The organism is Undibacterium sp. GrIS 1.8 (assembly GCF_040544445.1).
Classification (GTDB): domain Bacteria; phylum Pseudomonadota; class Gammaproteobacteria; order Burkholderiales; family Burkholderiaceae_D; genus Undibacterium.
In genome coordinates this window covers 1-51211 of sequence record NZ_JBEONQ010000036.1, presented here as the reverse complement: position 1 = coordinate 51211, position 51211 = coordinate 1, and the positions used below count along the sequence as shown (strand labels likewise).

The window sequence follows — 51211 nt, the reverse complement described above, 5'->3', positions numbered from 1 at the left end:
TGAAGACAAAATCACTAAAAAAGCATCATTTTATTTTTTAAAAATTCAACCTTTGCTGAAACGGCTCTGATTAAGGCTGTCATGCAAAGGTCTCAACCTGATTTATTTCTCATATTTATTCACTATTCATGTCATTTCAACGCGTATTAGAGTTTGCGGGTCTCTCAGATACGGGACTGGTACGAGCACATAACGAAGACGCCATAGAGATATGTGCCGAGGCGGATTTTGCGGTATTAGCCGATGGCATGGGCGGATACAATGCCGGTGAAATCGCAAGCAAAATGACGGTAGACAGTATTACGCAGCAGCTACTACTCAAAAAAACATCTACTTTTTCTTCTTTATTTGCGCGCCAGACATCGGTCGCCGCCAAGTGGATTAAAGAAGCAATCGAGATGAGCAACTTTCGTGTCTGGGATGCTGCACAGAATAATCCCGAATTTATTGGCATGGGTACCACCGTTGTCGTTGCGTTTTGTCATCACGATAAACTTCTGGTCGCGCATGTCGGTGATTCGCGTGTGTATCAATACCGGTCAAACCATTTGCTGCAAATCACGCACGATCACTCAGTATTACAGGCACAAATTGACGCCGGTTTGATCAGCGAAGAGCAAGCGCAATATTCACCTATTAAGAACCTGATTACCAGAGCAGTAGGAGCGCAAGGTGAGGTAGAAGTTGAAATTCATGAGCACGACATACTACAGGGTGATATTTACCTCTTGTGCTCAGATGGCTTGACCGACATGCTCAACCATGATGAAATCCAAGACATATTGAGACTTCATGTTGATAACCTAAAGCTATGTTGTCAATTATTGATAGATGGTGCCAACGACAAAGGTGGCCGCGACAATATTTCAGTAGTTCTCCTCAAAGTCAGCAAGTTAGAACGTCGGTCGGTCACACGGCAACTTTTTTTTAAATAGCTCGATTTACAGCTTCGTTTTTTATAGAGAGCATCATGGCGAAAATTGTCGTCACTTTTAACGGCTTAGTCCAACAAGAAATTTCCATCCTAAAGTCGCGTCTGACAATAGGCCGACGGCCAAGCAATGACGTCGTGATTGATCATCTGACGGTGAGTGGTCAGCACGTTGCAATTGACACTACAAGTAATGGTTCTTTTGTACTGGATTTAGGCAGTACCAATGGCACCATGGTAAATGGGCAACCTGTTAAGAAGCATCTTTTGCAAAATGACGATGTGATTGACATCGGCAAATATAAAGTTCGATTTGAGATAGAGCCAAATACGCCAATTGCGCTATCAGCTTTATTGCAACCAAGGCCACTGCAGAAATTACAGATTGTTAAAATAAAAATACTAAATGGTGCAAATCAAGGTAAAGAAATGATTTTAACCAAGCCAGTGACAACGATCGGCAGTCCTGGTGTGCAAGTAATCGCTATTGCTATGCAAGATCAATCTTTTTACGTTTCGGCAGTTGAGGGCAGTTCAAAGGCAAAAATAAATAACCAGGATATCGAAGGTAAGCCTGTACCTTTGCAAAGCGGCGATGAGATTAATCTCTCGGGAACCAGAATGACATTTTTTGTTGAGTAGTTTGTTAGTTGAGGTCAGTAAAAGTGACAAATTTTGTTTATTTCATGTCGAGAATTGTCAGTTTGATGTTTTAAAAGACTTATTGAAAAGCCCTGGCCTCGAATTTGATTGCTGGCACAGCTATTGCTAAATTATCGGTGTAGTATCAAACACTTTATTGATGTATTTAGGAGAAAAAAATGAAATCCAAGCAAATGATGAAGACAGTACAAAACGGTTTTACACTTATCGAATTGATGATTGTTATCGCGATTATTGGTATTTTGGCAGCGATCGCATTGCCTGCGTACCAAGACTATACTGTTCGCGGTAAAGTAACTGAATTGGTGATTGCAGCAACTTCGCCAAAAGCGTTGATCAGCGAAGCATTTCAGACTGATGGTCTTGTTGGTGCACAAGCCGCAGCAACTACATTTGATAATAAAGCGGTTGCTGAAACCAAGACAAAGTTTGTTGCTAGTGTAGTAGTCGATGCAACTACGGCGCAAATCACTGTTACTTCAGCTGGTGCTTCAGCCGGATTGCCAGCCGACGCTCAAGGTAAGACAATTGTTTTCTCGCCTAATGTTCAAAAAGCGGCACTTGCTGCTTTATCTGGGGCGATTGATTGGGCGTGTGGTTCAGTAACTGGTACAACTGCCGGAACTCGTGGTTTAGGTAGTGTGGGTTTGGGTACTATGCCAGCAAAGTATGTACCTGCTGAGTGCCGTTAATATCGCTATATTAGGATGAGCTTACTGCTCGTTCCACACAAAAAAGCCCGCTGTTGTGGGCTTTTTTATTATTTTTTTGAGGAAAAAATGTCTCGTGTGAAAGTAAATAACCGACTTCAAGCCTTTGTCGCACATTTGCTCATTTCATTGTGCTTTGGTTTGCTCAGTGCAACCTTAGTGTTCTTTGTTTGGTATCCCGGTTTATTGTCCTACGCAACCGGTGTGACTCAGATTTTCGTCTTGTTGTTGTCAGTTGATGTCGTGCTGGGTCCCATCATTACCTTGGTGGTATTTGATCTCAAAAAAACAGAGTTAAAACGGGATTTATGTATTGTCGCTTTAATACAAATTTCAGCGTTGTTGTATGGTATTCATACAACCTACATCGCCAGACCTGTTTATATTGCTTTTAACATTAACCGTTTTGATTTGACCTATGCCAACGAAGTAAAGCCAGAAAATCTACGTAAGGCCAGCAATCCTGACTATCAACATCTCCCTATGTTCGGGCCAAAGATTATATCTGTACCTTTACCAGTTGATGCTAAATTACGACAGGATATTATTTTTGGTGCCATGACTGGATCCGGTGAAGACGTACAATATTTGCCAGAGTATTACGCACCGTATGAGCAACAAAAATCCGATATCATCAAATTGATCAAGCCTTTAGATAAATTAAAAAACTACAACAAAGGTAGTGAGGCTGAGTTCAACGCTTTGATCGAAAAATATAAAAGTATTAAGATCGATGTTGGTTATCTTCCATTGAAAGGTCGTGTTCACGATCTCAGCGTTATTTTAAATAAATCGACTGCGGAGATTTTGGAGATCAATAAATTGAAGCCCTTTCCCTAGTATTGAGAAGCTAGTTTTCCTACATTAATCCTTATAAATGACGATTAGATTATATTTTTATTTGGCATAAATATTGCTGAGTAATGTAAAAACTAAAGGGAAATTAAAATGAACTCAATACGATATTCTATAAAAATCTCAAAAGGCTTTACCTTAATTGAGTTGATGATCGTTATTGCTATTATTGGAATTTTAGCCGCCATTGCTTTGCCAGCTTACCAAGATTACACGGTGCGTTCTAAGATTACCGAGCTTGTCATGGCAGCAACATCGCCCAAGGCCTTGGTTAATGAGTCTTTTCAAGCAGATAATCTCGCTGGAGTAGTCGCCGTTGCTAATCGATACAATACGGATAATGTCGCAGAACACACTTCGAAATATGTTAGTAATATTAAAATTAATAATGTTAATGGGTCAATTGAGCTAACAAGTGCGACGTCCTCATCATCTGGCTTGCCGGCTGATGCATTTGGCAAAACAATTGTACTTACCCCTAATGTAAAAAATGCCTTACTCGTGCAAGGCGCTGTTGGTGCAATAGACTGGGCTTGTGGCTCAGCGACTATCGTCACCGCTGGGAATCGTGGATTGACAGCGATTGCAGGCACTTTGCCAGCTAAATATGCACCTGCAGAGTGTAGGTAGGTTAATTTAGTGTCGAGAGGGGTGCTCCAATAGATGCAAGATTAGTCAACGCTATGTCCATTTACTTTATTCTTACAACAAGCTAAATAATCCACATAACACTACGGTAAATGTATCTAAAAAAAACTCCTCTTTCTCTTCTGCTTTTTGGTTTTTGTATTTTTGCCTCATTTATTCATCCTCTCCATATTCATCCTTACAGAACCTTTTATCATGATTTTTTAAGTGTATTGGGCTTGCTGATTCTCTTCGGTATGGTGATTATTATCGATCAGCTCAAGCCAGTGTTCCCACGTATCTTAGTGTTGTTAGCAATACCTTTTACGCTGATCTTATTGCAAGCAACATTGAATGACGGGCAATTGGTCCCTGATTTGTTATTACCGCTGATTTATTTTTTGTTGTTCGCAGTTTCTCTCGTGGCTGGTGCCACTTTGGCACATACAAGAGGACGAACAGAATCTGTTTGTTTGTCTTTGGCAGTCGCACATTTGCTCGCCGGTTTGTTATCCGTTGTCATGCAATTGATTCAGATTGATGCGATTGATGCCAGCCCTCTGGTTATGTACATCGGTCGCAACGCCCAGCCATTCATGCGTCCTTATGCGAATGTTGCGCAGCCAAATCAGCTAGCACTATTACTCTGCTTTTCGCTGGCATCTGTGTGGTATCTATATCAGCAACGTCTTCTGAATCGATGGGCGTCTGGTTTGTTGGTGGTTGTATTGTTGGGTGGTCTTGCTCTTACGCAGTCGAGGATCGCTTGGATGATCGTCCCTGCATTTGCTTTGATTTGCGCTTTTAAAACTCACGATGAACAGCCTGTGAGTAAGTGGTTTTTAGCGGTGATGGTTTTGGGCTATGTTGCCTTTGTGTTGAGTTTGCCTCTATTGGGACATTTCCTGGGATTTGCTAGCGGCTCGGTTGCGGAGCATATTGGTGGCCGTTCTGAGCGCATGGTGTTGATGCAGCAGGCTTGGCATATGGCGACTCAGCATCCCTGGCTGGGTGTTGGCTGGTTTGGTTTTGGTCCTGAGCAAGTCAGGATTGCGGCAGATTTTGGATCGACTACTTATGCAGAGCACTCACATAATTTGATTTTAAATTTGGCCGCCGAATTAGGTTTCCCTGCAACGATATTGATATGTTCAGGCTTGGCCTGGTGGGCTATTCAATGCTTTTTTATCAAAGCGGTGACGGTACCGATCCGTTTTGCGGGTTTATTTTTTGTCGCCGTGTTTGTGCATAGCATGGTGGAATTTCCGCTTTGGTATGCCTTTGTGCTGATACCGATTGGCATATTGATGGGTATGGTGCATCAGCTGCGCTGGCCCTCTGAGGGCGTATTGCTCGGGCGCCCTGCTAAAAGTGTGATTGCGGTCATCCTTGGCGGTGCTTTTTTATTCATGGCATTGATTACCTGGGATTATCAGCGGGTTACTACAGGTTTTCGGGTTTTGCGTTGGCAGCAATCTGGGTATGTAGTGGATATCAGTCCTAGTGAGCGGCCCGCGTTTACTTTATTCCCGCAGTTTTTTGATTATTTCAAATTGACTAAAATGGTCGCGCGCGAGGGTATGTCGGATACCGACATTGCATTCGCGGAGCGCATGAGCCATCGTTTTGGATACGTGCATGTATTGAGCAAAATGGCAGAAATTTATACCTTAAACGGTAAGCCAGAGCAGGCGGCACGTACGATGCAAACCTTGCAGCGACTACATCCCATTTCTTATCCTGAATACTACGATTATTGGAAAGCCCAAGCAGCTTTAGATGCTCGTTATGAGGTGGTTTTTAAGACGATGCCGGCTCGGGATGCGCAATAGTTAGATGCTAATTTACTGACTTGAAGTTTTGTTTTCAGTAAGCGTAATATTAAATACTCATGGGTAGTATTTAATATTGTCCAGAAATTGTCTGGACAATAGGGCGGTTTTACAGAAAGTGGTGGGGAGTATGTTAAATATGAGGCTAGTTTTTTGCTTCAGTGAGTGTTGAGGCGAGGCTCATACGCATCTCATGCATTCTCAAATCAGACGGTGTCATTCCGGCAGGTTTTAAGCCAGAATCTAGTGACGTTGATCGCTTTACATATTAAACATAAAGGTAGTGGGTGCGGTGTCAGCGGGTTGTCAATGCGGCGTCAAAATGACGACGCTGGATTCCGGCTAAGACCATGCCGGAATGACCCAAGAAATCAACAGCTTGTTATCGAATAAGAGTTTCAAAAAAACGTCCCAAAACCCCGCCCCAAATCTCCGCCCCAAATCCCATCTGTCCCTATACGTGACTAAGAATTTTTCACTTCGCTATTGATTGCTGATAGCAGTCTGCTAGTCGCTGGTAATCATAAAAATAGCTGCCTTTGGCGACCCGGGCTTTGTCGCAAGATGGTTTGAAACCAGTCTCCTTCTCGTTGTACAGCATCCGGACTAATACTCTTCCAACATCATTTTTGTACAGATCCCATTGAATATTCGCGGCCATCGGCGCGACCTGTTCACCACGCCATAAATTATTGGAATAATCGTAAGCAAGATTTTTTGGCTGTGGTGTCGCCATGCCTGGCACACCGAGTAAGGATGCCAGCGGGATAATGGTTTCGGCATGGGCAAACCTTAGTTTGGCTGCGTGGGCATAGTTCCCTGCCGCGATGAGCTTGGCTTCATCGAAGAAGTCATCGAGTAGTGTTTGCGCCATCCGCCAAGTGACACCGTTCGCTTCGGCAAAGCCTGGACCTTTACTGTAGAAGGTAAGTGCATCTTGTACAGAGGCAAAGATTGCGGCTTGCCCGGCGGGCATGTATTGCGAGAAGTTGGTGTGCGCTTCATCCGGCATATCGGCCGATGCGGCATACAGGTCATACAAAGCCAGCGCGGCATCCAGTGCCGAGGCGATTACTTCATTGCCATCGCCTTTGAGCGTGCTGACAAATTTGCCATCAGCACTGGTATATGTGACCGTGCCCTCGTTGCTCGCGCGATAGCGGTTCTGGTTCAGCCCCGCAATAAAGGCGGGTGTGAATAAGCGTTGCAGCACCGTCTGTGCGGCGACGGCCAGACGCGGTTGCGCCAATACGCTGGCTTCTGCTTTACTTAACTCATTACTATCCAGATAGGTCTGATAAGACTGACTTGCTTGAAAGGTCGGAAATAGAGGATCGGCTGGATCGCTGACCTGATCCTGTTTTTGACTCAGTTTATGAAAGTAAAGTAAGTAGCGGTCTGTACCTGCTGGCCGGCTGCGATGATCCAGTTCTGCACGCGGTGCAAGAGAAGCCGGATAGGTCAGGCTGGAGGCGAGGCACGCTTGTTGCGCGATTAAAGACTGCGTAAAGAAATAACCACTATCCACCGCGCGGTCTTTGCCGGACGTGACCACGACAATTTGGCGTGGCGCTTTGCCTTGTGTCGCACAATCCAGGCTCTGGAACAGCGTTGGCAGGCGCTGGCGCAAACGTTGCGCTAGTTGCGTGTGTTCTGCGATACCCAACTGGGTTTCATTACCGTAGCCTGGCTTGCTGATGCCGGCAACGCCATATCCCAGCAAGGCGTTGGCTTGCATCATGCGCTGAATATCTGGCCCCAGTTCTGCTCCCAGTCGCGTTAGCGCTTGCTCCTTTTCAGCTAACTTCCATAGGTTATATAAGGCGAGGTCGACCTTCATCCCGGTCAAACCTCTTGAGCCATGCCTTGCCAGCATTTGTGTATAAACTGGCTGATAGCCTTGCGGCGCGGCCTCGTAACTAGAGATGGCTTGCTGCGGTTGGTAGGGCGTTTTGGTGCCGTAATACGCTTGCTGCGCGCTCGCCGTGTTGAGGGCAAGCGCGGATAACAGGATTACTTTAGTACAGTTACTGATCATATTATTGGCTTAAAAGTCTACGCGGGCACTCAGGCTGACTGTCCGTGGTGCGCCGACATTCAGATAGTTCTCCTGATAGTAAGTCCAGTATTTGCGATTGGCAATATTGGATACATTCGCACGTAAGCTAAGAAATTGTTTACCAATCCGTGTGCGGTAATTTAAACCTGCATCGAACAGCTCATAGGCTGGCAAGGTATTAACATTAGCCGCGTCCATCGGCAGCTCACCCAAATACTGGGTTCCTGCATGCAGCGCCAGACCGGGCAGCACCTCTGGACGCCATGTCATCTGCAATGATGCCTGACGGCGTGGGGCTCCTACAGCGAGCTTACCACTATAGCCAGGTGCCGCATTTTGCAGAGTCGCGTCCAGCAGCATGATGCCGCCCTCTATCGATAGATTTTTGGCCGCTTGCACCACAGAATTAAATTCCAGACCTTGATAGCGGTTCTGCCCGTCCGTCACAAAAATATTTCCGGCATTTGAGTACTGCGCGTTGCGATCAATGCGAAACAGAGACGCGCTGGCATTCCATGCCTTTTGCTCGGTTTTGATGCCGATTTCGGTCTGCTTACTTTGCAATGGCGAAAAGATTTGATTGGCGTTGATTGCTGATGTTGGTGCGCTAGCTGCTTGCTCTAGCGCTTCAACATAGCTAGCGTAGATGGTGGTATTGGCCATTGGCTTATACATGACCGCGATTGTTGGCGTACTTTTACTTACTGGATAGTAGGCAGTAAAGATACCCTTAGTATTACACGAGGTGTCAGTAAATCGTGTATAGCGCAGACCCGCCAGTACTGACCAGTCGTCGCTGAACTTGATGGTGTCGCTGGCGAAGCTTGCTTCTTGCCGGGTATGCTCATCTTCGTACTTGCCGCCACTGTAGTTGACACTGGCCACGTTAAGGATGGTTGGGGAATACAAATTGCCGACGCCCAGATAGGTTTTTGGAGTGACTGCCGATGATGTCGATACCAGATTTTGCGACATGATTCCGGCGACTATATCGTGTTGCAGGAAGCCCGTATCAAACTTGCCGTTGATGCTGGCTTGCACCTGATCAAAATGATAGCCATGTAATTCTGAGGTGACCCGGTCTCTGTAATTACCGCTGTTGCTAGTGATGTAGTACTGATCTTTTTTGTAGATACGGGTAGAGTCCGACAGACGGTAAGAGGCGTTGGCAGTCCAGTTTGGCGCCAGACGATAATCCAGAGCAGTTGTCGAAATTAAGTAATCGACATCGCTCGCCGCACCAACACTATTTAAGCGACTTCCACCATCTATCGGTGAGGGTATAGCAAATAATGGTGAAATGACCACATCAGTGCCGCCAACAGTCCGGCGACGCTGGTAAATCGTGTCATATGACAAGGTCAGATCATTGGTCAGGCGCCAGTCCACATTCGCGCTACCTGCAGTGCGATTGATAGAGCCGCTTTCTGCAGCCACGCCGCCATCCTCGTGTAATAAGTTGAAGCGATAGCCGAATTCGTTGTTCACACCAGCGCGACCGCCGATATCAAACTGTTCCTTGATTGCACCACCTTGCTGGTAACCCAGGGTTGCACTAAAGCTGTGCTCGGTAGTCGGACGCTTGCTGACATAATTAATAATCCCGCCAGGCGAGCCGAAGCCATACATAAAGCCGGATAAACCCTTCAGCGCCTCGACGCTTTCAAACATCTCCAGCGGCATTTCGGTACCGCGATTGATGTTGGCCAAGCCGTCGATTTTGTAGCCGTTCAGGTCATCTAGCCGCAAGCCGCGCATTTGTATGGTTGCCGGATGTGTGCTGATAGGCGGGCTGATCGCGGTGACTGACGCATCATATTTAAACACTTCAGAAATACTGGTTGCCAGGCGATCTTCGATTTCATCACTGCTGACGGCTTTGGTCGAGAAGGGGGTGTCCAGTTCCGAACGGCGTCCCAATGCACCGCTGCTGACGCTGTCGCTCAATTTTTTCTTTTCAACAGTCGCCTTGATTACCACTTGAACTGCTGTGCCGTTGTCGCTGTTGTTGCTATTGTCAGTATTCTCAGCTGCGATAGCCATAGTCGTTTGTAGCGAGGCGGCGCAGAAACCGATATGTGCCAATGCCAGATAGATACGCGTATTGCACAGATTTTTGATAGAAACAGGATGAGAAGTCATAGGTGTCAGTAAAGTCAATAAAGTGGTTATCACGCCGTTGGCTAATACCGATGATGAATTCAGTTTGGCAAGCGCTTGTTTTGGAACGTGCAATATAGTCAAAACACATGACAGGGGTATGAATTGATGCCGTGGCTGCAAAGATATGCTTAGGTCAGGACATGAGTTTGGAGGATGCTTGGATATCAGGACTGAGGAAGCGTTTTCGGCAAGTGATATTGCTGCCGTCACTTGCGGATGGTCTGTGGATCGTTTGTAGATCGCTTGTGGCTGAGTGCAGACTCTTGGCCGGGACAGGCGATTTAGCCTGTCCGTTTTAACTGGTTGATTAGACTTCCTTATTTTTTAATCAATAAGGATATTTAAATACTCATAGGTAGTATTTATAATTGTCCATATATAATCTGGACAATAAGCCAATTTTATGAAAAATGATGGGGAGTATATTGAAATTGGCTCACATTTCAGCGACTATTTACTGGTTTTAAAGGAAAAATTGGTACTTGATCTCCGCACTTAGTTTGCTTGTTATCTCTCGCCAATTCAATCTCAAACTACCCGGTTACCAGCTTGATCTTTTGATCAGGCAGCGCCATCTACCAGACTTACCCAGTCACCAGATTTGCCACCGTGTTTTTCTAATACGCGGATGTCGCTCATCACCATGCCGCGGTCCACTGCTTTGCACATATCGTAAATCGTCAGTAAGCCGATTTGCACTGCGGTAAGCGCTTCCATCTCTACCCCAGTTTTACCCAGAGTTTCTACTTGCGCATTGCAATGGATGCTGGACTGATCAGTGTCAATGCTAAAATCCACGGCGACTCTGGTGAGCGCCAACGGGTGACATAGCGGAATCAGATCAGCGGTGCGTTTAGCTGCCATGATGGCGGCGATGCGTGCGATGCCGAGAACATCTCCCTTTTTTGCTGTGCCCTCAGCAATGATGGCAAGTGTCCCTGGTTTCATGCGGATAGTGCCGCTGGCAATGGCGATGCGATGGGTGTCCTTTTTTTCTGCGACATCGACCATATGTGCTTGGCCAGTCGCATCAAAATGAGTTAATGAAGGAGTTAATGCGGGAGCTAAGGACGGCGTCAGGCCGTCGTTGTTGTTTGAAGTCATGAATTTAGTATTAGCAATGAGTATTAGAGATTAATCTCGCCGTCGAAAATAGACTTTCTTTGAAACAGTTTAAGAACTAATTGATTAGCAAAGTATCATAGCATCGTGAAACTAAAACGCCCATCATTCCGACCTAAAACCTTATACGCCGCCATCTTGGCCGCCGTCTGTTTGTTTTCGGTATCCAGCTCATCAAATACCAGTTTTGCGCAAAATTTGCCCACTTTAGGAGATACCGAAAGGGAAGATTTATCCCCTTCGCTAGAGCGTAAATTGGGCGAGCAAATTATGCAAAGTGTGCGCCGTGATCCGGATTATATGGATGATGGACCGGTAGCAGAGTACCTCAATAAGCTAGGTAATCTGATGTTAGAAACTCGTCCTGATGCACGTGGCGAGACGATGTTTGATTTTCAGTTTTTTGTCGTACGCGATCCGGTTCTGAACGCGTTTGCTTTACCGGGTGGTTTTATCGGATTCCATTCCGGCTTAATTTTAGCCTCGCAAACAGAATCAGAATTAGCTTCTGTTATGGGACATGAAATTGGCCACGTAGCACAGCGACATATTGCCAGGATGATAGGCAGCCAGCGGTTGGATTACTTAATCCCTCTGGCATCGGTTATTTTGGCGGCATTGGCCGCCAAGTCCAGTCCCGATGCGGCAATGGCGCTAGTGGTTGGCGGGCAGGGGGTTGCACTCCAGCGTCAATTGACCTTTAGCCGTGAGGCCGAGCGTGAGGCCGACCGTATTGGATTTCAGATCTTACGTGATGCTGGCTTTGATACCGCTGGCATGGTCTCTTTCTTTGGACGTTTGCAAGTCGCAACGCGCAATTACAACGACAATGCCCCTCCTTTTTTACGTAGCCATCCACTCACCAGCGAGCGCATGGCGGATATCCAGTCACGCATGGTCGATCAGCGTTATAAACAGCATTTAGACAGCTTAGAATTTTTGCTCACCAAAGCCAGAGTCAGAGTGCTGCAAAACGATACGACTCAAGGTTATATTGATGCGGCTACTTTTTTTGATACCCAATTAAAAGCCGATCAAAAAGATGAAAAACTAGCCGCACAATATGGACTCGCTTTTATCGCCTACAAACAAAAAGAGTTTTCTAAAGCCGCCAGCTTATTGGCTAGCTTGATCAAACAGATAGAGCAATCCCCAACGCAAAAAACGGCACTCAATAAAACCAGTATGTTTGTCAGCTTGGATATCGATATTAAAATCGCCAACAAGCAAGCCGACGCCGCAGTCAAGGCAGCTGAGGCAGCAATGCAGCAATTCCCGTTATCGCGTGGTTTGGCCTATCAGTATGTTGATGCATTGCTGGCTGCGGACAAAGAAGAAGATGCAGCACGTTTTTTACGCGATCAGGCGCAGCTATATCGACAAGATATTAAGGTGCAAAATTTGTTGGGCAAAGTCTATGCAGAGCAAGGCAAACAGGCGCTGCAACATATTGCGCTGGCAGAAGGCTATGCTTTAGAGGGAAGCTTAGCGCCAGCCTTACAGCAGCTAGACATCGCCCGTCGCTCACCCGATGCGCAATATTACGAACAGTCGGTAATCGATGCCCGCGAACGTGAGTGGCAAGAGAAGCATAAGCAAGAATTAAAAGATGAGAAGAAAAGATAGAGTAAGCATCGTGACTGCACTGAGTGAAACCAAAGTACGTGCTTATCTAAAACGCTTAGCGTGTCCTTGCCCCATAGACGGCAAATTACCTGAGGTGACCAAAGAGTTATTCGACGCCTTACATCTGGCACATTTACAGACCATTCCATTTGAAAATCTTGATATAGCGCTAGGTAAAACAATTTCATTAGAAGCGGAGGATGTTTTTCAAAAGCTAGTATCGGATAGCCGAGGTGGTTTTTGTTATGAGCTGAACTACGCTTTTTCTCTCTTATTAAGCGCGCTGGGTTTTAAGTGCACTTTATTGTCAGCGAGAGTATTCAACGGTAAGCAATACGGACCAGAGTTTGATCATTTATTGTTAATGGTTGAGTACGATAGTCAGCATTGGGTGGCTGATGTCGGTTTTGGCGATTGTTTCAGGAGGCCGCTCTTACTTCATAGTGTTGATGCCTGTAGCCAGAATCCGCAGCTAAAAAATAGAGACAGGAGCTATGAGGGCTACAAGATTTTTTCAGATACTGATGGCAAATTTACGCTAAAGAAAAAAGTACCAGATCAGGATTGGGTGCCTGAATATCAATTTGAAATAATAGAACGCACGATTACAGATTTTTTAGCAATGTGTGAGTATCAGCAAACTTCTGAGTGTTCTCACTTTACCCAAAAATCAGTCTGTTCAATTGCGACCGCGACAGGGCGAAAATCTCTCTCAGGTGACAAGTTGATTGTTACTGAGATGAATCAGAAACAGACGTTTCCGGTTGCAGATAAAGATGAATATAAAGCTTTGTTAACATCTATTTTTCAAATAGTGTTGCCATCGGATGAGAGCATAGCAACACTATTCAACACATCAAATCGACTGAGCTAAATCCTCAGGTGCAAACTTTTTTGAGTCGACACAAATTTTATTAAGCTCTGACATCCTTCAATTTTTCTACCCGGCGTTGCAATACAAAAATCGGTTGTGCCCACTCGGTGTCTTTTTTCTTTTTGCTGGTGATCAGCGTTAATTCTGATGGGTCGTAGACGTCGGTGTTGTGTGTCAACGGGGTGGTCATCAGATACTGTGCATCGGTGTTTTTCAGAAACTCACCGACTAACTGAATATTGCGGATGTCCAGATGGGCAAATGGTTCATCAATGAAGACAAAGCCGCCGGAACCATCTTCTGATTTCAGCAAACCGATTAGCAGGATCAGCGATTTCATCACTTGCTGACCACCAGACGCTTCGCCGTCATTCATACCGATCGGGCCTTTGCCGTCGAACTTAAATCTTACATGCAGGCCAGCTTGAGATAACTGGATGTCGTCATTCTCCAATTTGACCGGATCGGTATGGACTTCGATCCCTGCGAGTTCGCCTAACTGTTTGATGTTCTTGCTATAAGTCTTAATCGTAAACCGCAACCTATCCATGTAGGCGGCACGGGCATTAACGGTGGCTTCTGAGGCGCGGTTATTCTGGTAGCGACGCTCATCAGTTTCTGCCTGGCGACCTTGCAGCAATGCGTTGAGCCGGACAAACTGATCCACTACTGTGGAGTCGATCTCCCAGTCTGCACGCGCCAGATTATTGCCCAGACTACGCAAGCGTAATTCAATCTGGTGGACATTTTCATGCTCTGCGACTAGCTGTTGTCTGTGCTTAGCGCGCTTCCAGTTGAGGGGCAATTGATGCCAAGTCTGGCGCATGCTGGTGAGCGTTTCAAAATGTCCTTTACGTTCATCTGCCAAGCGTTTTTCTGCACTCCGTAATTGAGATTCTGCGTCGGCAATCGCGGCTTTAGCTTGTTCCCATTTCAGATGGGCGACGGTACGTTGTTCGGTCGCTGATTTAAGCAAAGGCGAAATCTCACCAAGGCGGCTACCGACTTCTATTCTTTGCTGTCTGAGAGGTTGTATGTGATGGCTAGCCTCTTCAAATTCAGCGTGACGGGCGCTCAGTTCTTTTGCTGCATCGACACCGGCCAGGCGCGCTTTAAAGGCGCTGATTTCACCAGCAAGTTTGCTGATAGTAACCGTGAGCTGATCTTCTTGCGATTGCAGACGTGGTAAAGAGCGTTGCAATGCCTCCAGCCTTTGTGTGCGACCGGCGCTACCAAAACGGTAGCGTGAGGCTTCAACAAAGAGCGAGCGACCACCGCGACGTTCGCCATGATAGGCATCGGGTGTGATCCATTCTTGCAGTTTAGATTGTGATTTATTAAAACTGAGGCCGGCCTCAACAGAGTCGACCATTTCAATACGTTGCAATTGCTCGATCAACCAGGCAGGGGCAGCGGCGGTGAAGTTGACTACCGATAGCAGACTTTTATCTTTGACCACCGATGCGTGGATACGCTCTGGCACGATGAAGTGACCATAACGTTGCTTCTCACCGACGCGATAGGCTGCGCTGGCATCACTGGCTTTATCCAGCAAAATGACCGAGGTGTAACCGCGCAAGACACCTTCGACCGCGCCTTGCCATTTGGGATCAGTCACTTCGACGATCTCCGGCAGCATACTGTGTGAAATGCCTGCATCGTTCAAAGCACGGCGCATATTGCGTACGTTCTCAGGATCGGGCAGGGTAGCTTTTCCTTGCAAGGCCGCGATGGTTTCCAGCTCGGCTGCGATGCGGTTGGACAGCGTGTCGCGCTCTTGTTTATTGCGTGATAGTTCGGCTTCTTTTTTCTCCAAATCGTCAGCAACGTTAGCGACGTCGGCATCTGCCTCTGCCGCAAGTTTTTGCAAGCGCGCTTTTTGTTCAAGCAGACTTTCTTGCGGCTTTAGCTTAGTGTTGATGTGTTGTAGTTTTTCGCGTAGCTGTGACTCTTCTGCTTCTAATGCCGCCTCGTGTTGCTGCGCTTCGCTGCGACTTTGTGCTTGCATTGCCAGGTTGCCACGGCGCTCGGACAAACCGTCTTCTTGCGTTTTTAATAGACGTTTTCCGTTACGCAGACTTTGACTGGTAGCAGACGCTTGTTGCAAGGCCTCGTGATATTGCAGCGTTGGCAAAATCTCTTCCTGCAAATCACGCTTTTCTTTATTCAGACTCTCCCACTGGTGATAATTGGCGACGCGCAGACGCAGACCTTCCAGATTGGTTTTTGCGCCTTCGAGTTCGGTCTCAAAGCGCTGTAATTCTGTTTCAGTATCTCGCTGATGGCGCTTGGCGTCGTCGTAGGCGTCCAGTACTTCTTTGTCACCAAATACCTGAAACACCAGATCGAGCAATTGACGTGGTGCGTACTCACAGAGCTTATCTGTCTCGCCTTGTTCCAGCGCGAGAACTTTGCCCATGGCGGTCGATAAGCCCGCATGGGACAGGCGTTTCCTGTAGCTTTCTACGCCCAGCCAATCATTGGCCTCCTGAATATCTTCGATCTCGACTTTGCCGCTGCGCATCAGGTATTGACGCTTCCAGTCGCCGCCATTTTTTTGGATCTGGCAAAACAGCGTGACCTCATCCTCGTACAGGCCAGACATGCGGAAAGGACGATTAGAAATCTGCGGTCCTACCGCGCTGTTATCCACTACCGCGCGTATCCAGGCAGTTTGCTGGCCAGAGTGACGGGCGTAATGTTTGTACGAGCGCCCCATTGAACATTCGAGCCCGAACAGGGTGCGCAATGCATCCAGTAGTGTGGTTTTGCCAGAGCCATTTTGTCCTGCAATCGTGATGATTTTGGCGTCGAGCGGGATATTCTTAATACGTTGCCAGTAGTCCCAATGGACCAGTTCTAGTGATTTGATATGGAACATGTGGCTTATTCTTCTACGGAGGTATTGTTATCGATGACCGGTTCGTCAAGGTCTATGCCATTAGCTGCACTGATTGGCGCCATTGGTTCAATCAGCGCAGGTGTGCGTACTGGAATTTTGAAGATGTCCGACAGTGCACCATTGATGATGCGGTCTTTTAAAGTGTCGGTATCCATCATCAGATCGAGCAAAGGTCCTTCGACGATCAGGTCGGCTTTCCGCTCCACAAAACCATAACGTACAAGCTGGCCGAGATTCATATCCATACGGGTTTTTTTACCGAGCTTCTCGCCAAAGTCGGCCAGTAGTGCACGGTAAGAAATACCGATTGAGGTATCTTCTGCGCGTGGCATGGGCTTATCTTTTCCGAACATATCGTTTTGATTTTCTTCGGCGAGTTGGTGTGCTTCTTGCCGTTCACGCTTAGGCAAAATAATCAGCGACCATAAGACAACTAGCAGCGCAACACCATCACGTGCCAGGCTAAAATTATTGTTCTGCCAGGTTTCTCTGGTGCCGAATACTTTGGATTCGCTATCACGGGTGAGTGCCAGCGTAACGTGATCGGCGTAGACGTTGTCGATAAACTTCATACCGCAGGCTTTTAACCGGGCATCAACATCGGCGCGAAATAATTCGTCTGAGAGGGCGCGCTTGACGAGCTTGTCTTCACGGCGCAGGGTTTGATGCGCGAGCAGGCGGGCGATCAGGAATTGTGCATCTTCGGTCATTCTTGCGTACTCGATTGGGTTGGAACTGGGATTGAAACTGGAGTCGATGCTGGAGTGGCCACGACTACTTTGGCGGATTGATTTACCGGACTTAATACCGTCAGGCTAGCGACTGACATTGCAGAAATATACGGATCAGATACCCGCTGCATTTTGTCTTTGGAATTAAATTCTAGTGGTAGTCGCGCCAGGGCTGCGGTTGCGCCTTGCAATGCAGATTCGTTCACATCACCTAGCAGCGGTAATAGCGATGCACGATACGAGGCGATGGCAAAACTCGACGGCAGTAATAAATCCTGTAGCGGCACCGGTTTAGCAGCTTGCTGGTGTTCGGTATTGCTTAGTTGGCTTAAGCGGTCTAAACGATCCAGCCAATGATCAAGTTCCAGCAGCGCATCGCTGGCTTCATTGGCGATCTCTGGCGCATTCTCGCCAGTGGGCAAAATGTTAGCAACCGCGGACAGGCGATTGGTCAGCAATTCGCTCTCTGCTACGTCGATCATTTCCGATGGCGTAATAAACAGCGGCGTCATCGGGTATGCCAGGGCATCATCCGCCAGCGAGGCCAGATCAGGGTATTGCAACAACCAGGTTTTAATATCGGTAGTGGACAGACCAGATTGTCCAAGGTGCACGCGCTGACGTTCGATCTGATTCAGCGCACGTGAAAACATGCCTTGCATATTCAGCAGCGCACTCTGGGCACGCCCGATCGCTTGCGCCGCTCTGTGCGTTGCCGAGTCGGCCCGGCTGTCATTGGTGATCGCATGAATGATCTGCGATCCTTTTTCTACCCAATCGCATGCGGTATGCCATTTTTGCTGCGCGGTACGGAGCTGGAATTCTGAGCCTGATGCAATCGCATCAGAAAATTCTTCCGTCAGTTCGATCAGGCGACCCAGCAGATGATGCAACTGCTCAACCGACACGCCACCGACCGCTTGTGCGCCCGCAACTTGGGTCAGCATATAGCTCATCTCGGCTTCGTCACCTTGTTGCTCAGCCTGATTCTCAGCTTGTAATAATGACGATAAGGCCGCCAGCACATTACGGGCGGTTGGCGTGATTCTATACACCGACTGAGCTGCATCCCAGGCCAACAGGCCATGAGAGCGCAAACGCGTGAGGATGGTTTCTAAGCGGTCAGGGTCAATATAGCCCAGCTTGGCATTGATATCGGCACGCGACAGCGACGGCGTATCGACATCGGCGGCGAGTTCACGCAAGACCAGCAAACGCAACATGACATTGTTAAAGCCGCCATGGAATAACGCGGTAAAAGCCTGTAGCAGCGGCTGTGCACGTCGCAAAGGGAAAATAGGGGATACGTCATCGGGGCTGATGCCCGGCCGAAAAAACGACTGAAGCGCGTCGTCATCTTCGCTAACCTGTTCAGTTGCTTTATTTGTATCGTGGGTAAAATTTTGCATGCCGCATTTTACCTTCTCGCGTGACAATTTAGTATTGTTAAGAAGTTATGTATTGAATAGTATCGTTATCCGAAAGAGCCTGGCTCTTTGCCGGGATTCGAGAATTTTATGGAAATATCATGGATATATACTGGTTAGTAGTATATTTTATTGTCCAGGTATTAATTGGAGAATAAGTGGTATTTGACTACATACTCCCAAGAAAAGTAGTTTTTACTTGAATTTTAAAAAACCTTTAATCATCGCAGATCAAATTTTCTCACCATCAGCCACTTGCTTATCAGCCCAATCGGGCAATATAGATTGCAGCTTAGTGCCGTAAAAAACGCATTGTTCCACCGGAAAATCCGGCTTGAATGCGACGTGCAATGAAATGTAAGAAAATAGCCCGTCGTCCGACCAATCATCAATATCGCATGCTCATTGCAAATTCATCGCAAACCGACTGCAAACTCGACATCAAAAAGGAAAAATTATGACTTTATATTCATCGCCGGCAACCAGCGTCGCTACTTTGGGTGGCGGCTGTTTTTGGTGTACCGAGGCCGTATTCCAGCAAATCCGCGGCGTGTTAAAGGTGGAATCTGGCTATAGCGGCGGCGCCAATCCCAATCCGACTTATGAGCAAATTTGTACCGGACGCACTGGCCATGCAGAAGTTGTCAGGTTGAGTTTTGATCCTGCGGTCATCAGTTATCGTGAGTTGCTGGAGATTTTTTTCACGATTCATGATCCGACGACGTTAAACCGTCAGGGTAATGATGCAGGTACCCAATATCGCTCAGTGATTTACTTCCATGACGATGAGCAAAAAGTCATTGCACAGGACGTTATTAAAGGGATGAAAGCCGTTTGGGACGATCCTATCGTCACTGAGTTGACTGCCGCGCCGACGTTTTATCTGGCGGAAGCTTATCACCAGAATTACTTTAAGCAGCACCCCGAGCAAGGCTATTGCTCGTTTGTGGTAGCGCCTAAAGTGGCGAAGGCGCGCAAGCTTTTTTCCGGCAAGCTTATTGGTTAAGTTTTTTGAATGAGTTTTTTGAATAAGTTTATTGAATAAGCTCGACAAACCCTAGTATTCACACTTCACTATTACCGGTAGTGTCCTTAGCCTCATGTTCTGCATGAGGTTTTTTTTCGCCACAGAGTCGGTGTGCGTTCGGATGCTAGCGGGATTTTTTATTTTTCTTTTGCTCATGCTGCTCGATATAGTCTTTTCTGACCAGAGACTTAAATTGTTTTGGCAGCCAAGGTCGTGCAGCCAGCATAAAACTGATGCGATGCTTTTCTTCAAAGGGCAATTTGGCATCTTCCTGATGCTGCTCTGAGAATTCACGGGCGACTTGTTTCAAGCGATTGAGCAGCGCAGCGACCGATTGTTTGGAGAGCATCACGTTTACAAGGCGCATGATTTCATGCTCGCCATCAAAATTTGATTCCAGATATTCCGCATAAGCTTGATCGCGGAAATTACTTTGGATAGGGCCATTCGGTATCCAGCGGAAAGTACGTGCAACCAGTAACTTGACTCGGTTATTTGGCAGCAATTCTAAAAACCCAATTTTATCCAGACGCAACAAATGTTTTACAACTTCAATTTCTGAAATGTCATAGATGCGTGTCATTTGCTCTACCGTCAGCAAATTCAGCGCCGATACCGCGACGATAAATTTTTTTGGATCGCTGATGATTTCTTTTTCCTGATCGAAAGTCAGTTCCGAGATTAAGGGTTCTTCATTCGATGCCAGCGCCAGATCGCGCAGGCTGATCTCGGTCGCTTGCAGGATTTCATCCAACCGTTGCAGCGTAAAGTTCTTTTGGGCAAACATTCGCTTGACGCTGGCCTCCGACATATCAATCCGGGCTGCCAGATCGGCGTAAGTGATACTTCTGGCCTTAAGTTCGCGTTTTAAGGAGTCAATTAAAAGGCTGGCTTTGAGCATGGTGTTTTGTGAAATGTAAAAGAGTATTAAAAAATGATACACCAAGCGACCCCAGCCGCAACTCTTTGTTTATGTATTGATCACTTACTTTGTTGACTTGATAATCCATTCCGTCGCTTAGATAGCGATCATTTCGTAAGAAACAGAGTCAGTCAGTATCTGTAGCGAGTGTAGAGAACTCAAGGGGAAACAACATGGGATTAGAAACGATCATTTTGGGCGGCGGCTGCTTTTGGTGTACCGAAGCCGTATTTCAGCAAATTCGTGGGATTAAGAATGTTGAGCCTGGTTATGCTGGCGGGCATGTTGACTTCCCGACATATGAAGATATTTGTGAAGGCGATACCGGACATGCCGAAGTAGTACGACTGACTTTTGATACTAAGATCGTTAGCTACGATGCACTGCTAGAAATATTTTTTGCTACCCATGACCCTACCACCCTGAACCGCCAAGGCAGCGATGTTGGTTCGCAATACCGCTCGGTCATTTATTGTGAGTCAGCACAACAAATGAAGACAGCGCTTGCCGCAGTAAAAAAAGCAGAGGCTAACTGGGATGCACCCATTCTTACCGAAGTCGCCATCGCCCCCGCTTTTTATCCCGCTGAAGAGTATCACCAGAATTATTTTAAATTAAATAAACACCAGCGCTATTGCACCATGGTCGTCGCGCCGAAAGTTGATACAGCACGTAAGTTTTTCACAGGTAAATTAGCTGCCTGCGTTGCTTAATTTAACCTAAGCTAACTTCAGCTAGCTGACGAGCGGTTTCATCGTTGGCTTTTAGGCTGGTGTCAAATTGGACTCAGCGAACACTCAAGGTTGCAGACGGCTGATCGCCCATGTTCCATCGGCATGTTTGGTGTACACAATCCGATCATGCAGACGTGAGCTGCGACCTTGCCAGAATTCTAGCCGCTCCGGCTGCAAGCGATAACCACCCCAATGCTCGGGGCGCGCCGGATGTTCGCCAGCTTGCTCTACTACTTCTGCCATGCGGGTTTCTAACAGCTTACGGCTGTCTACTTCTGCGCTTTGTTGTGACGCAATCGCGCCGTGGCGACTTCCCAAAGGGCGGCTATGAAAATAGCGATCACTTTCTTCCGCTGACATCTTTTCTACTCTACCCTCTATTCTGACCTGTCGTTCTAGGACGACCCAATGGAAGAGTAAAGCTGCATAAGGATTCACATCCAGATCATGTCCTTTCTTGCTCGCATAATTGGTAAACCAGCAAAAGCCACGTTGATCAAACTCTTTAATCAAAACAACACGGGAGGAAGGACGACCCTGCGCATTGACGGTTGCCAGACTCATCGCGTTCGGTTCTGTCACATCGGCTTTTAATGCCTGATCAAACCAGACCGAAAATTGCTGAACCGGGTCGCTGGCGACTTCTGATTTGGACAAACTGGCGTGCTGATAATCTTTACGTAAATGAGCGATAGACATGTTGGTTCCTTGAATAATATGGATGCTAAGCAGAACATCATCGGTAAAAAATTATCCTCTATTTAGCGCCAAGTCGCTTGCGCTGTATCAAACAAACCGGATTGTTCTAAAGCATCTTGTAAAATAGCGAGATATCTATTTTGAGTAAATCCCCATGCAAGAACAGTTAGAAGTTGATTTTGAACGTCGTTTTGGCGGTATCGCCCGCCTGTACGGCAGCGCGGGACTAGAGCGCTTTAAACAAGCGCATATTTGTGTGATCGGTGTCGGTGGTGTGGGTTCCTGGGTGGTAGAAGCTCTGGCGCGTAGTGCGATCGGCCAGATCACGATGATCGATCTGGACAATGTGGCCGAGTCCAATATCAACCGGCAAATACAAGCCACCAGCGAGACCATTGGTAAGGCCAAAGTCACCGCGCTGGCGGAGCGGATTGCACAAATCAATCCATTTTGTACTGTCCATGAAATCGAAGATTTCATCGCGCCTGATAATTTGACGCAGATGATAGGCGCTCATCAGTTTGACTATGTGATCGATGCGATTGATAACGTCAGAGCAAAAACTGCGCTGATCGCTTATTGCCGCGAGCATGCTGTACCGCTGATCACGATTGGTGCAGCGGGCGGGCAGACTGATCCGGGCAAAATTGAAATACGGGATTTGTCCCGCACCGAGCAAGAACCTTTACTGGCATTGGTGCGCAAACGCTTGCGCCAAAATCACGGTTTTCCACGCGGAGTAAAAAGTAAATTTGGGATTGATGCGGTGTTCTCGATGGAGGCATTGAGCATGCCCGAGACGGCGGAAGCGTGCGAGGTCGGGGATGCGTTAGCTGGCAATCCGGGGACGAACAGTGTCGCTGCTGTTACTGGATTAAACTGCGCTGGCTTTGGGTCTTCTATCGTCGTGACTGCGTCGTTTGGTTTGATGGCGGTGGCGCATGTACTGCGCAAATTGGCTGGATTAGCTTAAGAAATCGTCACACTGGATATGGAGTTTTTAGAATTTCTCCGGCGTGAATTTTTGAATGTATATTTAATATACTCCCCTTATTTTTTATTAAAAATTGACCAAGTGTCCAAGGAATATATGGACATTTAAAATATACATAGTGGGAGTATTTATTTTTTCCTGCGCTGCCTGAGGGGATTTCTGGCATCGAATTCTACGTAATTCTCCGCATGATTTTCCACTTTGTCTCTCCCGCTAGTCGCCCGACCATGTAGGGATTTCAATCATAAATTTGAGATCGGCGGAAGGCACAAACCAGTGTTTGTGCCCTTTGCAAAAGAAAGCGACTATCCGTCTGCGCCATCTGCTCAATCTGCCATTAGGCAGAAATTGTGTTACGACTTACCAAACACCTCATTCAATTGTTGTGTCACACGGATAAAGGTCGTGCGTTTGGTCAGCTCCTTAAGCTTATGCGCGCCGACATAAGTACAGGCTGAACGCACACCGCCAAGAATATCCAACAAGCTGGCATCAACCGGACCACGATACGGGATCAGCACTTCTTTACCTTCCGACGCGCGGTATTTGGCAACGCCGCCGGCATATTTGTCCATCGCGGCTTTGCTGCTCATACCGTAGAAACGTTTGTATTGCTGACCATCGCGCTCCACCAGATCGCCGGCACATTCATCATGTCCTGCCAGCATGCCGCCCAGCATAATAAAATCTGCCCCGGCACCAAATGCTTTCGCCAGATCGCCCGGTACAACGCAACCTCCGTCAGCACAAATTTGTCCGCCCAAACCATGTGCTGCATCTGCGCATTCAATCACAGCAGACAGTTGCGGGTAACCTACGCCCGTCATCTTGCGCGTGGTGCAAACCGAGCCTGGGCCTATGCCGACTTTAACGATATCCGCGCCAGCAAGTATCAATTCTTCAGTAATGTCGCCAGTCACGACGTTACCCGCCATGATGGTGATATGAGGATAGGCATCCCGTACTTTTTTAACGAAGTGGATAAAGCCTTCCGTATAGCCATTGGCAACGTCGATACAAACATATTCGATCGCATTCTTGGCACGCGTCATGACCGCCGTGAATTTTTCAAAATCAGATTGCGTAATTCCCATCGAATAAAACGCGGTTGATTTTTTCTCCAAACCCGTGAAATAGTTGACCAAGGTATCTTCATCATAATGCTTGTGCAAAGCGACAGAAAGCTGATGCTGACCGAGCGCGTTCGCCATCTCTAAGGTGCCGGTAGAATCCATGTTGGCGGCGATGATGGGGATGCCCTGGTATTTTTTTTGCGAATGATGAAAGATAAATTCGCGCTGTAATTCGACTTGCGAGCGGGAGGTGAGGGTAGAGCGTTTAGGACGGATCAATACGTCTTTAAAATCGAGCTTGAGGGTTTCTTCAATATGCATTACGACTCCTGTGTCCGGTTGGCAGGCGCACGAAAACGGTCATTTCAACATTAAAATGACCGTAGAAAGTTTCGAGCCGTGCTTGAGTATAGTAAGTATTTGGCCGATTACCGATTTAATTTCGATATAGGCGGTATCAGCGATGACATATACCAAGAACCGGATTGGGAAAATGCGTTAATCCACGATGTAGGTCAGTTTTGCGTAAGTCTTAAGAGTGTATTAATAGCTATTTAGTGACAGGCTCCAGCACCTTTGTCGGTAAAGCCGCTGCCATCTACAGGGATAAATTCCCACTCATAGTTTTTGTCGTGGAGCGTTAGTTTGAGTACGCCTGCGGTCGAATTGTCACGCACTTCTGTTATCACTTTTGGGAAGAACATCGGCGTCAATTTTGCTCCGCCGGTGCCGACTACAAAACTACGTATGCCGTTTTTTTGATCGATTAATCCATCCGCATTCAACGGTGCAAAGCGCTCGTAGTCATGGTCATGGCCTGCCAGGACGATGTCTGCTTTTGCTTCTGCCAATAATTTCCATGCGGCCTGCATGACTGCATTATTGCCATGTCCACCAGAGCTGAATGCAGGGTGATGCCAAAAGGCGAGCGTGCAACGAGTTTGATGTTTATTACTGAGTTCATCTTTTAGCCAATGCAATTGTGCTTGCATTTGTGCGCCTTCAATATTGCTATTGAGCGAAATGATCTGCCACTGACCAACTTTGCTGCTGTAATAGCCGCGCTTTTCAGGGCCAGCAAGTTCACCAAAATAGTTGTAGTAGCCTTGTGCTGCTGGCATGTCGTAATCATGATTGCCTGGAGAGGGGAGGGTGCGTGCTTTAAATCTGCCCCAGGTAGGCTCGTAGCACTTAGTAAATTCTTCTGGATTGCCGACTGGATAAGTATTGTCACCCAACGAAATTGCAAGGGCTTTGCTATCTGCGGCTAAGCCCGCTTCGATGATGTTGGCAGTTTTGGCCGCCATGGTGTCAGCTGCTGTTTTTTTTCTGCAATCGGCGATGTCGCCAGCCGCAAATACGGTGACCGATGTGACGTTTGATGTTTTGAGCGATTTTGATGTTGCAGTTTTTGTTTTTACAGAAGTCTCTGCAGTGCTAGTTTCGTTAGCAACTGCATTACTCGCATTGAGATTAGTTGCTGCACTGGCAATCAGGACGAGAGAAATAAAGCGTGAAACAAAATTATCTGAGAAATAATTTTTGGTGGAAAAAACAAATCGTGGCATGAACAGCAATCTTATTAAAATGAACTTAGCGATGAACTTAGCGATGAACTTAGTGACGAACTAAGTATTCCGGTTGATGTTGGAATTACTCCGGCAATGGGGATTAGTTGGGAGCAGCATTTTACATCTTTAATATTATTAGGACTTGCGCCCATTGATAGTCACGTAGCGTAAATTACAGCTTGGTGTGGCGCAATCGTAAAGCGTTCGCGATCACAGAAACAGAACTCAGACTCATCGCTGCACTCGCAATCATCGGGCTGAGCAGAATGCCAAACCAAGGGTAGAGCGCGCCCGCTGCCAGTGGTACGCCAATAAAGTTATAGGCAAATGCGAAGAATAAATTTTGGCGGATATTTTTCATCGTATGCTGGCTGAGCGTACGTGCTTTAAGAATGCCGCGCAAATCACCTTTAACCAATACCACGTGGGCGCTGTTCATGGCGATGTCGGTGCCGCCACTGTTGCTGTTGTTTGTGCCACCACCCATCGCAATACCAACATTCGCTTGTGCCAGTGCAGGCGCGTCGTTGATACCATCACCGGCCATGGCAACGATGCGTCCTTGGGCTTGCAGTTGTTGTACAAAACGATATTTATCTTCTGGCAGTACATCTGCATGGACCTCATTTAGTCCGAGCTGAGTTGCGACTGCTTTAGTGGTTAAGGCATTGTCACCACTCAAGACAATGATGCGCAAACCGCTCGCCTGTAATTGTTGTATTGCTTGCAGGCTTGTCGCTTTGATGCTGTCTGCCACGCTAATAATACCGGCCAGATTGCCATCAACCGCTAGCAGCATGACGGTATGTCCAAGGCTTTGTAATTCTGTGACGCGTTTATCCAACTCCTGTAGCTGGATTTGATGATCTTGCATTAACTGCCGGTTCCCGAACAGAATTATTTTGCCATTCCATTCGGCGCTAACGCCTTTACCGCTGATCGCTGTAAAGTTGTCGATTTTTTCCGGCGTGATGTGATGCTGTTCGGTGTAAGTTAGGATGGCATGTGCCAGCGGATGTTCACTTTGTTGTTCTAATGCGCTGCTAATTTGGAGTATGGTTTTTTCTGTAAATCCGCTACCGCAAATAATCTGTTGCAAGGCAGGTTTGCCTTCGGTCAGAGTACCGGTCTTATCGATGACAAGCGTATCAATTTTTTCCATTAGCTCTAAGGCTTCTGCATTTTTGATCAGGATACCTTCAGTTGCGCCACGGCCAATACCCACCGTAATAGAAATGGGCGTTGCCAGACCTAGTGCACAAGGGCAGGCAATAATCAATACCGACACCGCCGCCATTAAGCCATTAGCTAAGCCTGGTGTAGGGCCGATTATCGCCCAGACGGCAAACGCCAAGATGGCAATTCCCATCACCGCTGGTACAAACCAGCCAGAGACTTTATCCGCCAGACTTTGGATAGGCGCACGTGATCGTCCGGCGTCATTCACCAATTGAATAATTTTTGCTAGCAAGGTGTCGCTACCAATGCGCTCGGCACGCATGCTAAAGCTGCCTTGCTGATTGATGGTGCCAGCGCTGACATAATCTTTGGCTTGCTTAGTGATATGCAAAGGCTCGCCTGTGATCATTGATTCATCTACATTTGAGCGACCTTCCAGTACGACGCCGTCGACCGGAATATGCGCGCCAGGTTTGACCCTTAAGACATCTTTCAGTTGTACTTGGTCTAGTGCGATCTCGGTTTCTTTGCCCTGCGCATCTAGTCGAAAAACACTGCTTGGTGTTAGTGCCAATAAGGATTTGAGTGCGGCATTGGTGCGTGAACGCGCACGTAATTCCAATACTTGGCCCAATAATACTAAAGTAATAATTACTGCCGCTGCCTCAAAATATAAAGGCGCCATTCCATTCATTAAGAACGCTTCTGGCAACCATTGCGGTACCAATAAAGCGACCAGACTAAATAAATATGCCGTTGCAGTACCCACGCCAATCAGGCTAAACATATTTAAATGATGCGATTTAAACGAGGCGATTGATCGTTCAAAAAATGGCCATCCCGCCCACAAAACAACTGGCGTGGCGAGCGCAAATTGCAGCCAGCTAAACGAAGTCGACCATAAGCTCATCGCTAGTCTTTCGTGCAGTTGCAGCGCTGGCAACATATCGCCCATGCTGATTAATAATAAAGGCACGCTAAGCAAAACACTAAATCTAAACCGACGTGTCATATCATCCAGCTCTGTCGTATCTTCTTCCGCACTGGCTTCCATCGGCTCTAATGCCATGCCACATTTTGGGCAAGTACCAGGGCCTATTTGCTGGATTTCTAAGTGCATAGGACAGGTATAAATCGCGTCTTTAGCAATGGGTTTAGTTGCCGCTTTTGGGGGCGGATTGAGATAGGTTTGCGGATCTTTGCTAAATTTATTCAGGCACCCGGCACAGCAAAAATAATAGATTTTTTGTTGATATATGAATTGATGAGTGCTGTTGTCAGCCACGCGCATATTGCATACGGGATCGGTGTGTTGAATCAACTGAGAGTTGCTTGCATTGTCACCATTCTTGCTATTGTCACAGCAAGTATCTTTTAAGTTTGGCTCAGTCAAAGACTGCGGAAGCGGTGAGGTAGGGGATGCAGTAGCGTTAGCAGAAGTTGCAGACAACACAGATCCGCCAATCAACTTTTTAGTTTTGACAAAAGCACCCGGGTTTGCATTAAATTTATCGACGCAAGATGCGCTACAAAAATAGTGACTGACACCTTGGTAGCGCGCCATTTTCTCTGGATTTTTAGTAACTTGCATGCCGCAAACCGGATCGAGATATTTTTTCTCTTCGTGACTATCCAGGGCCGGCACAGGAGCCGGAGTGATGGAACTTCCTGTTCCACCGCAACATGATCCGCCATGCAGATCATCTGATTCATTTTGGGTTTGATTCATCATAAATACTCCGCGCTATATCAACTTATTTTTTGCAACTTATCTTTTGCAACTTATCTTTTGCAACTTAATTGGGGCGATTTTTCGTAAGCCATATCTGTTTCAATCTATCATAGACGCCGTACCCAACTACGTAGTCAAGCACTTTATGGAAAATACTTCAGCTAGCTTTTACACTATCGGACGTTTGGCACGCGTCGCGGGTGTGGGAGTAGAGACCATACGCTATTACCAGCGTCGCCAACTGTTGCCTGTCCCACATAGTGACGGTACAGGTGGTTTTCGTGCCTACCCCGTGGCCTTGGTGGACCGCATCCGTTTTATCAAACGAGCGCAGGAATTAGGTTTTACTCTGGATGAAATCAGCCATTTATTATTGCTAGAAGACGGTGATGACAGGGTAGCGATACGTGAAGTTGCTAACGAGAGATTATTGCAAGTACGCGCCAAACTAGCGGATTTGCAAAAAATGGAACATATGCTGTCGGACTTAATTCATCAGTGTGAGGTGAGTGCAGGTGCTGCAAGCTGTCCGATCATTCAGGCTTTGGGACATTCCAAATCTCATTGCTAAAAAACTCTATATAACTTGCTTTGCCCTAAGCGGTCACTGACCACGCGCTGTCCGTACACTTTGTTAATACAGTAGTGATTCTAAAAAATAGCATATAAATCATAGGCTTATCGAAATTTTGGTACTTGGCATATTTCGTGCTGAAAGAACATTATTCTTTCCAAGGAGTACACCATGAATCCCGATTCGACCTCGCGCCCGTTAATGGGTTTACAGCGAATTTTAGAATTAACAGCAACTATTTTGCTGGGGTTTGTCTTGTCTTTATTGATGAGTTTTTTCTTACTCGGCAATGGCAAAATCGACCGGCTCTCTTCTTTGTCCCCCTGCCGTTTGTTACATGTCAACGCATCTCTCCAGTGGTGTGACGGTGGTGAATTGACGTCGCAGGTCTGTGCTGAAGTAGAGGGCGCAGCCTGCTATGTTTTCTCAAGACTGATGTCAGCGACCTATATTTGTGCTGAATCTGAGCACATAGGGCCGTTTTTTAGTTTGGGTGATGACACCCAATTTGCCGTGTCCGGCGGTTTTCAAAAAGTGTCCGCTCATTTGTTCGCGGACAGTCTGCGGACACTACATTCAGCCAATCGGAAAAAGCTAATGCTTAATAAATCAACGACTTAGCTCTGGCACGAATACTGCAATACAGCGGCTACACATCAGTTTTTGCACATCAGCGTTCACACACTCACATCAAAAAAAATTAAAAATGATCCGCGATACTTCTGCCCAAGATTCTGTCATTGCCGCTACACCAGTCTGGCGTAGTAAAAAAATTTACCTGATTCTGGTAATCGTAGCCGTGATCGTGATTGCGACTATCGTCTTACTCAGTGCATGGACTGGTAGCGCACTATCGGTCAGTGCGTCACGCTTGAGTATTGCGACCGTAACACGCGGCAAACTGGTCCGAGATGCTGCTGTCAATGGCCGTATGGTTGCTGCGAACAGCCCCACTTTATATGCCACCGCACCTAGTACCGTGACTTTGAAAGTCAAAGCTGGCGACAAAGTCAGTAAGGGTGACATCGTTGCAGAGCTAGAGTCACCAGACCTCAGCAATGAGCTTAAACGTGAACAGGCCAATTATGAACAGTTAGAAGCCGAAGTCGCTCGTCAGCACATCCTCGCGCGTAAGCAAAAATTATTAGCCAGACGTGATGCCGATCAGGCCGAGATTGATCGGGTCTCGGCTGAGCGCACTTATCAACGGATTGAGAATGCGGGGCAATTGGGTGTCGTAGCAAAGATCGATTTTTTAAAAGCCCAAGATGCGATGAAATCCGCACAAATCCGCGCCAAGCATGCAGAGCAGGCGACAGGTCTAGAAAATGAGGATGTTGATCTGGTGCTGAAAACCAAGAACAGCCAATTACTGCAACAGCGCTTAGTGCGTGATAACGCACAACGTCGTGTTGACGATCTTAGACTGCGTGCGCCGGTTGATGGCATCGTTGGTACTTTGTCTGTAGCGAATCGTAGTGTAGTCGCTGCGAATACGCCGCTGATGACTTTAGTCGACCTATCACAGCTGGAAGTTGAATTGGAAATTCCAGAAACCTATGTTGCCGATCTAGGTCTTGGTATGAATGTAGAGATCACCATCAACGGCATCAATGCGATTGGTAAGTTATCTGCATTATCCCCTGAGGTCGTCAAAAACCAGGTGCTTGCCCGAGTACGTTTTAACGGTCAGCAGCCCGCAGGATTGCGACAAAGCCAGCGCGTCTCTGCCCGCTTATTAATTGAGGAAAAACCGGATGTCTTAATCGTCCCCCGTGGCCCTTTTGTCGAGAGTGAGGGCGGTCGCTTTGCCTACGTTGTCGAAGCCGGTGTCGCTATGCGAAAGCCGATCAAAATAGGCGCAACCAGTGTTACCTCAGTGGAGATTTTAGAAGGGTTAAAAACAGGTGATAAGGTCGTTATCGCCGGAACCGACACTTTCCAAAATGCGCAACGGGTGACGATCAACAATTAGATTGTCTACTCATGACCAGCTCAATATCAATATCAATATCAGTTCAATATTAAATCAGCATCAATTTTTAAGCCTAATCCGTCGTCATCAGATATCAACCATTAGTTAATTACATCGAGAGTACAACTATGTTACGCATGAATAATCTCAGCAAAGTGTATCGCACCCACATGATAGAAACACATGCGTTGCGTGGTTTTGAAATCCATGTCAAAGAGGGCGAATTTGTGACCGTCACTGGTCCGTCTGGCTCCGGTAAAACGACGTTTTTGAACATCGCAGGCTTGCTGGAAGAATTCTCCGATGGCGATTATTTTTTGGATGGAGTCAATGTTAAGGGCATGAATGACAATGACCGTTCGCGCTTACGGAATGAGAAGTTAGGATTTATCTTTCAAGGCTTTAATTTGATCCCTGATCTAAGTTTGTTTGATAACGTCGATGTCCCACTGCGTTACCGTGGTTTTAATGCGGCTGAACGTAAGCGCCGGATTGAGGAGGCGCTCACACAAGTTGGTCTGGCCTCCCGTATGAAACATTATCCAGCCGAGCTTTCTGGCGGTCAGCAACAACGGGTTGCAATTGCCCGTGCTCTGGCTGGCTCCCCCAAATTACTGTTAGCCGATGAACCGACCGGTAATCTGGATACCCATATGGCACGCAGTGTGATGGAGTTGCTGGAAGAAATTAACGCACGCGGTACAACCATACTGATGGTGACTCATGATCCGGAACTGGCTGTCAGAGCGCAGCGCAATGTGCATATTATTGATGGCCAGGTATCTGACCTGGTACGTCAATCGCCATCGCTGTATCAGACTGAATCAGAGTCCGCCAGTAACTCAATCGCTGCCTAGGAAATGCCATGATTCAATATTATTTTTTTCTAGGTATCCGCAGTCTGCGACGTAATCCGGTATTAACAAGTTTGATGGTGCTAACGCTGGCAATCGGGGTTGCAGCGAGCGTGTCTACGCTGACGATTTTGCACATGATGTCAACTGATCCTATCCCCTCAAAGAGTGATCGCCTGTTTGTGCCTGTCATGGACGGCTCTCCGCTGGAAGGCTATGTCCCTGGCGCACCGATTGAAGAAACACAATTATCTTATCCTGATGTGACCAATTTTTTAAAAGCGGATCAGGGCGTGCGACGTGTGGCGGTGTATGGCGTTCAAATGACATTAGAGCCATCCAGACCAGATTTACGTGTTGCCGATATTCAGGGACTTGCCGTCAGCGCCGACTATTTTGCTATGTTTGAAGTTCCTTTTTCGCAAGGTCAGGGTTGGACTGCCGCAGAAGAAAAAAATGCAGCCAAAGTCGTTGTATTGAGCCAGACCTTAAGCGAAAAACTGTTCGGAAAAGAGAGCGCGCTTGGCCAGCGCTTACGTATGCAAAATAATGAATATCAGGTGATCGGCGTCTTGGGTAAATGGAATCCCTTACCCCGCTTTACCCATTTGATTAACGGCAGCGGCGGCAGTTTTAAAGGGGAAGATGAGTTTTATATTCCTTTCAACACAGCAGCCGTAGTCGAGATAGGACCAAGTGGGTCTATGTGGTGTCATGGTCCTATGGGTGCTGGCTTTAAGGGAATCTTTGCCTCTGATTGCACTTGGCTACAATTTTGGTTTGAAACAGCAACAGCCTCAGATCATACCAAGCTACTTAATTACCTGAATGCTTACACAGCAGATCAAAAGAAAGTAGGCCGCTATCCTCGTGGCGCACCTAATCTTTTGTTGAACGTAAAAGAGTGGATGAGCTTCCTGAAAATCGTTCGGGACGACAGCAAATTATCTGCATGGCTGGCATTTGGATTTTTGTTACTCTGCCTGGTGAATACCGCCGGATTGTTGTTGGCAAAATTTTCTGTGCGGGCGTCGGAGGTTGGTGTGCGCAGGGCGCTTGGTGCCAGTCGGGCAGATATTTTTATGCAGTTTTTTATTGAGACCGGTGTGATTGGTTTAGTTGGTGGTCTTTTTGGATTAGTTTTAAGTTTCGGTGGACTTTGGCTGATCTCAAGACAGTCGGGTGAGATGGCAGTGCTGGCGAAGATGGACTGGAACATGCTGGTTTTGACCTTCATCCTCGCTGTAAGTGCCAGTGTGTTGGCAGGCTTACTCCCGACCTGGCGCGCATGTCAGGTGACGCCAGCGCTACAACTTAAATCCCAATAATAGTAAAGAGGATCAATATGGAAATCCGTCCGATTTTATCTGCGTTGTTGAGAAATAAAACAGCACCGCTGTTAGTTGCGATACAGGTTGCTATCAGCTTGGCGATTTTGACCAATGCCATGTATATCGTCCAGCTGAGGCAAGAAGCATCCGTGCGCTCCAGCGGTATTAATGACGAAGCTAGTGTGTTTCATATTACGAGTAGCCGCCTTCAAAGGAAATCAATGGATGACTTTAAAGCGGTATTACAGCGCGAAAAACAATTGCTGCGTGCGATACCCGGTGTAGTCTCTGTGGCACAAACATCGCAGGTGCCAATGTCGCGTTCAGGTAGTCGTTCAAGTATTTCTGTCGACCGTCTACAAACCTTGCCCTCTACTACAGTTGATAATTACAATACCTCTGATTCTTTGGTAAAAACCTTAGGATTAAAACTGATTTCCGGTCGTGATTTTAATCCGGATGACGTCCTTGAATATGATCCGCGCGAACAAAGTGATTTAAGACCGCGTGTCGTGATCGTGACAAAAGCTGTAGCCAAAGAACTCTATCCCAATGAGGCAAATGTGATTGGAAAATCCATGTTTTGGGGCACAGGCAATGATTCCGATGAATCGAAAATCATTGGCGTCGTCGAGAGTTTACAGACTACTGAAGCGGAAAGTACAGGACGGTTTGAGGATTCTGTTATTGCCCCTTTAACTACGGTCAGATCATCGAATACCTACTTTATTCGCAGTGAAGCAGGCCAAAGAGACCGTGTAATGAAAGAGGCAGAATCAGTACTGACTAAAGCAGCCGGAGAGCCAATTATTGTTCGAATGGATACGATAGATAATGAGCGATTTAAGCGTTACCGCAGTGATAAGGCTTTGGCCTGGATGCTGATCGCAGTAAGTGTACTGCTGATGCTGGTGACTGCCAGCGGGATCGTCGGTATGAGTACTTTGTGGGTCGCACAACGTCGCAAGCAAATCGGTGTGCGCCGGGCTTTGGGTGCGCGTAAGGTCGATATTTTGCGCTACTTTATTACCGAAAATATCTTGATTACGACCGGCGGAATTGTTCTCGGCACTATGCTCGCAGTAGGGCTCAATCAATTACTGGTCAATCAGTTTGAGTTAAGCAAATTGCCGCTCCAGTATTTATTCTTTGCACCCTGCGTGTTTTGGATATTGGGTGTCGCTGCTGTGTATGTGCCTGCTTTGCGTGGGGCGAGTATTTCACCTGCTACGGCGACACGTGGCGCTTAGAACGTGATCGGTCCTATCTTATAGGCGTATCGGAAAAACTTTATGTGATGTTCTGTTTTTTTGTGTTGTACGATGCGGTTTAATCCGATATTCCATAATCAATTTCTCTATGCCTAATGTACTCATCATTGACGACAACCCCTCGATTGCCATCGCACTGGAGGTGCTGTTGTCTTTGCACGATATTGCCGCGATCAGCGCGCAATCGCCGGAACAAGGTTTATCGATGCTGGAAAAAAACAACGTCGATTTAGTGATACAGGATATGAACTTTAGTGCGGACACCACCTCTGGTGAAGAGGGCGTAGCCTTGTTCCATCAGATTCGCCAGCATCATCCTGATTTGCCTGTGATTTTGCTCACCGCCTGGACGCATCTGGATGCAGCCGTCGGTTTGATTAAAGCAGGTGCGGCGGATTATTTAGCTAAGCCATGGAACGATCAGCGCCTGATGGCAACGGTAAAAAATCTGATCGAACTGGGGCAAGCTAATCGTGCTTTGCAGCAGCGAGTATTGCGTGAGCGTAAAAATAAACGCGAGCTGGAGCAAAAATATGATCTGCGCAGTTTAGTCTGGCAAGACGCGGCAACTGAGAGAGTCTTGACCATGGCGTGTCAGGTTGCACGCTCAGATGTATCTGTGCTGATCACAGGGCCGAATGGTGCTGGCAAAGAGAGAATTGCCGAAATTATTCAAGCCAACTCCAGTGTTAAGGACGGTGCTTTTGTTGTGTTGAATTGTGGTGCACTTCCTTCTGAATTGATTGAGGCAGAATTATTCGGTGCTGAAGCCGGTGCTTATACCGGTGCCATCAAAGCGCGGGAGGGTAAGTTTGAGGCAGCTGATGGCGGTACCTTATTCTTAGATGAAATTGGTAACTTACCGCTGGCAGGGCAGATGAAGTTATTACGTGTGTTGGAGACTGGACGTTTTGAACGCCTTGGTTCTAACAAAGAGCGTCAGGTTAAGGTCAGAGTGATCAGTGCGACCAATGCTGATTTAACCGCGATGATTAAAGCGGGAAGCTTCAGAGAGGACTTGTATTACCGCCTGAACGTGATTCAGCTCAATTTACCGCCCTTGGCAGATAGACCGGACGATATCATTCCCTTAGCGATGCATTTCTTAAGTCGTGGTGAAAGCGCTGCTAAAACGCTACATCCGTCAGCGCGTACGCTGTTACTGCAATATACCTGGCCCGGCAACGTGCGTGAGCTAAAAAATGTCATGCAAAGAGCGAGTTTGCTTGCCAGTGATTCAGAGCTTAAAGCTAGTGATTTAGGTCTGCCATGCTTGTCAGACATTTCAAACTCGGCACAAGTGCGTGTCAGCGTAGAGGTGGAATTGGATCGTGCCACGATAGAAAAAGCCTTAAGTAAGGCAAACGGCGTGATTGCTCAGGCGGCCATGGAGTTAGGCTTGAGTCGCCAGTCGCTCTACCGGCGCATGGATAGACTTGGTATTAGCAAGGCCGGGTGATCTGAGTGAGGCCTGACGACTCTAAAACTAAGATAGGTTTATCGTTGACAGCCAGATTTACTTTGCTGTCCGTTTTTTTAATCACGATGAGCATTGCTCTGGTCTATGCGTCGCAGCATTTTTTTCCTAAAGAGTTTGGTCTGACAGTATTACTAGTCGCACTGGTGATGTTGCCGGTTACGGTCATGCTGGTACGTAGCCAGATGCAAGCGATGTTGGCATTATTCCGCGCGCTGAGTGGTACCGTCATTAGCTATCAGGACGGAGATTATTCGTTTGGACTGCATTGGCCGCGGCATGATGAGCTGGCGGATTTGGTGGATGCCCATAATGCGTTGGGTGATGTATTACGCGAGCAGCGGCTGAGTCTGGTTCAGCGTGAGTTGTTGCTGGATACAATGGTACAAAATACGCCGGTGGCAATGCTGCTGGTTGCCGAAAAAGGCCCGATTGTTTTTGCGAATATCGCCGCCAGACAGTTGCTCAACGAGGGTCGTAAGTTAGAAGGCCATACTCTTGATGCGTTGTTAAAGCATCTCTCAGCTTCGTTGCGCGAGGCCATCGATAAAGGTGGCGACGGTTTGTTCACCGTCAATGCCAAAGAGGGCGCAAACAGACAAAACGGTGATGACGAGGAGGAGGTGTATCACCTGGCACGTCGTAACTTCAGTTTGAACGGACGGCATCATGAACTGCTATTGTTGCGCCACCTGACGGCAGAGTTGCGCCGGCAAGAAGTCCAGACCTGGAAAAAAGTTATCCGCGTCATTAGTCATGAACTGAATAATTCGCTGGCACCGGTTGCCTCACTCGCCAACTCTGGCACAGAGTTATTGCGACGAGGACAAACAGAACGCTTGCCAGAAATTTTATCTACCATAGAAGAGCGTTCCCGCCACCTGGAAAGCTTTATTCAAGGTTATGCGAGTTTTGCCAAATTGCCGACCCCGCGCATAGAAACGACCTCGTGGCAGCCATTTATTTCTCGCTTGCAGTCGCAGATGGATTTCCACCTGACCGGTGAATTACCTGATGAGAAGGTCAGTTTTGATATCGCGCAAATGGAGCAGGCGTTACTCAACCTGTTAAAAAACGCGCATGAATCAGGATCAGCGCCTGAACATGTCAGTTTAGGTGTGCGTCGATTGCACGGCATGATACGCATCGAAGTCATGGATCAGGGCAATGGAATGATCGATACCGTTATGTCAAACGCGCTGGTACCGTTTTATTCGACCAAGCGTAGCGGAACGGGATTGGGCTTGGCGCTGGCGAGAGAAATTATCGAAGCGCATGGCGGTCGCATCTTGCTGCGTAACCGTCCGCGTCCAGCTGGTGGCGTGATCGTGACTTTGGTATTGCCTGCGTAATATGGTTGCAGTAAGCGATAAAAATAGAGAAATAAGGGGGGGTATAAGCAATAAAATAGGGTATTGTCCAGAGAATCATTGGACGTTAAAAAATACACCGGGGTAGTAATTTTATGAGGGATATGGCAAAAAACGCCAGTTCATCATCCCTGCGCAGGCAGAGAGCCAGCGTCTTTGCTGATACTTTTGCTGACCGATGCGAGATGTCCACCCGCACTAGAACGATAAATTGACGGATGTTCAACCACTGAGCCTGATTGAAATTTCAGGCTCAGTGATCAAGTTAGTCATCAAGCTTAGTGACCAAACTCAATGACGAACTTAGTAACGAAGCGCAACGATCAAATCTATGCCGCCACTCTCGCTTCTTGCATCGTCGGATAATCGGTATATCCTTTTTCTTCACCACCGTAGTAGGTCGTGCGATCACCCTGATTGAGTTCTGCGCCTGCTGCAAATCGTGCGACCAGATCTGGATTGGCGATGTAAGGGCGACCAAATGCAACGGCGTCAGACAAACCGCTGGCGATCAAAGCTTCTGCTTCATCGGCGGTGTAGCCACCGCAGCAAATCAATGTGCCTTTGAATGCAGCACGTAATTGCTTACGGAACGCTTCCGTCAACACCGGACCGCCTGCCCAGTCTGGTTCTGCAATATGCAAATAAGCGATGCCACGCTGGGTGAAGGCTGCAGCCAAATACAATGCCATTTCTTCGGCTTCAGTATCAGCAATGCCGTGTGCGACGAAGTGTGGCGAGATGCGAACACCTACGCGGTCAGCGCCGATTTCTGCAATCGCTGCATCGACTGCTTCCAGCGTCAGACGTGCGCGATTTTCCAGTGAGCCGCCATAGATGTCGGTACGGACATTGCTGTTGGTCGACATGAATTGCTGTAACAAATAACCATTGGCAGCGTGAACTTCCACCAGATCAAAACCGGCTTGTTTTGCGCGTACTGTCGCAGCACTATATTGCGCAACGATGCCTGGCATTTCTTCCAACAACAAAGCGCGTGGCGTTTCGGTAGGGACGTTAGCAGGTGTGCCATCTGGTTGTACGACGAAGCACTGACTATTGGCCGCGATGATGGCGGAAGGTGCCACCGGCGCTGCGCCGTTTTCTTGCAACAGCGAGTGTGAAATACGACCGACATGCCAGAGTTGCAGTGCGATCCGGCCACCTTTGTTATGCACGGCATCAACGACTTGCTTCCAGCCGGCTTGTTGTGCGTCGGTATAAATGCCAGGCGTCCAGGCGTAACCTTGGCCTTGACGGGAGATTTGGCTAGCCTCGGTGACGATCAAACCTGCGGTGGCGCGCTGTGCGTAGTACTCAACATTCAGTGCGCGTGGTACGTCACCAGGTTGTCCTGCACGTGAGCGTGTCAATGGCGCCATCACTACGCGGTTATTTAAATGGATGCTGCCGGTTGCTACAGGGGAGAGTAAATGCTTAAGCATGTGTATCCTTTAAGAGTAAATAAAATAGACCAGTCGTCTAGTCTAGAGTAAAAATAAAAGGCAATTAATTGCCTGTCTCGGTTTGATCAGGATTAAAAAACCTGGTCTTTAATATTGCATTAGTCTGATTGTTAAGGCGTTTGTAGCGGTTGTAGCATTTGCTGCGTTTGTTTATAGGCTAAATCCATTGCCTTGATATCGTGGTTAACCTTGGTCAATAACGACGCTCCAACCCACATGCCATATAAAGATTCGGCCAGTTGTGCGGCATCTAACTGCTTGGACAAACTACCTTCTGCCTGCGCCTGCTCCAGCACTTGTGCGATTTGTTCGATGATGCGCGTCATGCCCTTGCTCAAAGCGATACGCATCGGCTCTGACAAATCCGCGACTTCAGCGGCTAGTTTTATCGCGAGGCACATGACCTGACACTGACTATTGTCAGCAACTTTGCGCCAGTTGCCAAAGTAAGTTAACAAACGTTCGCGCAAACTGATCGATTCGTTACAAAACAACAAAGCAGAGCAGGCGTGATAATCATCAAAGTAGCGTTCTAGCAACGCAACGCCAAAGCCTTCTTTAGACTGGAAGTAGTGGTAAAAAGAACCTTTAGGCACTTCTGCGCGAGTCAAAATCTCATTCAAGCCGATCGCACTAAAGCCACGCCCCACGATCAGCTCTTGGCCAATGGCGAGTATGCGTTCTCGGGTATCTTGATATTGATCTGATCTGTCCATAACGTAAGATATTATTAGACCAGTCGTCTAGTGTCAAGATATTTGATGTTTTAGTTCATGCCTAGTCACTATATGGTGGTCGCAATGAGGTGTATTACTTATTGTTGGTTTAACCCGAAGGACGCATGCTAATTGAGTCCTCGCAGCATTTTATGCGATAATCTAAATTTCCATGTGGAAATAAAATTACTCTAATGTCTCCCATGTTCAACCATGTTCCGCTGGCTTTCGCTTAACGAAAGCGGGTTAGATCCAACAGAGCACACCGTATGGAAAATAAGCGCTTTGCGTATTATTTTGGTGTCAGGTTTTTTGTTGGAAGCAATAGTAGCCGTTGATAGTTCGCTCAAAGCGATTGCTGTCGGGGCTTATCACGTCTTATGGATTGTGGGCTTGTTTTACCTTGCCTTGAGTATCGGCCTGTTTTATTCAGCGCGCCATGTTGCCTTAAGTGCGGGTGTATTAATCGGCACGGTATATGGCGCTGCGTTTGCTATGCTCAGTTTTATTGATCAATTTGAAATCGCCAAACTCGGTGTGATTTTTATCTACACCACACCCATCATCGCCAGATTATTTTTTAATACCCGATTGGCAGTTGGGTTGATGTTGGTGAATAGCTTGCCGTTTTTGCTGTTACTGAATAATCAACCGATCTTCCATTTTCCTGGTATTAACATCACGCTGCCAGATAGTCATGGCTATGTTCAATCTTTGCTATTCCTATTTTTTAATGTTTGTGTGCCGCTGGCAGTATTTCGCGTCCTACATGCTCTGGATGCATCTGCTGCCCGTCATCGCAAGACCAGTGTCGAGCTTGAGGTTAGCCATGCACAGTATCACGAGATTTTTCAAAATGCGGGAAGTGCGCTGGTATTGACTGATACCAACGGCACAATTTTGCAAGCGAATAATCTGGCGAATGCTTTACTGGGATGTGTGACGGAGGTATCCGCGAATGGCTCTACTATTCTTGGGGCTACTGACAGCAAAGACACCAATGACACCAGAGGCAGCCAATTATTTGACTGGTTGTCTTTAGATAATAGTGTTCGCCTCAAAGTAAACACATCTGCGTCTAGCTCAGCTATTAATAATATCGCTAATGAAGAGGTTGCCAATCTACGTATGTCCGCATACCGGACGCGTGACGGTAAATTGGTCTCGATGGAAAATATTTCTCAGACCAAAAACGAAAACTATATCGTCGCGCTGCGTGATGTTTCGCACTTGTACTCGATGCACAATGCCTTGCAACTGAGTCAGGAGCGTGAGAGCTTTTTGACCAATCACGATACCCTAACCAATTTACCTAACCGCGATATGTTGCGCCAGCATTTGCGGCGTATTCTGGCAAATCCTACGCCAGATAAAGTGACTGCATTAGTCTCGTTTCGCCTGAATAGTATCCGTCATGCGAATCAAAAATTAGGTGTACATTTTGGCGATCAATTACTGCGTCGCTTCGCAGAAGAATTATCCACTGTTCTGCCGCAAGATTGTTTTTGTGCGCGCTTACGCAGTATTGTTTTCTCCTTCGTTGTCGAGCAATACAGTACACCGGGCGATATTATTAAACTGGTCGAGCGTGTGCGACATGCCTTGCCTAAAGAGATTTTGATCGATGGTGAAACTTTGCTGGTTCAGTTTTCAGCAGGTATCGCGCTGGTCAGAACAGACGAGACCGAAGCCGATGATCTGATACGCCGTAGTGAATTGGCGCTAGACACCGCGCGCCGTTCCAGCGAATCGGGTGCGACCTTATTTGATGATGAGGACGAATCAGAAATCCGGCGCAGTATCGAAATTGAAGTCGATATTATTAATGGCCTTAAGCAGCGTGAATTCAGACTGGTATATCAACCCAAGATCACACAAGACGGCAGTCTGGCTGGAGTAGAGGCGCTGATACGCTGGCAGTCCTCCAGCTTGGGAAATGTATCCCCGGTTGAATTTATTCCGATTGCAGAGCGCGCTGGTTTAATCCGCGAGATCAGCAATTTCGTACTCGATAGCGCCTGCTCACAAATCCGGCAATGGCTAGATGAATTTGGCGACAGCCCGGTAGTGGCGGTAAATCTGTCCGCCTCTGATGTGGCGCGTAGCGACTTACTGGAACTGATAGAGCGTACTTGTGCCCAGTATGCGGTGACAGCCCAATATCTGGAATTTGAAATCACAGAAACCGGTTTAATCGCGAACGAATCTCTGGCAGTAGAACATTTAAATGCGCTAAAAGAAAAAGGCTTTGGTATTGCGATAGACGATTTTGGTACTGGCTATTCTTCCTTATCAAAACTCAGCCATTTCCCCGCCCGCAGCGTCAAAATTGATCGTTCGTTTGTTGCGCAGATTGGCAATAATCAAAAAAGTGAAATGATCATCAAAGCGATTGTCTCGCTAGCCAGCATCTTATCTTGTACGACAGTAGCAGAGGGCGTAGAAAACCTCGAACAGGAGCAATTCCTGAAAGATATCGGCTGTGATTATTTCCAGGGATATTTGTATTATCGTCCTTTGGAAGTCGCCGATATGCACTCCTTGCTCGCACAGCAATTCGATATGCCTCGTCAAATTTTAGCTGCTTGTTGATCGTTGATTTACGCTGTTCGCTATTAACTTAGTTGGCTTCCTCATTACTTTTTTAGTTCGTCACAGCGGTTACTTTCTCCTCCTGATTGCCACGTTCCCTCTGCGCAACTTATTAAACACATCATTTAGATCAATGGCTAAATAAGTCCTTGACTTCATTTAGATGATTAGCTAATCTTCAAAACATGAATCAGATATTTAAAGCCCTCTCCGATCCGACTCGCCGTCAGGTACTGGCGCTACTACGCAATGGTCCACAAACGGCAGGCGAGTTAGCGGACTATTTTGACGTGTCCAAACCCACCATGTCAGCCCATTTTTCTATCTTGCGTGAAGCTGATTTGATCGCTTCCTCAAAACAAGGCAAGACCATCGTGTATTGCCTGCAACTCTCGGTACTGGAGGAAGCCTTGCTTGGGTTTGCCCAACTGCTGGGCAGTCAGCTTAAGGCGGACTCATCACCAATGTCACCACCATTAACATCAGCAGCAGTGCCAGATGCTCAATCGCCATCCTCACAAACTGAAGGAAAATGATGAAAACTATCTCCGATCAACCGCTCCGCGCATTCGCCATCCTCATCAGCACATGGGTAGTTTTTGCCAGCGGCTATCTGTGCTACCTCCATCTTGCCCGCCCTTGGCCGTATGTCCTCGCGCTCGCTATCATCGGTATCGCGTGGATCGCTCGTCAGTTGTTACCAACAGGCGCAGCAGTTGGTTCGGCAGGCCAAGTTAATCGTCGCAAAACTACTCAGGCTATAGCGCTGGCCGGCTCACTGCTGGGACTTGCTTTGCTTATACCGTTGGGATGGGCGGATGGATTAGTCAGTCAGTTTGCCGAGCGGAGTAATGGCGTAATGATGGGAGTCATCGTTGTCGTCTTCGCCAACAGCATTCCCAAACAAGTAAGCACAGCACGTGGTCTCGCAATGCGCCGGATTGCAGGCTGGGCTTTGGTAGTTGGTGGCTTGGGATATGCGCTGTCCTGGTTATTTTTGCCGCTAGCCTACGCAAATATCGCAGCACCACTCATACTATTTTTAGGGCTGATGTATGCGCTAGTACGCATCCTCGGAGATCGTGCATTACGTAATGCTGGCGGATGTTGATTTTCTCGCTAAATTAATATACTCCCCTCTATTTTTTTAAAATATGCCTTATTGTCCAGTATTTAATTAGACGACTTATATATACAGAGTGAGAGTATATTGATTTCCAATAGTGTTCTGCTTGTATATCAATCTTATTATTCACCTTGTTAGCCCGGCATTTTGATGAATCACCATAGTAATGATTGTCTGAATCGCCGCACGAATCACGGAGTCGCTAAATTATTAGTCACTGCTCCAATCTCCACCCAAATCTCCGCCCGGATTCTTAAGATTAAATCCTCCTGACTCCGCGATAGCATTCACTCTCTCTTCATCAATTCTGAAGAAAAATTCAGGACTTCTTAAGTATTTCTTCAGACACACATCGTTAAAATGCAACACCTGAGTTCTGACGTCATTCTCAGGTCAAATACCGCAAATAAACTCTAGGCCAAATTCAAGGCTCAATTCAAAACTTAATGGTTCTGAATTGATTGTGGCTGGTTGTTAACTATGCGTACTCTGCTTGCTCATCTGAGAAGTAGTCCCAAGACAGATCACCGTCTGGATTTCTTCCCGGTAAAAATATACCCAGACTAGCCCCCTGGTCGTTAAGACCAAAAATCTGCAGCACTGACATTGTCGTGTAAATAAACAATGAGGCAAACCTCAATGAAAATGATAAATCCTATTTCCACGATCACAAAAAATCGTCAACGTCTTACGGTGCTTGTTGCGATGCTTGGTAGCTTTGCGCTGGTGGTTTTGATCGCTGACAAATTGTCCGCCTCTGCTGGTGCAACAACTGCCAAAACATCAGATGAGGAACAAATGATGGTCAGGCAGGGCGATAAAATTAGCGTCCCCGCAAAATCACCTTTGCGATCCCGGCTAGCTGTTTTGCCAGTGGCGACGTCGGCGCCATCGCACATCATCACCGTACCTGCGACGGTGGAGGCGGACCCTTCGTTGACAGTCAATATTTTGCCGCCGTTGACCGGGCGTTTGGTGGAGTTAAAAGTAAAGCTGGGCGATGTTGTTAAACAAGGGCAGGTGCTGGCGCTCATCAGCTCGCCGGATTTGGCACAAGCCTATGCCGATGTTGATAAAGCGCAGGACGGCCTTGAGTTATCGCACAAAGCGCTGGAGCGCGCGCGTGGTGTGAATGCTGCGGGTGGTAATGCCGCCAAAGATTTTGAGCAAGCGACTAGCAATTATGTACAAGCCCAAGCAGAAGCGCGACGTGCTGAAACACGTCTGAAGGTGTTGAATGGCTCCACAAACACGCCCCAAAGCAACGCTGGTAATACCAGCATTACCAGCATTACCAGCAATACCAGCAATACTGGTAATGCTACTGCCATCAACACTCACACCAAAGCCAGTTCCAGATTACTCAGCATCACTGCACCTATCTCAGGAGTGGTCACTACGCTCACTGTAGGCAGTGGCGCCTATCTGAACGACGCTACAGCGAGTTTGATGACCGTTGCTAATCTCAACCAGATTTGGGTCACGGCCAATGTGCCAGAACAATTGGTCTCTTCCGTCGCTAAGGGACAGTCGGCGGATATTAATTTACCCGCTTACCCTAACCAGACGTTTCATGGCACGGTCGCCTTTGTCAGTGCCGTGCTGGAGCCAGACACCAGACGCAATAAAGTGCGCATCAGCTTTGCCAATCAGGATGGCAAGCTCAAGCCGAATATGTTTGCAACGGCTAGTATTTTGCTTACGCAAACTGCGCAAACTATGCAAACTACAAAAACCGGGTCAGCACCTCGAGTACAGGCGTCAGAGCCGACCTCTATTACACCAATTACGATCCCAACCTCGGCTTTGTTAATGAACAATGACGACATCACCGTATTTGTTGAAGTTGCTCCGTGGACGTTTGTCCGTCGTACCGTAGAACTGGGTCATGAAGATAATGACAAGGTGACCATCTTGTCCGGTTTGACTGCAACAGACCGTGTGGTCGTGCGCGGTGGAGTGCTGCTCAATGATTAACCAGCTCATCGCTTTATGTTTCCGGCGACGTCATCTGGCATGGGTGCTGGCGATTGTTATTTCGATGTATGGTTACGTGTCATGGCAAAAAATGGCAGTCGAAGCCTATCCCGATTTAAGCGATGTCACGGTACAGGTTTCTACCCAAGTGCCGGGTCTGGCTGCTGAAGAAATAGAGCAACAAATCACCACGCCACTAGAGCGCGCGCTGAGTAATACGCCAGGCTTAGTCACGATGCGCTCCAGCAGCACGTTCGCATTGTCTTTGATCACTCTTGTGTTTCAGGATGGCGCAGATGATTATTTCGTACGCCAACGTGTGTTGGAGCGTATTGCATCAGTTACGTTACCCGCTGGTGTGCAGCCGGGTCTGGGGCCGGTTTCTGGGCCGGCGGGAGAAATTTTTCGGTATACGCTGGAATCCGATACCAAAAATCTGATGGAGTTATCCGAGATTCAGCGCTGGATCGTGATCCCCGGATTTAAGCAGGTACCCGGCATTGCAGATGTGAATAACTTTGGCGGATTTACCAAACAATTTCAGTTAGAACTTGACCCCACCCAGCTGCAACGCTACAACGTGGTGTTGAATGATGTGGTCACGGCGATCAACGCCAATAGCGCCAATGCAGGCGGTGGCCGGATTGCGCGTGGCGAACAAAGTTATGTCATCCGCGGCATAGGGCAGGTGCATTCGCTGGATGATCTGGCGACGGTTGTGGTCACGCAAAATAACGGTGTTCCGGTACTGCTACGTGATCTTGGTAAGCTGCAATACGGACATCAGGAACGTGAAGGCATTCTGGGTAAAGACAATAATCCAGACACCATAGAAGGCATTGTGCTCATGCTTAAATATGAGAACCCTTCTATGGTCTTGCAAGGCGTGCATGCAAAAGTAGAGCAGCTACGCAAAAAGCTGGAGCCTATGGGTGTCAAGATTGTGCCCTACATTGACCGTGATGATCTGGTCAAACTAACGGTGCATAAAGTCAGCCATACCGTGTTGGAAGGGATAGGTTTAGTCTGCCTGGTACTGATCTTATTTTTGGGTAGTCCACGTAGCGCGGTTGTAGCTGCCGTGGCAATTCCGATCGCGCTGGTCACGGTTTTTATTATTATGGCGGCGACCAAAATGCCCGCTAATTTATTCTCGCTCGGCGCGATTGATTTTGGCATTATTGTCGATGGCGCGATTGTCGTTATGGAGGCGATCTTGCTGCGTCGGGAGAAAAATCCTGATGTTGAATTATCAGAGGAAGATGTCTTGCGCACGACAGGGCAAGTGGCTCGCCCGATTTTTTTTGCGACCTTGATTATTATCGCTGCCTACATCCCCTTATTCGCATTCCAGCGTGCTGAGGGTAAGTTGTTAACACCGATGGCCTACACGGTTTCTTATGCCTTGTTAGGTGCTCTAGTATGCGCACTGGTATTGATCCCGGGACTTGCGTTTACCGCCCTGCGCAAACCGCGCAAAATATTCCATAACCGCCCCTTAGTCTGGCTAACGCAAAGGTATACCAGTCTGTTGCGTCATTCGTTAGAAAATACCTGGATTGCCTACGGCATAGGCGCATTGACGCTGGTGTGCGTCATCATTCTCGGCTCCACAGCGGGACGCGAATTTTTACCTGATATTGATGAGGGAGCGCTATGGCTGCAGGTGCAAGTACCAAGCGGTATTTCTATCGACAAAGCTAATGAGATGGCGAGTGATTTGCGCAGAACTTTAAAAGAGTTTCCGGAAATTTCTTACGTTGTCACACAGCTTGGTCGCAATGATGATGGTACTGATCCGTGGACGCCATCGCACATGGAAATACCCGTCGGATTAAAGCCTTACGATCAGTGGCCCAATGGCGGTAGCAAGGCCGATCTGATCAAACGTCTGAATCAGCGTTTTGCCACTATGCCGGGATTTTCTATCAGCATCAGTCAGCCGATTATTGACGGTGTGAATGACGCGATCGGTGGTGCGCACAGCCCTTTAGTCTTGCGTGTGTATGGTGATGATCTGAGAGAAAATCGTCGTATCGGTAATCAGATTGTCGATATTTTGCAGACGATACGCGGCACTGCCTCGGCATCCTTATTCCAGGAGCCGCCGATACCGCAAGTCGTGATTAAAGTGGATAGAGAACAGGCTGCACGTTACGGTATTAACACAGCAGATATCGCAGCCCTGATACAGACCGGAGTTGGCGGTGCGGCAATCTCATCTGTGTATGTGGGCGATCGTATTTACAATGTGACGGCACGTTTTCCTAAAGCCAGCAAAAACAATCCTGAGTCCTTGGGTAGCCTGACGTTAAACAGCTCAACCGGCGCAAAGATCGCCTTATCGCAAGTTGCCAGCATCAAACTCAAGACCGGAGAAAGCACGATTTCACATGAGGCGAGTGAACGTCAGATCACCGTTCGTATCGATAATCGTGGACGTGATCTAACCTCGTATCTGGCAGAAGCGCAACAAAGGATTGATGCCGAGATCAAAATTAATCCACAGAAAATTCGGCTCGAATGGGCAGGGCAGTTTGAGAATGAACGACGGGCTCACGCAAGGCTAATCGTTATTTTAGGCGTGGTATTGGCGCTCATGTCCGTATTACTGTTCTTCCAGTTTGGAAAAATCCGTCAGGTCATTTTAATCTTGGGTGTGGTGCCAATGGCGACCTTAGGTGGACTGGTTGCCTTGCATGTGACTGGTGAGACTTTAAACGTCGCAACCGCAGTCGGCTTTATTGCCTTGTTTGGAGTGTCGGTACAAAACGGCATCATCATGGTTGCTAACTTCCGCCGTGTACGCGGCCAAGGTCTGCCGCTAAACGATACTGTCATCGCAGGTGCAACCGAGCGCCTGCGCCCGGTCTTGATGACGGCGACTGTCGCTGCCTTTGGCATGCTGCCTGCGGCGCTGGCAACCGGCGTTGGTACGGATGTCCAGCGTGGACTGGCAACCGTAGTCGTCGGTGGTTTGATCGTATCAACCTTACTGACTTTATTTATTCTACCCACTTACTATTTTGCGATGGAACGTCTGTTCGAGAGCAAAACCTGGGGTTTGCGATTAAGGCAGAATCGATAATGAAAAATCTGAACCGGCTCTTGATGAAGCATCCTATGTTTCACAATTTATTTAAAAAACCTGCTGATGTTGTAGAGCACGTCGTGGCAAAAATTGTGAATGAGAATGCAATGAAAAAAATACGAGCATATTGGACGCCCATCCCTGGCTTGCTGCTGTTAACTGGTTGTGCTGTAGGGCCTGATTATGTGCGTCCGGCGACTATGCTGCCGTCGGCTTATATGTCTGGTACTGCATCCGTTCCTACATCAAACGGTAGCGTGAAAAATCCACCGGATAGCGGCATAGATAAAAATCTGGAGGCACAAAAATTTATCCAAAGTGATATTCCCGCTCAGTGGTGGGAGCTATTTCAATCGCCTGCATTAAGTACCTTGGTCTCGGCAAGTCTTAAAAAAAATCCGAATGTAGAAGCAGCGCAGGCCGCTTTGCGTGGCGCGATGGAAAATGTCTATGCGCAGCAAGGCGCGTGGTTCCCATCAGTCGAAGCGTCGTATTTGCCAACACGACAGAAAATTGCCGGTACCCTGGCCAGCCCGGCGTCCTCCGGCGCCAGCTATTACAACTTGCATACGGCACAGGTCAGCGTGTCTTATACCTTAGACGTGTTTGGCGGTAATCGCCGCCAGACCGAGTCTTTGCAGGCGCAGGCAGAGGCACAACGATTTCAGTTGGAAGCCAGCTATTTAACGCTGACGTCTAATGTCGTGATGGCAGCAATTCAAGAGGCTGCTTTACGTGGTCAGATCGCAGCGACCAAAGAAATTATTGCCAGTCAGACTCAGTTGATGAAGATGATTCAACGTCAGTATGCGCTGGGACAAATCGCACAGATTGATGTCGCGGCACAAGAGGCTGCGCTGGCAAATACAGAAGTGGCGTTGCCATCCTTAGAAAAACAATTAGCCCTGCAAAGAGATTTATTAAGTGCGCTTGCCGGGCGCTTGCCGGATGGGTTTGAGAGCGAACCCAAGAGCGGACCCAAGGACAAATCTAATAACGAATATACGTCCGGTCTTGCCACTACGATCTTCACGCTAGACAGCTTGCAACTGCCAGCTGAGTTACCGCTAACGCTACCCGCATCATTGGTCGAGCATAGACCAGATGTCCGCGCTGCGGAGGAGCAATTACATGCCGCCAGTGCCGCGATTGGTGTTGCTGTTGCTAACCGTTTGCCGAATATTAGTTTGGGTGTGAATACCTATGGCTCTGCTGCCAGTTCTATCAGTGATCTGTTTAAAGCGGGTACCGGTTTTTGGACTTTGGCAGGCAATATCACGCAACCTATTTTTGAAGGCGGTACGCTAAAACATCGGCAGGGTGCAGCGCAGGCAGCGTATGATCAAGCGGCTGCGCAATACCGCGCGACTGTGATCATTGCTTTCCAAAATGTGGCGGATGCCTTGATCGCGATACAATCAGATGCGATTGCGCTAAAAGCCGCACAAAGGGCAGAGCGGGCTTCTGCCAAGAGTCTGGCGATTGTTCAGCGGCAGCTGGCATTAGGCGATATCAGTAGCGCAAATGTGTTGAGCAGCGAGCAAGCGTATCAGCAATCCCGGTTAAATTTAGTACAGGCGCAGGCGGCGCGTTTGACAGATACCGTTGCATTGTTCCAGGCCTTAGGTGGCGGCTGGTGGAACAGAAATTCTGCAACGGTGACTAAAGACATGGCAGCATCAAAATAGCGAGGCGCGGATAGCAAGGCCAACATAGCATTGCCAATGCGCTGCCCTCGGTAACAAAATAAGCAAACAAAAAGAGAATGAGACGATATGGAAATTCTGCGTTTTGAAATGGGATCACGTTTTAGCGAGATGACCGTAGTCGATCTTGGTGCCGCTAAATTAATTTATATCGCAGGACAAGTCGCGGAGCATACCTCCTTAGATGTAATGGGACAGACCCGTGAAATTTTGCATTTTATCGATCGTCTGCTGGCCAAAGTAGGCGCTGATAAAACGAATATTGTTTCCGCCAGAATTTATCTAGCATCAGTGGGCGACTATGCCGCGATGAATGATGCCTGGGACACATGGGTAGCGCCGGGCCACGCTCCGGCACGCTCGACCACAGGCGCCAAATTGATTCATCCCGATTACAAGGTAGAGATCGAAATGACGGCGGCTGTTCAGAGCGTTGCTGCTCAGATCATGTAAACAGCGTACAGCCGATGTGACTTTGTCAGAGATCACCAACTATTTCGCCAATACATTTTGATGCTTGTTTAATGAGCAGGCAAGACTTTAACGATATGGGCAAACTTCCCTTTCTCGCAATTCTCTGGCACTAACTCGACTTCATCATCCAATTTTAAGCTCATGGATTCCGGCACTTCAGCGATGGTATTCAAGCCACGACGTGCATGCTGGTAATGTATTTTGGCGAAATGCTTATTGTCGCGCTCTGAGTCCGTGAGTTTTTCCAGACACTCAGGCAAGTTTTTGCGATCAGACTTCGCGTCGTAGAGATTGGTTACCCAGCCATGCTTAAGATTGTCTTTGGCCGCTGGTTCCAGATCAGCTTCATGGCTAAAGACATTTGGCGTACTGATTGCCAGCGCAGCACAGATACTCAGCAAGCAGATCATCAATCTTGGTATGGTGATTTCTTTCTTGGACATCGTATTCTCCTAAGTCAATAAATTGACGGTTAAGTCACTTTTTGGTCAAATTTTGGCTAATCAATTTAATATACTCCCCATAATTTTCTATAAAAATCCTATATCGACCAAATAATGTATGGACAATTAAAATATACCTATGGGGAGTATTAATTAATTCATCGATCGTCATTACTTTCCCTTACTCCTCTTCTTCCTTCGCTTTATCCTTAAATAAGCGGTAGCTCAACGGCAGTAACAGCAGGGTAAAAAAAGTTGCTGAGACAATGCCGCCAACAATCACTACTGCAAACGGACGTTGGGTTTCTGAGCCGA

41 protein-coding genes are annotated in these 51211 nt (G+C 47.4%); 26 read left to right on the top strand and 15 right to left on the bottom strand.

What is annotated here, in order from left to right; genetic code table 11:
• The first annotated feature begins 128 nt into the window (after positions 1-128).
• The 6 genes from AAKU64_RS16165 (at position 129) to AAKU64_RS16140 (ending at position 5618) form a co-directional block, all read left to right on the top strand.
• Complete coding sequence (locus AAKU64_RS16165) at positions 129-935, top strand: Stp1/IreP family PP2C-type Ser/Thr phosphatase (RefSeq protein WP_354362448.1); 807 nt, start codon at positions 129-131, stop codon at positions 933-935.
• Between the two features lie 35 nt (positions 936-970).
• On the top strand, positions 971-1573 hold the full coding sequence (locus AAKU64_RS16160; RefSeq protein ID WP_354362447.1) for an FHA domain-containing protein: 603 nt from the start codon (positions 971-973) through the stop codon (positions 1571-1573).
• Positions 1574-1752: 179 nt separating this feature from the next.
• Positions 1753-2286: a pilin gene (locus AAKU64_RS16155; RefSeq protein WP_354362446.1), complete on the top strand. Its 534-nt coding sequence runs from the start codon at positions 1753-1755 to the stop codon at positions 2284-2286.
• An 87-nt stretch (positions 2287-2373) separates the two neighbouring features.
• Complete coding sequence (gene tfpZ / locus AAKU64_RS16150; RefSeq protein ID WP_354362445.1) at positions 2374-3144, top strand: TfpX/TfpZ family type IV pilin accessory protein; 771 nt, start codon at positions 2374-2376, stop codon at positions 3142-3144.
• A gap of 129 nt (positions 3145-3273) precedes the next feature.
• Positions 3274-3789, top strand: coding sequence for a pilin (locus AAKU64_RS16145; protein ID WP_503012709.1), 516 nt, complete (start codon positions 3274-3276; stop codon positions 3787-3789).
• A 236-nt stretch (positions 3790-4025) separates the two neighbouring features.
• Positions 4026-5618, top strand: coding sequence for a PglL family O-oligosaccharyltransferase (locus AAKU64_RS16140; protein WP_354362443.1), 1593 nt, complete (start codon positions 4026-4028; stop codon positions 5616-5618).
• Between the two features lie 475 nt (positions 5619-6093).
• On the opposite strand, the gene AAKU64_RS16135 is transcribed toward AAKU64_RS16140, so the two are convergent.
• From AAKU64_RS16135 to moaC, 3 genes are all read right to left on the bottom strand, one after another.
• The gene (locus tag AAKU64_RS16135) at positions 6094-7656 is read right to left on the bottom strand and encodes a histidine-type phosphatase (protein ID WP_354362442.1); all 1563 of its coding nucleotides are present in this window, start codon (positions 7654-7656) and stop codon (positions 6094-6096) included.
• A 9-nt stretch (positions 7657-7665) separates the two neighbouring features.
• Positions 7666-9819 carry a TonB-dependent siderophore receptor gene (locus AAKU64_RS16130; protein ID WP_354362441.1) on the bottom strand — a complete coding sequence of 718 codons (2154 nt, stop codon included), beginning with the start codon at positions 9817-9819 and terminating at the stop codon, positions 7666-7668.
• 582 nt (positions 9820-10401) lie between these two features.
• A complete protein-coding gene (gene moaC, locus AAKU64_RS16125) occupies positions 10402-10944 on the bottom strand; it encodes a cyclic pyranopterin monophosphate synthase MoaC (protein ID WP_354362440.1) in 543 nt (180 codons plus the stop codon).
• A gap of 105 nt (positions 10945-11049) precedes the next feature.
• Here moaC and AAKU64_RS16120 point away from each other — a divergent pair, with 105 nt between their 5' ends.
• A complete protein-coding gene (locus tag AAKU64_RS16120; protein WP_354362439.1) occupies positions 11050-12588 on the top strand; it encodes a M48 family metallopeptidase in 1539 nt (512 codons plus the stop codon).
• A gap of 10 nt (positions 12589-12598) precedes the next feature.
• Positions 12599-13462: an arylamine N-acetyltransferase family protein gene (locus AAKU64_RS16115; protein WP_354362438.1), complete on the top strand. Its 864-nt coding sequence runs from the start codon at positions 12599-12601 to the stop codon at positions 13460-13462.
• 40 nt (positions 13463-13502) lie between these two features.
• Here AAKU64_RS16115 and AAKU64_RS16110 read toward each other — a convergent pair whose 3' ends face one another.
• Genes AAKU64_RS16110 through AAKU64_RS16100 form a run of 3 tightly spaced genes read right to left on the bottom strand, consistent with a single transcriptional unit; the run spans position 13503 to position 18504 of the window.
• On the bottom strand, positions 13503-16343 hold the full coding sequence (locus tag AAKU64_RS16110) for an ATP-binding protein (RefSeq protein ID WP_354362437.1): 2841 nt from the start codon (positions 16341-16343) through the stop codon (positions 13503-13505).
• A 5-nt stretch (positions 16344-16348) separates the two neighbouring features.
• Complete coding sequence (locus AAKU64_RS16105; protein ID WP_354362436.1) at positions 16349-17074, bottom strand: hypothetical protein; 726 nt, start codon at positions 17072-17074, stop codon at positions 16349-16351.
• Complete coding sequence (locus AAKU64_RS16100; protein WP_354362435.1) at positions 17071-18504, bottom strand: hypothetical protein; 1434 nt, start codon at positions 18502-18504, stop codon at positions 17071-17073. The genes AAKU64_RS16105 and AAKU64_RS16100 overlap by 4 nt, the downstream gene beginning before the upstream one ends.
• A 475-nt stretch (positions 18505-18979) precedes the next feature.
• On the opposite strand from AAKU64_RS16100, the gene msrA (AAKU64_RS16095) reads away from it, so the two are divergent.
• The gene (msrA, locus tag AAKU64_RS16095) at positions 18980-19528 is read left to right on the top strand and encodes a peptide-methionine (S)-S-oxide reductase MsrA (protein WP_354362434.1); all 549 of its coding nucleotides are present in this window, start codon (positions 18980-18982) and stop codon (positions 19526-19528) included.
• A gap of 145 nt (positions 19529-19673) precedes the next feature.
• On the opposite strand, the gene AAKU64_RS16090 is transcribed toward msrA (AAKU64_RS16095), so the two are convergent.
• Complete coding sequence (locus tag AAKU64_RS16090; protein WP_354362433.1) at positions 19674-20450, bottom strand: helix-turn-helix domain-containing protein; 777 nt, start codon at positions 20448-20450, stop codon at positions 19674-19676.
• 194 nt (positions 20451-20644) lie between these two features.
• Between AAKU64_RS16090 and msrA (AAKU64_RS16085) the strand changes: the two genes are divergently transcribed.
• Positions 20645-21184 carry a peptide-methionine (S)-S-oxide reductase MsrA gene (gene msrA, locus AAKU64_RS16085; RefSeq protein WP_354331911.1) on the top strand — a complete coding sequence of 180 codons (540 nt, stop codon included), beginning with the start codon at positions 20645-20647 and terminating at the stop codon, positions 21182-21184.
• An 84-nt stretch (positions 21185-21268) separates the two neighbouring features.
• Here msrA (AAKU64_RS16085) and pdxH read toward each other — a convergent pair whose 3' ends face one another.
• Positions 21269-21904, bottom strand: coding sequence for a pyridoxamine 5'-phosphate oxidase (gene pdxH, locus AAKU64_RS16080; protein WP_354362432.1), 636 nt, complete (start codon positions 21902-21904; stop codon positions 21269-21271).
• Positions 21905-22058: 154 nt separating this feature from the next.
• On the opposite strand from pdxH, the gene tcdA reads away from it, so the two are divergent.
• Positions 22059-22877: a tRNA cyclic N6-threonylcarbamoyladenosine(37) synthase TcdA gene (tcdA, locus tag AAKU64_RS16075; RefSeq protein ID WP_354362431.1), complete on the top strand. Its 819-nt coding sequence runs from the start codon at positions 22059-22061 to the stop codon at positions 22875-22877.
• Positions 22878-23251: 374 nt separating this feature from the next.
• On the opposite strand, the gene AAKU64_RS16070 is transcribed toward tcdA, so the two are convergent.
• The 3 genes from AAKU64_RS16070 to AAKU64_RS16060 form a co-directional block, all read right to left on the bottom strand.
• Positions 23252-24292, bottom strand: coding sequence for a GMP reductase (locus AAKU64_RS16070; RefSeq protein ID WP_354362430.1), 1041 nt, complete (start codon positions 24290-24292; stop codon positions 23252-23254).
• 233 nt (positions 24293-24525) lie between these two features.
• Positions 24526-25539: a metallophosphoesterase family protein gene (locus AAKU64_RS16065; RefSeq protein WP_354362429.1), complete on the bottom strand. Its 1014-nt coding sequence runs from the start codon at positions 25537-25539 to the stop codon at positions 24526-24528.
• Positions 25540-25714: 175 nt separating this feature from the next.
• Positions 25715-28453 (bottom strand): heavy metal translocating P-type ATPase, encoded by a 2739-nt coding sequence (locus AAKU64_RS16060; protein ID WP_354362428.1) that lies wholly within the window; start codon positions 28451-28453, stop codon positions 25715-25717.
• Between the two features lie 145 nt (positions 28454-28598).
• Between AAKU64_RS16060 and AAKU64_RS16055 the strand changes: the two genes are divergently transcribed.
• The 8 genes from AAKU64_RS16055 (at position 28599) to AAKU64_RS16020 (ending at position 37287) form a co-directional block, all read left to right on the top strand.
• The gene (locus AAKU64_RS16055) at positions 28599-29024 is read left to right on the top strand and encodes a MerR family transcriptional regulator (protein WP_354362427.1); all 426 of its coding nucleotides are present in this window, start codon (positions 28599-28601) and stop codon (positions 29022-29024) included.
• A 174-nt stretch (positions 29025-29198) separates the two neighbouring features.
• Positions 29199-29648: a hypothetical protein gene (locus AAKU64_RS16050; RefSeq protein WP_354362426.1), complete on the top strand. Its 450-nt coding sequence runs from the start codon at positions 29199-29201 to the stop codon at positions 29646-29648.
• Positions 29649-29733: 85 nt separating this feature from the next.
• Positions 29734-31002 (top strand): efflux RND transporter periplasmic adaptor subunit, encoded by a 1269-nt coding sequence (locus AAKU64_RS16045; RefSeq protein WP_354362425.1) that lies wholly within the window; start codon positions 29734-29736, stop codon positions 31000-31002.
• A gap of 128 nt (positions 31003-31130) precedes the next feature.
• Positions 31131-31859 carry an ABC transporter ATP-binding protein gene (locus AAKU64_RS16040; protein ID WP_354362424.1) on the top strand — a complete coding sequence of 243 codons (729 nt, stop codon included), beginning with the start codon at positions 31131-31133 and terminating at the stop codon, positions 31857-31859.
• Positions 31860-31867: 8 nt separating this feature from the next.
• The gene (locus AAKU64_RS16035) at positions 31868-33184 is read left to right on the top strand and encodes an ABC transporter permease (protein WP_354362423.1); all 1317 of its coding nucleotides are present in this window, start codon (positions 31868-31870) and stop codon (positions 33182-33184) included.
• A 17-nt stretch (positions 33185-33201) separates the two neighbouring features.
• Complete coding sequence (locus AAKU64_RS16030; RefSeq protein WP_354362422.1) at positions 33202-34437, top strand: ABC transporter permease; 1236 nt, start codon at positions 33202-33204, stop codon at positions 34435-34437.
• A 109-nt stretch (positions 34438-34546) separates the two neighbouring features.
• Complete coding sequence (locus AAKU64_RS16025) at positions 34547-35917, top strand: sigma-54-dependent transcriptional regulator (RefSeq protein ID WP_354362421.1); 1371 nt, start codon at positions 34547-34549, stop codon at positions 35915-35917.
• A 44-nt stretch (positions 35918-35961) separates the two neighbouring features.
• The gene (locus AAKU64_RS16020; RefSeq protein ID WP_354362420.1) at positions 35962-37287 is read left to right on the top strand and encodes a sensor histidine kinase; all 1326 of its coding nucleotides are present in this window, start codon (positions 35962-35964) and stop codon (positions 37285-37287) included.
• 347 nt (positions 37288-37634) lie between these two features.
• Here AAKU64_RS16020 and AAKU64_RS16015 read toward each other — a convergent pair whose 3' ends face one another.
• Positions 37635-38750 (bottom strand): alkene reductase, encoded by a 1116-nt coding sequence (locus tag AAKU64_RS16015; RefSeq protein ID WP_354362419.1) that lies wholly within the window; start codon positions 38748-38750, stop codon positions 37635-37637.
• A gap of 131 nt (positions 38751-38881) precedes the next feature.
• Positions 38882-39487, bottom strand: a complete 606-nt coding sequence (locus AAKU64_RS16010; RefSeq protein ID WP_354362418.1) for a TetR/AcrR family transcriptional regulator — start codon at positions 39485-39487, stop codon at positions 38882-38884.
• A 213-nt stretch (positions 39488-39700) separates the two neighbouring features.
• On the opposite strand from AAKU64_RS16010, the gene AAKU64_RS16005 reads away from it, so the two are divergent.
• From AAKU64_RS16005 to AAKU64_RS15975, 7 genes are all read left to right on the top strand, one after another.
• Positions 39701-42079, top strand: coding sequence for a putative bifunctional diguanylate cyclase/phosphodiesterase (locus AAKU64_RS16005; protein ID WP_354331943.1), 2379 nt, complete (start codon positions 39701-39703; stop codon positions 42077-42079).
• Positions 42080-42264: 185 nt separating this feature from the next.
• Positions 42265-42615 (top strand): autorepressor SdpR family transcription factor, encoded by a 351-nt coding sequence (locus AAKU64_RS16000; protein WP_354331945.1) that lies wholly within the window; start codon positions 42265-42267, stop codon positions 42613-42615.
• Positions 42615-43190: a hypothetical protein gene (locus AAKU64_RS15995; RefSeq protein WP_354331947.1), complete on the top strand. Its 576-nt coding sequence runs from the start codon at positions 42615-42617 to the stop codon at positions 43188-43190. Before AAKU64_RS16000 ends, AAKU64_RS15995 begins: the two co-directional genes overlap by 1 nt.
• A 654-nt stretch (positions 43191-43844) precedes the next feature.
• Complete coding sequence (locus AAKU64_RS15990) at positions 43845-45182, top strand: efflux RND transporter periplasmic adaptor subunit (RefSeq protein ID WP_354331949.1); 1338 nt, start codon at positions 43845-43847, stop codon at positions 45180-45182.
• Positions 45175-48270: an efflux RND transporter permease subunit gene (locus AAKU64_RS15985; RefSeq protein ID WP_354362417.1), complete on the top strand. Its 3096-nt coding sequence runs from the start codon at positions 45175-45177 to the stop codon at positions 48268-48270. The genes AAKU64_RS15990 and AAKU64_RS15985 overlap by 8 nt, the downstream gene beginning before the upstream one ends.
• Positions 48270-49961 (top strand): efflux transporter outer membrane subunit, encoded by a 1692-nt coding sequence (locus AAKU64_RS15980; protein WP_354362416.1) that lies wholly within the window; start codon positions 48270-48272, stop codon positions 49959-49961. The genes AAKU64_RS15985 and AAKU64_RS15980 overlap by 1 nt, the downstream gene beginning before the upstream one ends.
• Before the next feature lie 87 nt (positions 49962-50048).
• Complete coding sequence (locus tag AAKU64_RS15975; RefSeq protein WP_354331955.1) at positions 50049-50432, top strand: RidA family protein; 384 nt, start codon at positions 50049-50051, stop codon at positions 50430-50432.
• Positions 50433-50500: 68 nt separating this feature from the next.
• Here the strand turns inward: AAKU64_RS15975 and AAKU64_RS15970 are convergent, their stop codons facing one another.
• Both AAKU64_RS15970 and AAKU64_RS15965 read right to left on the bottom strand, forming a co-directional pair.
• A complete protein-coding gene (locus AAKU64_RS15970; protein ID WP_354331957.1) occupies positions 50501-50896 on the bottom strand; it encodes a hypothetical protein in 396 nt (131 codons plus the stop codon).
• Between the two features lie 181 nt (positions 50897-51077).
• On the bottom strand, positions 51078-51211 hold a 134-nt coding region (locus tag AAKU64_RS15965), incomplete at its 5' end, for an efflux RND transporter permease subunit (RefSeq protein WP_354362449.1).

Bases quoted from the DNA above. Each gene is read 5' to 3' on its own strand.
- AAKU64_RS16165 (WP_354362448.1), top strand. From the start codon at position 129: ATGTCATTTCAACGCGTATTAGAGTTTGCGGGTCTCTCAGATACGGGA.
- AAKU64_RS16160 (WP_354362447.1), top strand. From the start codon at position 971: ATGGCGAAAATTGTCGTCACTTTTAACGGCTTAGTCCAACAAGAAATT.
- AAKU64_RS16155 (WP_354362446.1), top strand. From the start codon at position 1,753: ATGAAATCCAAGCAAATGATGAAGACAGTACAAAACGGTTTTACACTT.
- tfpZ (WP_354362445.1), top strand. From the start codon at position 2,374: ATGTCTCGTGTGAAAGTAAATAACCGACTTCAAGCCTTTGTCGCACAT.
- AAKU64_RS16135 (WP_354362442.1), bottom strand. From the start codon at position 7,656: ATGATCAGTAACTGTACTAAAGTAATCCTGTTATCCGCGCTTGCCCTC.
- AAKU64_RS16130 (WP_354362441.1), bottom strand. From the start codon at position 9,819: ATGACTTCTCATCCTGTTTCTATCAAAAATCTGTGCAATACGCGTATC.
- moaC (WP_354362440.1), bottom strand. From the start codon at position 10,944: ATGACTTCAAACAACAACGACGGCCTGACGCCGTCCTTAGCTCCCGCA.
- AAKU64_RS16110 (WP_354362437.1), bottom strand. From the start codon at position 16,343: ATGTTCCATATCAAATCACTAGAACTGGTCCATTGGGACTACTGGCAA.
- AAKU64_RS16105 (WP_354362436.1), bottom strand. From the start codon at position 17,074: ATGACCGAAGATGCACAATTCCTGATCGCCCGCCTGCTCGCGCATCAA.
- AAKU64_RS16100 (WP_354362435.1), bottom strand. From the start codon at position 18,504: ATGCAAAATTTTACCCACGATACAAATAAAGCAACTGAACAGGTTAGC.
- msrA (WP_354362434.1), top strand. From the start codon at position 18,980: ATGACTTTATATTCATCGCCGGCAACCAGCGTCGCTACTTTGGGTGGC.
- AAKU64_RS16090 (WP_354362433.1), bottom strand. From the start codon at position 20,450: ATGCTCAAAGCCAGCCTTTTAATTGACTCCTTAAAACGCGAACTTAAG.
- msrA (WP_354331911.1), top strand. From the start codon at position 20,645: ATGGGATTAGAAACGATCATTTTGGGCGGCGGCTGCTTTTGGTGTACC.
- pdxH (WP_354362432.1), bottom strand. From the start codon at position 21,904: ATGTCTATCGCTCATTTACGTAAAGATTATCAGCACGCCAGTTTGTCC.
- tcdA (WP_354362431.1), top strand. From the start codon at position 22,059: ATGCAAGAACAGTTAGAAGTTGATTTTGAACGTCGTTTTGGCGGTATC.
- AAKU64_RS16070 (WP_354362430.1), bottom strand. From the start codon at position 24,292: ATGCATATTGAAGAAACCCTCAAGCTCGATTTTAAAGACGTATTGATC.
- AAKU64_RS16065 (WP_354362429.1), bottom strand. From the start codon at position 25,539: ATGCCACGATTTGTTTTTTCCACCAAAAATTATTTCTCAGATAATTTT.
- AAKU64_RS16060 (WP_354362428.1), bottom strand. From the start codon at position 28,453: ATGATGAATCAAACCCAAAATGAATCAGATGATCTGCATGGCGGATCA.
- AAKU64_RS16055 (WP_354362427.1), top strand. From the start codon at position 28,599: ATGGAAAATACTTCAGCTAGCTTTTACACTATCGGACGTTTGGCACGC.
- AAKU64_RS16050 (WP_354362426.1), top strand. From the start codon at position 29,199: ATGAATCCCGATTCGACCTCGCGCCCGTTAATGGGTTTACAGCGAATT.
- AAKU64_RS16045 (WP_354362425.1), top strand. From the start codon at position 29,734: ATGATCCGCGATACTTCTGCCCAAGATTCTGTCATTGCCGCTACACCA.
- AAKU64_RS16040 (WP_354362424.1), top strand. From the start codon at position 31,131: ATGTTACGCATGAATAATCTCAGCAAAGTGTATCGCACCCACATGATA.
- AAKU64_RS16035 (WP_354362423.1), top strand. From the start codon at position 31,868: ATGATTCAATATTATTTTTTTCTAGGTATCCGCAGTCTGCGACGTAAT.
- AAKU64_RS16030 (WP_354362422.1), top strand. From the start codon at position 33,202: ATGGAAATCCGTCCGATTTTATCTGCGTTGTTGAGAAATAAAACAGCA.
- AAKU64_RS16025 (WP_354362421.1), top strand. From the start codon at position 34,547: ATGCCTAATGTACTCATCATTGACGACAACCCCTCGATTGCCATCGCA.
- AAKU64_RS16015 (WP_354362419.1), bottom strand. From the start codon at position 38,750: ATGCTTAAGCATTTACTCTCCCCTGTAGCAACCGGCAGCATCCATTTA.
- AAKU64_RS16010 (WP_354362418.1), bottom strand. From the start codon at position 39,487: ATGGACAGATCAGATCAATATCAAGATACCCGAGAACGCATACTCGCC.
- AAKU64_RS16005 (WP_354331943.1), top strand. From the start codon at position 39,701: ATGTTCCGCTGGCTTTCGCTTAACGAAAGCGGGTTAGATCCAACAGAG.
- AAKU64_RS16000 (WP_354331945.1), top strand. From the start codon at position 42,265: ATGAATCAGATATTTAAAGCCCTCTCCGATCCGACTCGCCGTCAGGTA.
- AAKU64_RS15995 (WP_354331947.1), top strand. From the start codon at position 42,615: ATGAAAACTATCTCCGATCAACCGCTCCGCGCATTCGCCATCCTCATC.
- AAKU64_RS15990 (WP_354331949.1), top strand. From the start codon at position 43,845: ATGAAAATGATAAATCCTATTTCCACGATCACAAAAAATCGTCAACGT.
- AAKU64_RS15985 (WP_354362417.1), top strand. From the start codon at position 45,175: ATGATTAACCAGCTCATCGCTTTATGTTTCCGGCGACGTCATCTGGCA.
- AAKU64_RS15980 (WP_354362416.1), top strand. From the start codon at position 48,270: ATGAAAAATCTGAACCGGCTCTTGATGAAGCATCCTATGTTTCACAAT.
- AAKU64_RS15975 (WP_354331955.1), top strand. From the start codon at position 50,049: ATGGAAATTCTGCGTTTTGAAATGGGATCACGTTTTAGCGAGATGACC.
- AAKU64_RS15970 (WP_354331957.1), bottom strand. From the start codon at position 50,896: ATGTCCAAGAAAGAAATCACCATACCAAGATTGATGATCTGCTTGCTG.